65 protein-coding genes and 1 riboswitch (1 of these 66 only partly in view) are annotated in these 57,408 nt (G+C 36.0%); of the genes, 53 read left to right on the plus strand and 12 right to left on the minus strand.

Going from position 1 to position 57,408, the window contains the following annotated elements; all coding sequences use genetic code 11:
• The first annotated feature begins 572 nt into the window (after positions 1–572).
• The 13 genes from ACFO3L_RS03035 (at position 573) to ACFO3L_RS03095 (ending at position 8,534) form a co-directional block, all read left to right on the plus strand.
• Positions 573–1,814 (plus strand): metallophosphoesterase family protein, encoded by a 1,242-nt coding sequence (locus ACFO3L_RS03035; protein ID WP_379963705.1) that lies wholly within the window; start codon positions 573–575, stop codon positions 1,812–1,814.
• Between the two features lie 19 nt (positions 1,815–1,833).
• Complete coding sequence (locus tag ACFO3L_RS03040) at positions 1,834–2,529, plus strand: hypothetical protein (RefSeq protein WP_379963707.1); 696 nt, start codon at positions 1,834–1,836, stop codon at positions 2,527–2,529.
• A gap of 230 nt (positions 2,530–2,759) precedes the next feature.
• Entirely contained in the window at positions 2,760–3,245 is a 486-nt protein-coding gene (locus ACFO3L_RS03045; RefSeq protein WP_379963709.1) for a YbaK/EbsC family protein, read from the plus strand.
• A gap of 13 nt (positions 3,246–3,258) precedes the next feature.
• Positions 3,259–4,692 (plus strand): hypothetical protein, encoded by a 1,434-nt coding sequence (locus tag ACFO3L_RS03050; RefSeq protein ID WP_379963711.1) that lies wholly within the window; start codon positions 3,259–3,261, stop codon positions 4,690–4,692.
• 126 nt (positions 4,693–4,818) lie between these two features.
• Complete coding sequence (locus tag ACFO3L_RS03055) at positions 4,819–5,130, plus strand: hypothetical protein (protein ID WP_379963713.1); 312 nt, start codon at positions 4,819–4,821, stop codon at positions 5,128–5,130.
• A 34-nt stretch (positions 5,131–5,164) separates the two neighbouring features.
• The gene (locus ACFO3L_RS03060) at positions 5,165–5,293 is read left to right on the plus strand and encodes a hypothetical protein (protein ID WP_379963715.1); all 129 of its coding nucleotides are present in this window, start codon (positions 5,165–5,167) and stop codon (positions 5,291–5,293) included.
• 67 nt (positions 5,294–5,360) lie between these two features.
• On the plus strand, positions 5,361–5,555 hold the full coding sequence (locus ACFO3L_RS03065) for a GNAT family protein (RefSeq protein WP_379963717.1): 195 nt from the start codon (positions 5,361–5,363) through the stop codon (positions 5,553–5,555).
• A gap of 212 nt (positions 5,556–5,767) precedes the next feature.
• Positions 5,768–6,019: a hypothetical protein gene (locus ACFO3L_RS03070; protein ID WP_379963719.1), complete on the plus strand. Its 252-nt coding sequence runs from the start codon at positions 5,768–5,770 to the stop codon at positions 6,017–6,019.
• Positions 6,016–6,270, plus strand: a complete 255-nt coding sequence (locus tag ACFO3L_RS03075; RefSeq protein WP_379963721.1) for a hypothetical protein — start codon at positions 6,016–6,018, stop codon at positions 6,268–6,270. The genes ACFO3L_RS03070 and ACFO3L_RS03075 overlap by 4 nt, the downstream gene beginning before the upstream one ends.
• On the plus strand, positions 6,257–6,952 hold the full coding sequence (locus ACFO3L_RS03080; protein WP_379963723.1) for a WG repeat-containing protein: 696 nt from the start codon (positions 6,257–6,259) through the stop codon (positions 6,950–6,952). The genes ACFO3L_RS03075 and ACFO3L_RS03080 overlap by 14 nt, the downstream gene beginning before the upstream one ends.
• A gap of 18 nt (positions 6,953–6,970) precedes the next feature.
• Positions 6,971–7,180 (plus strand): WG repeat-containing protein, encoded by a 210-nt coding sequence (locus tag ACFO3L_RS03085; RefSeq protein ID WP_379964061.1) that lies wholly within the window; start codon positions 6,971–6,973, stop codon positions 7,178–7,180.
• Positions 7,181–7,392: 212 nt separating this feature from the next.
• On the plus strand, positions 7,393–7,785 hold the full coding sequence (locus ACFO3L_RS03090; RefSeq protein ID WP_379963725.1) for a RidA family protein: 393 nt from the start codon (positions 7,393–7,395) through the stop codon (positions 7,783–7,785).
• A gap of 2 nt (positions 7,786–7,787) precedes the next feature.
• Positions 7,788–8,534 carry an ankyrin repeat domain-containing protein gene (locus ACFO3L_RS03095; RefSeq protein ID WP_379963727.1) on the plus strand — a complete coding sequence of 249 codons (747 nt, stop codon included), beginning with the start codon at positions 7,788–7,790 and terminating at the stop codon, positions 8,532–8,534.
• Positions 8,535–8,710: 176 nt separating this feature from the next.
• Here ACFO3L_RS03095 and ACFO3L_RS03100 read toward each other — a convergent pair whose 3' ends face one another.
• Positions 8,711–8,929: a cytidine/deoxycytidylate deaminase family protein gene (locus tag ACFO3L_RS03100; protein WP_379963729.1), complete on the minus strand. Its 219-nt coding sequence runs from the start codon at positions 8,927–8,929 to the stop codon at positions 8,711–8,713.
• 69 nt (positions 8,930–8,998) lie between these two features.
• Positions 8,999–9,187 carry a tRNA-specific adenosine deaminase gene (locus ACFO3L_RS03105; RefSeq protein WP_379963731.1) on the minus strand — a complete coding sequence of 63 codons (189 nt, stop codon included), beginning with the start codon at positions 9,185–9,187 and terminating at the stop codon, positions 8,999–9,001.
• 175 nt (positions 9,188–9,362) lie between these two features.
• On the opposite strand from ACFO3L_RS03105, the gene ACFO3L_RS03110 reads away from it, so the two are divergent.
• From ACFO3L_RS03110 to ACFO3L_RS03140, 7 genes are all read left to right on the plus strand, one after another.
• The gene (locus tag ACFO3L_RS03110) at positions 9,363–10,331 is read left to right on the plus strand and encodes a tRNA dihydrouridine synthase (protein ID WP_379963733.1); all 969 of its coding nucleotides are present in this window, start codon (positions 9,363–9,365) and stop codon (positions 10,329–10,331) included.
• A gap of 44 nt (positions 10,332–10,375) precedes the next feature.
• Positions 10,376–10,451: riboswitch (Fluoride riboswitch) on the plus strand.
• 54 nt (positions 10,452–10,505) lie between these two features.
• Positions 10,506–11,684 (plus strand): cation:proton antiporter domain-containing protein, encoded by a 1,179-nt coding sequence (locus ACFO3L_RS03115; RefSeq protein ID WP_379963735.1) that lies wholly within the window; start codon positions 10,506–10,508, stop codon positions 11,682–11,684.
• Positions 11,685–11,996: 312 nt separating this feature from the next.
• Positions 11,997–13,571, plus strand: coding sequence for an ABC transporter substrate-binding protein (locus tag ACFO3L_RS03120; protein ID WP_379963737.1), 1,575 nt, complete (start codon positions 11,997–11,999; stop codon positions 13,569–13,571).
• A gap of 62 nt (positions 13,572–13,633) precedes the next feature.
• Positions 13,634–14,596 carry an ABC transporter permease gene (locus tag ACFO3L_RS03125; RefSeq protein ID WP_379963739.1) on the plus strand — a complete coding sequence of 321 codons (963 nt, stop codon included), beginning with the start codon at positions 13,634–13,636 and terminating at the stop codon, positions 14,594–14,596.
• Positions 14,593–15,414, plus strand: coding sequence for an ABC transporter permease (locus ACFO3L_RS03130; protein WP_379963741.1), 822 nt, complete (start codon positions 14,593–14,595; stop codon positions 15,412–15,414). Before ACFO3L_RS03125 ends, ACFO3L_RS03130 begins: the two co-directional genes overlap by 4 nt.
• Positions 15,415–15,417: 3 nt before the next feature.
• On the plus strand, positions 15,418–16,296 hold the full coding sequence (locus ACFO3L_RS03135; RefSeq protein WP_379963743.1) for an ABC transporter ATP-binding protein: 879 nt from the start codon (positions 15,418–15,420) through the stop codon (positions 16,294–16,296).
• On the plus strand, positions 16,296–17,186 hold the full coding sequence (locus ACFO3L_RS03140) for an ATP-binding cassette domain-containing protein (RefSeq protein WP_379963745.1): 891 nt from the start codon (positions 16,296–16,298) through the stop codon (positions 17,184–17,186). Before ACFO3L_RS03135 ends, ACFO3L_RS03140 begins: the two co-directional genes overlap by 1 nt.
• 50 nt (positions 17,187–17,236) lie before the next feature.
• Here the strand turns inward: ACFO3L_RS03140 and ACFO3L_RS03145 are convergent, their stop codons facing one another.
• The 4 genes from ACFO3L_RS03145 to ACFO3L_RS03160 form a co-directional block, all read right to left on the minus strand.
• Positions 17,237–17,515, minus strand: coding sequence for a DUF3784 domain-containing protein (locus tag ACFO3L_RS03145; protein WP_379963747.1), 279 nt, complete (start codon positions 17,513–17,515; stop codon positions 17,237–17,239).
• Positions 17,516–17,527: 12 nt separating this feature from the next.
• Entirely contained in the window at positions 17,528–17,890 is a 363-nt protein-coding gene (locus ACFO3L_RS03150) for a hypothetical protein (RefSeq protein ID WP_379963749.1), read from the minus strand.
• Positions 17,887–18,087 (minus strand): helix-turn-helix transcriptional regulator, encoded by a 201-nt coding sequence (locus ACFO3L_RS03155; RefSeq protein ID WP_379964063.1) that lies wholly within the window; start codon positions 18,085–18,087, stop codon positions 17,887–17,889. Before ACFO3L_RS03155 ends, ACFO3L_RS03150 begins: the two co-directional genes overlap by 4 nt.
• Positions 18,088–18,277: 190 nt before the next feature.
• Positions 18,278–18,817, minus strand: a complete 540-nt coding sequence (locus ACFO3L_RS03160; RefSeq protein ID WP_379963751.1) for a C40 family peptidase — start codon at positions 18,815–18,817, stop codon at positions 18,278–18,280.
• Between the two features lie 142 nt (positions 18,818–18,959).
• On the opposite strand from ACFO3L_RS03160, the gene ACFO3L_RS03165 reads away from it, so the two are divergent.
• The 17 genes from ACFO3L_RS03165 to holA all read left to right on the plus strand — a co-directional run bounded on the left by ACFO3L_RS03165 (position 18,960) and on the right by holA (position 36,595).
• Complete coding sequence (locus ACFO3L_RS03165; protein WP_379963753.1) at positions 18,960–19,865, plus strand: aminoglycoside 6-adenylyltransferase; 906 nt, start codon at positions 18,960–18,962, stop codon at positions 19,863–19,865.
• On the plus strand, positions 19,862–20,233 hold the full coding sequence (locus ACFO3L_RS03170) for a DUF2200 domain-containing protein (RefSeq protein ID WP_379963755.1): 372 nt from the start codon (positions 19,862–19,864) through the stop codon (positions 20,231–20,233). Before ACFO3L_RS03165 ends, ACFO3L_RS03170 begins: the two co-directional genes overlap by 4 nt.
• Before the next feature lie 14 nt (positions 20,234–20,247).
• Positions 20,248–20,793 (plus strand): DNA-3-methyladenine glycosylase I, encoded by a 546-nt coding sequence (locus tag ACFO3L_RS03175; RefSeq protein WP_379963757.1) that lies wholly within the window; start codon positions 20,248–20,250, stop codon positions 20,791–20,793.
• 14 nt (positions 20,794–20,807) lie between these two features.
• Complete coding sequence (locus ACFO3L_RS03180; RefSeq protein ID WP_379963759.1) at positions 20,808–21,383, plus strand: DUF4256 domain-containing protein; 576 nt, start codon at positions 20,808–20,810, stop codon at positions 21,381–21,383.
• Between the two features lie 478 nt (positions 21,384–21,861).
• Positions 21,862–22,695 carry a cation:proton antiporter domain-containing protein gene (locus ACFO3L_RS03185; protein ID WP_379964065.1) on the plus strand — a complete coding sequence of 278 codons (834 nt, stop codon included), beginning with the start codon at positions 21,862–21,864 and terminating at the stop codon, positions 22,693–22,695.
• A gap of 170 nt (positions 22,696–22,865) precedes the next feature.
• The gene (locus ACFO3L_RS03190) at positions 22,866–24,326 is read left to right on the plus strand and encodes an ABC transporter substrate-binding protein/permease (RefSeq protein ID WP_379963761.1); all 1,461 of its coding nucleotides are present in this window, start codon (positions 22,866–22,868) and stop codon (positions 24,324–24,326) included.
• Complete coding sequence (locus ACFO3L_RS03195) at positions 24,319–25,041, plus strand: amino acid ABC transporter ATP-binding protein (protein WP_379963763.1); 723 nt, start codon at positions 24,319–24,321, stop codon at positions 25,039–25,041. Before ACFO3L_RS03190 ends, ACFO3L_RS03195 begins: the two co-directional genes overlap by 8 nt.
• Positions 25,042–25,254: 213 nt before the next feature.
• Positions 25,255–25,521 (plus strand): ACT domain-containing protein, encoded by a 267-nt coding sequence (locus ACFO3L_RS03200; protein ID WP_379963765.1) that lies wholly within the window; start codon positions 25,255–25,257, stop codon positions 25,519–25,521.
• A gap of 14 nt (positions 25,522–25,535) precedes the next feature.
• Positions 25,536–26,885 (plus strand): PFL family protein, encoded by a 1,350-nt coding sequence (locus ACFO3L_RS03205; RefSeq protein WP_379963767.1) that lies wholly within the window; start codon positions 25,536–25,538, stop codon positions 26,883–26,885.
• A gap of 14 nt (positions 26,886–26,899) precedes the next feature.
• Positions 26,900–27,520 carry an HAD-IA family hydrolase gene (locus ACFO3L_RS03210; RefSeq protein WP_379963769.1) on the plus strand — a complete coding sequence of 207 codons (621 nt, stop codon included), beginning with the start codon at positions 26,900–26,902 and terminating at the stop codon, positions 27,518–27,520.
• A gap of 58 nt (positions 27,521–27,578) precedes the next feature.
• Positions 27,579–28,190 carry a helix-hairpin-helix domain-containing protein gene (locus ACFO3L_RS03215; RefSeq protein WP_379963771.1) on the plus strand — a complete coding sequence of 204 codons (612 nt, stop codon included), beginning with the start codon at positions 27,579–27,581 and terminating at the stop codon, positions 28,188–28,190.
• Positions 28,191–28,330: 140 nt separating this feature from the next.
• A complete protein-coding gene (locus ACFO3L_RS03220) occupies positions 28,331–29,266 on the plus strand; it encodes an AAA family ATPase (RefSeq protein WP_379963773.1) in 936 nt (311 codons plus the stop codon).
• 3 nt (positions 29,267–29,269) lie between these two features.
• Positions 29,270–30,277 carry a DUF58 domain-containing protein gene (locus ACFO3L_RS03225; RefSeq protein ID WP_379963775.1) on the plus strand — a complete coding sequence of 336 codons (1,008 nt, stop codon included), beginning with the start codon at positions 29,270–29,272 and terminating at the stop codon, positions 30,275–30,277.
• On the plus strand, positions 30,267–32,444 hold the full coding sequence (locus tag ACFO3L_RS03230) for a transglutaminase-like domain-containing protein (RefSeq protein WP_379963777.1): 2,178 nt from the start codon (positions 30,267–30,269) through the stop codon (positions 32,442–32,444). The genes ACFO3L_RS03225 and ACFO3L_RS03230 overlap by 11 nt, the downstream gene beginning before the upstream one ends.
• Positions 32,445–32,775: 331 nt before the next feature.
• Positions 32,776–33,288 carry a ComE operon protein 2 gene (locus ACFO3L_RS03235; RefSeq protein WP_379963779.1) on the plus strand — a complete coding sequence of 171 codons (513 nt, stop codon included), beginning with the start codon at positions 32,776–32,778 and terminating at the stop codon, positions 33,286–33,288.
• The gene (locus tag ACFO3L_RS03240) at positions 33,281–35,521 is read left to right on the plus strand and encodes a DNA internalization-related competence protein ComEC/Rec2 (protein WP_379963781.1); all 2,241 of its coding nucleotides are present in this window, start codon (positions 33,281–33,283) and stop codon (positions 35,519–35,521) included. The genes ACFO3L_RS03235 and ACFO3L_RS03240 overlap by 8 nt, the downstream gene beginning before the upstream one ends.
• 45 nt (positions 35,522–35,566) lie before the next feature.
• The gene (holA, locus tag ACFO3L_RS03245) at positions 35,567–36,595 is read left to right on the plus strand and encodes a DNA polymerase III subunit delta (RefSeq protein ID WP_379963783.1); all 1,029 of its coding nucleotides are present in this window, start codon (positions 35,567–35,569) and stop codon (positions 36,593–36,595) included.
• A gap of 46 nt (positions 36,596–36,641) precedes the next feature.
• Here holA and rpsT read toward each other — a convergent pair whose 3' ends face one another.
• A complete protein-coding gene (rpsT, locus tag ACFO3L_RS03250) occupies positions 36,642–36,896 on the minus strand; it encodes a 30S ribosomal protein S20 (protein ID WP_379963785.1) in 255 nt (84 codons plus the stop codon).
• Between the two features lie 209 nt (positions 36,897–37,105).
• Here rpsT and ACFO3L_RS03255 point away from each other — a divergent pair, with 209 nt between their 5' ends.
• Both ACFO3L_RS03255 and ACFO3L_RS03260 read left to right on the plus strand, forming a co-directional pair.
• Complete coding sequence (locus ACFO3L_RS03255) at positions 37,106–38,137, plus strand: inorganic phosphate transporter (protein WP_379963787.1); 1,032 nt, start codon at positions 37,106–37,108, stop codon at positions 38,135–38,137.
• Between the two features lie 12 nt (positions 38,138–38,149).
• Complete coding sequence (locus ACFO3L_RS03260) at positions 38,150–38,773, plus strand: DUF47 domain-containing protein (RefSeq protein ID WP_379963789.1); 624 nt, start codon at positions 38,150–38,152, stop codon at positions 38,771–38,773.
• A 55-nt stretch (positions 38,774–38,828) separates the two neighbouring features.
• Here the strand turns inward: ACFO3L_RS03260 and ACFO3L_RS03265 are convergent, their stop codons facing one another.
• From ACFO3L_RS03265 to ACFO3L_RS03275, 3 genes are all read right to left on the minus strand, one after another.
• A complete protein-coding gene (locus ACFO3L_RS03265; protein WP_379963791.1) occupies positions 38,829–39,656 on the minus strand; it encodes an undecaprenyl-diphosphate phosphatase in 828 nt (275 codons plus the stop codon).
• Between the two features lie 123 nt (positions 39,657–39,779).
• Positions 39,780–40,472, minus strand: a complete 693-nt coding sequence (locus ACFO3L_RS03270; protein ID WP_379963793.1) for a histidine phosphatase family protein — start codon at positions 40,470–40,472, stop codon at positions 39,780–39,782.
• A gap of 25 nt (positions 40,473–40,497) precedes the next feature.
• Positions 40,498–41,118, minus strand: coding sequence for an MBL fold metallo-hydrolase (locus tag ACFO3L_RS03275; protein WP_379963795.1), 621 nt, complete (start codon positions 41,116–41,118; stop codon positions 40,498–40,500).
• A gap of 127 nt (positions 41,119–41,245) precedes the next feature.
• On the opposite strand from ACFO3L_RS03275, the gene ACFO3L_RS03280 reads away from it, so the two are divergent.
• Entirely contained in the window at positions 41,246–41,623 is a 378-nt protein-coding gene (locus ACFO3L_RS03280; RefSeq protein ID WP_379963797.1) for a phage holin family protein, read from the plus strand.
• A gap of 79 nt (positions 41,624–41,702) precedes the next feature.
• Entirely contained in the window at positions 41,703–44,069 is a 2,367-nt protein-coding gene (locus tag ACFO3L_RS03285) for an ATP-dependent DNA helicase (RefSeq protein ID WP_379963799.1), read from the plus strand.
• 23 nt (positions 44,070–44,092) lie between these two features.
• On the opposite strand, the gene ACFO3L_RS03290 is transcribed toward ACFO3L_RS03285, so the two are convergent.
• Positions 44,093–44,428, minus strand: coding sequence for a metal-sulfur cluster assembly factor (locus ACFO3L_RS03290; RefSeq protein ID WP_379963801.1), 336 nt, complete (start codon positions 44,426–44,428; stop codon positions 44,093–44,095).
• Positions 44,429–44,499: 71 nt separating this feature from the next.
• On the minus strand, positions 44,500–45,414 hold the full coding sequence (locus ACFO3L_RS03295) for a YitT family protein (protein ID WP_379963803.1): 915 nt from the start codon (positions 45,412–45,414) through the stop codon (positions 44,500–44,502).
• 125 nt (positions 45,415–45,539) lie between these two features.
• Here ACFO3L_RS03295 and ACFO3L_RS03300 point away from each other — a divergent pair, with 125 nt between their 5' ends.
• From ACFO3L_RS03300 to ACFO3L_RS03355, 12 genes are all read left to right on the plus strand, one after another.
• Positions 45,540–46,031, plus strand: coding sequence for a YajQ family cyclic di-GMP-binding protein (locus tag ACFO3L_RS03300; RefSeq protein WP_379963805.1), 492 nt, complete (start codon positions 45,540–45,542; stop codon positions 46,029–46,031).
• Between the two features lie 60 nt (positions 46,032–46,091).
• Positions 46,092–46,604 (plus strand): GNAT family N-acetyltransferase, encoded by a 513-nt coding sequence (locus ACFO3L_RS03305; protein WP_379963807.1) that lies wholly within the window; start codon positions 46,092–46,094, stop codon positions 46,602–46,604.
• 146 nt (positions 46,605–46,750) lie between these two features.
• Positions 46,751–49,033: a glucosaminidase domain-containing protein gene (locus ACFO3L_RS03310; protein ID WP_379963809.1), complete on the plus strand. Its 2,283-nt coding sequence runs from the start codon at positions 46,751–46,753 to the stop codon at positions 49,031–49,033.
• Between the two features lie 65 nt (positions 49,034–49,098).
• Positions 49,099–49,284, plus strand: coding sequence for a hypothetical protein (locus tag ACFO3L_RS03315; RefSeq protein WP_379963811.1), 186 nt, complete (start codon positions 49,099–49,101; stop codon positions 49,282–49,284).
• Positions 49,285–49,390: 106 nt separating this feature from the next.
• Positions 49,391–50,269, plus strand: coding sequence for a viral A-type inclusion protein (locus ACFO3L_RS03320; RefSeq protein ID WP_379963813.1), 879 nt, complete (start codon positions 49,391–49,393; stop codon positions 50,267–50,269).
• Complete coding sequence (locus tag ACFO3L_RS03325) at positions 50,259–51,152, plus strand: hypothetical protein (RefSeq protein ID WP_379963815.1); 894 nt, start codon at positions 50,259–50,261, stop codon at positions 51,150–51,152. The genes ACFO3L_RS03320 and ACFO3L_RS03325 overlap by 11 nt, the downstream gene beginning before the upstream one ends.
• A complete protein-coding gene (locus tag ACFO3L_RS03330) occupies positions 51,153–51,872 on the plus strand; it encodes a methyltransferase domain-containing protein (RefSeq protein WP_379963817.1) in 720 nt (239 codons plus the stop codon).
• Between the two features lie 14 nt (positions 51,873–51,886).
• Positions 51,887–53,314 carry a helix-turn-helix domain-containing protein gene (locus ACFO3L_RS03335; RefSeq protein ID WP_379963819.1) on the plus strand — a complete coding sequence of 476 codons (1,428 nt, stop codon included), beginning with the start codon at positions 51,887–51,889 and terminating at the stop codon, positions 53,312–53,314.
• 2 nt (positions 53,315–53,316) lie between these two features.
• Positions 53,317–54,678, plus strand: a complete 1,362-nt coding sequence (locus ACFO3L_RS03340; RefSeq protein WP_379963821.1) for an FAD-dependent oxidoreductase — start codon at positions 53,317–53,319, stop codon at positions 54,676–54,678.
• Between the two features lie 157 nt (positions 54,679–54,835).
• Positions 54,836–55,783 (plus strand): ABC transporter permease, encoded by a 948-nt coding sequence (locus tag ACFO3L_RS03345; RefSeq protein WP_379963823.1) that lies wholly within the window; start codon positions 54,836–54,838, stop codon positions 55,781–55,783.
• Positions 55,780–56,739, plus strand: a complete 960-nt coding sequence (locus ACFO3L_RS03350; protein ID WP_379963825.1) for an iron chelate uptake ABC transporter family permease subunit — start codon at positions 55,780–55,782, stop codon at positions 56,737–56,739. Before ACFO3L_RS03345 ends, ACFO3L_RS03350 begins: the two co-directional genes overlap by 4 nt.
• Positions 56,736–57,408: the 5' portion of an iron ABC transporter ATP-binding protein gene (locus ACFO3L_RS03355; RefSeq protein ID WP_379963827.1), read on the plus strand. 86 nt of this gene lie beyond the right edge of the window; 673 of the gene's 759 nt are visible here — the first part of the coding sequence; its start codon is at positions 56,736–56,738; the stop codon falls past the right edge of the window. The genes ACFO3L_RS03350 and ACFO3L_RS03355 overlap by 4 nt, the downstream gene beginning before the upstream one ends.

Here is a 57,408-nt window from a genome sequence, read left to right on the forward strand (position 1 = left end):
ACTGGAAGAGATTGTCCGTTGAGAAATCCCTTGTAGATGCATTTCAAGAATTTTATGATAATTGATCACAAAAATAACCTCCTGTAACTTATTTGTATGAAAACTCATACATAAATTAAGTATACAGAAGGTTATCAATTTGGACGATTATTTTCGCACTTGGTGGACTTTTTGCCCGCATTCAGTGGACGAATGTTCCGCACTGGTGGACTATTCCTAATGCCGTATTCAAACCAGTAAAAAATAGGCGTTTTTAAGTAGTCAATATTTTTGGAATTGTATTACATCACCTAATGCTACGCTAGTTAGTTAAAAGTCTGTTGGATTTCTTTTGTCTGTTGAATTTTTTGTCATTCAAGTGAAAGAATATTTTTAAGCGAATCAAGTGCAAAAGTCTATGGGATAACATATACTTAAATTGTACGAAATTCACAAAAACGCTAATAAAGGAAGGATTTCCCTTGTTCAAAAAAAGAAGTTTAAAAATTATATTTTTGATTTTGATAATCATATCCTCACTTTTCTTTGTACAACAGCAACTTGTCAAAGGTCAAGATGGAGCAACAGAGGCGATGGCATTGAATCATGTGCAGGAGCCTCATTTTTGGGTTATTTCCGATAATCATTTTTATTCGGATGATTTATTTGAAGATAGTGAGCGATTTCGTAAATTTGAGTCGACGACAATTGGCACAGACATTCGTTATACGACTCAGGTTTTAGATGCTTTTGTTAAAAAAGCTTTAGATGAAAAACCAACAGGTATTATCATTACCGGTGATACAACGCTCAATGGGGAGCAACGAAGTTTAGAACACATGGCTGAAATTTTTGAACCATTAAAAAAAGCGGGAATTGCCGTTTTAGCTATTCCTGGCAACCATGATATTTATAATGGTTGGGCCCGTAAATTCGTTAATGGGCAACAAATTACTGCGCATCAAATTAGTCCGGCAGATTTTAAGGAAGCTTTTGCTGATGGTTACCAAATGAGTAGTTCAAGTGATAAAAATTCACTCAGTTATGTAGTTGATTTGCAGGATTACCGTTTACTAATGCTAGACAGTAATATTTATTCGGATCGTTTTTCAAAAACAGAACCGATTACCAAGGGCCAGTTATCAGAAAAAACACTCGATTGGCTAGAGAATATGTTGATAGAAGCTCAATCAATGAAGAAAGTTCCGCTAATTTTTATGCATCATAATTTATTGGCTCATAATGAGAACGTAACGGAAGGGTTTGTTTTAAACAATGCCCAACAAGTGCTGGAACTAGTTGAACAATACCATGTACCGCTAGCAATGACCGGTCATATTCATTTACAAAATATTATGCAAGATAGTAAAAATCCAACTTTTTATGAGATTAGTACGTCGTCGTTTAGCACGGCAGGTAGTCACATTGGTCATTTAAAACTACAAGATAACAAAATAAGCTATGAAGTTGAAGCATTTGATCCGCGGCCTTATTTTACGGAAAACCAATTAGAAAATTCAGATTTAAGTCAATATCCAGAATTTCTCGCTAATAAATATCGTCAAGTCGGAGAACAAATGGCGTTGAATTTCTTGATACAGTCTGGAATGAAAGAGGATGCTGCCTCACTGGCCAAAATAGTCGGAGAAGCTAACTTACGCTATTTTACTGGTAATAACTTGTTAAGTGAGGCTGATAAAGTAGCCATTTATCAAGACTCTCGTTACCAAACATTAAAAGAATTCGCACCAAGATTGTCTTCGAGTGTTGAACAATCTGTGGAGGATCAAAATATCCCGAATAATCATTCAATTGTTATTGACTTGCCAGAATAAAAAAATAGGAGGGAAATCAGTGGGGAAAAAAGTGATTGTTTTAAGCAGTTTGGTCATTTTAACGAATCTTTTGTTATCGTGTCAAAAGAAAGTAACGACGGATATGGACGACTTTGTAAAACAAAATCAATCAGATATCCAACATTCAATTGAAACGCTGATTAATCCTAGTGAAAAAGGACTGGCTTATACAATTGATTTTAGTGATACGACCTATCATCAGCCACAATTGAAGTACCCAAATCCTTATTTTTCAGTGCCTGTAACGATTCAAAACGAACCAAAATATACGGTTGCTTTCAATTTATTTCTGAAGGATGAACCACAACAAACCCAAACGTTTTCGGCTGTTTATGATGAGCGAGAGACTAAGAATGCACAACGAATTCGTTATGGCTTTCCAGATGGTCAGGTTTACTTTTTATTTGGTAATCAAGAACAAATTTTTAGAAAAGCAATCGAGACATTAGGCGGTCATCTTAATCAACAGCTTTCAAAAGGTGAGTTGATAACACCAGAACTAATGTTAAAGGAGACATTTGATACACAAAGGTGGTCATCAAACTTGAATACTGTTCAGCTCGATTATCTGCAATGGTTTCAAGATTACGCTGAAGGAAAATTCAATGTGATGGATAAGGCTTCAGCAACCACATATAAACTGAAAGACCCTGTGAGATTGGAGCTTTCACAAATCGTAAAGAACGTTATTTAGAAAGCGAGCTAACGGGTTCGGTCGCTCAAGATCTTCGAAGCTTTTTAATAAAATACAATTATCCAGATAGCTTTGTCTACTCTTTTACAATAACGTATGACAATGTTGAGGAGCAAGGGCAGCCTATGATTGCCTACGATATGATCAAATAAACTCTAGACGACGGAGAAGCTATCGAACTCTATCGAAATCAATCCCCCGCAAAAAAATAATCAGAGGTAAGTAATGTTATGATGAATTCGATTCAAAAGGTATTTGATACGTATCAGATTCCGTATCATTTATACGAACACCCTCCTGTATTTACGGTAGAAGAAGCGAAAAATTTAGTATTTGATGAAGAGATTTTAGAAATTAAGAATTTATTTTTACGCAATAAAAAGAAAAGTGCCTATTATTTGTTTAGTTTACGAGAAGATACCATTATTTCTTTAGAGAAGCTAGCAATTATGACGGACGAAAAAAAATTAAGTTTCGCCTCAAAGGAAGATTTATGGGCTGAACTAAAGGTAACCCCTGGCGCCGTCTCTATATTGAATGTTGCCAATGATAGAAATAAGATGATTTATTACTATGTTGAAAAAGCAATTACGACCCATCCTGCGGTTGCTTTTCATCCGAATCGCAATGATCAAACGTTTGTTTTTCACGGGGAATATCTCGAGAAGTTAATGAACCATTATCAAATAAAACAATTTTATTTGTTCGAAAGCTAAAGGAGGGAAAGATGTGAAGCGTTTGGAAAAAATTCAGGCATTTGCCAATCGGTGGTTGACAGTCTTGACAGGTGATGAGTGGCCTTCTGTATCGACAGTCGTCGCTTCCTTGATGCAAGAATGTCAACAGTTGCATTTTAATCATCCCGATTCCAGCCAATTTATTGGCGTTACTTTCACAAATGAAGAATTGAAAAATAAAGTTGCGGCAATCGAAGACTTAGAACAGTTAGGGACTTTGATTGATTCTCAATTGAGGGATTTAGAGATAGAGAGTAGCGATTGGTTGCGACTAGCTTTAAATAAAATGGAACAATTAGCTAAAGAAGCTCAGGGGCTTTTTCATGGTCAGATTCAAACAATTAAATTGATCTCAAATAATTTCGGCTATGGTGTCATGCCAAAGGCTGACGAGGAAATTGAACAGCAACTGACGATTAATAATCATGGGCAAATCAGCTTGTTTGCTTATAACGGTTTTAATAAACTTCTCCGTTTTTCGAAATGGAAAATTAGTCAAGCGGCAGTTCAGCAGCTTTTTCAAGTGTTTACAGAGTATTTTAGTCATGCGCTTCCGGATATTTTTGTTACGGACGTGGGAAATTGGGACCTTGAAATTCAAAATACGCAAGCTGAAACTTTTTACTTTAGCGGTTCTTTGTTTCCTCAAGCCGTTGTTTCGGATTTTGACCTTTCGTATTATATTCGTGAAATTTTAAAAAGGGCCGATTTATTTATTTTTGACGGTCAGGCAGTTTTTAATCCGATTAATCGAATAACGGTAGCCTATCAACGGCAAGAACAACTGTTAGAAGCTCCTGATTATGGGCAAACGTATCAAGAAGAATTGATTATTGACCGAGAATCTGGTGGGATTTATTATGCTCAATCGCTGGGCGACTATTATGAGACAAGACATAAATATATTGCGAAATATGCCATTTCCAGTTTACTCCATTTTTTTGGAACCCAAGAGCTCTTTCAAAAAGTGCTTGGTGATCCGCCTGATGTGATTTCTGATTTGACTGTGACAAGGCAATATCAAATCCAAATTAATTTTGCAGATGGCTCTAAACAACAAATTAGTGGAGATTTTGACCAGAATGGTTTACCTCAGGATTGGGAGGAGTTTATTAGCGAAGCTGCTTTATTAATGAATGATTTTAATTTAACGGAGATTTTCAATCCAGCAATTTACCTGAAAAAGAAGCGAACAGAAAAGGATTTTGTTTTTTGTAGTGTAGTGTTTAAAGGCAATGAAAAATCTTATCACTATTTGACAGATGACCCAACACTTGTCGTTGGTGATTGGGTAAAAGTCCCAATTCGTAATCAAGGTGAAGTTACAGTAGGAAAGATTGTTGCAATTGACTATTTTACGGAAGCCGATGCACCATTTCCAATCAAGAAAATCAAGAAAATTATCGGAAAACAGATAGAATCGTAATTTTTTTAAAATTAATTAAAGAACAGTGAAAGATTGAAAATATCGTCATGAAAATGTGCTTTTTACCTTTCAAAATAATTTTCACTGTGCTATATTTAACGGATGGAGAAGGGATGAGGGTTGACAATGGGCGTATTAATGTTACTGTTTATTGGTTTAATTATACTAGTCATAATTGGTCAATTTTTACTATATAGGAACAGTGAGGGAACGATTGGATTCATTTGGAACACGATTTTAGGACTTCTTTTATCCTATCTTATTTATACCTCTTTACCAAGCAATGAAATGATTGAGAAAATACTAAGTTTATCTTGGGGAATTTTAGCAGTTGTGGCTTTTATTATCGGTAATAGGTTTCCCAAAAAAGAATTGCTAAGCAAAATTTTATTTTCGCTAGCAGTGATTGGTGGATGCATCCACTTATATTTTCTCTAAGAACAAAATGGATATTAATTAAGGAAGTGTCATAATGGATACAAAAGAAAAAATGAAAGAACTAATTAAAAAGAAACAAGGTGGCGGACGTTCAAAACAAGTCGATGTCCCAAAGAATGATCGTAAGAATATGCGTAAAGGTCCGAAAATTTTTAATAAATAGTCAATATAAGGAATGCTCCATCGCTTAGTAAAAGTGGATAAGCATTCCTTTTTTAGGAGGTTCTATCTTGGAACTACTTGAAATATCAGCGCCGACTCCTGATTTAGTCAGTGAATTTGCGCATGTTTGGCGTCAATCGGTTGTTGAGACTCATCATTTTTTGACTGAAAAAGATATTGATCACATTGCAAAATTTGTGTCACAGGCGATAGTGGCTGTCGAACATCTTGTCATTCTAAAAATCCTGACAACGAAATTTTAGGCTTTATGGGAGTAGAAAATCAGAAATTAGAAATGTTATTTGTTTTTCCTGAAGAACGTGGACCTTTTCCGCTTTTATACTTAAAAAAATAATCATTAGAGACAGAAAATGAATTCTCTAACCGAATTTGACAGCTAATTCGTTTTTAATTTAGAATAAAGTTGTAAAGCGATAAAATAAGTCGTTAATAAAATAAGTGAGTGGATGAGGAGATGAAAATTTACGGATGGCTTTCAATTTTAGCTATTTCAGCTGCTCTGTCTGGATGCGGAACAACGAAAGAAACAACAGGCGGATCTTCAGCAGTGGCAGAAACGAGTAACAGTCCGATAGAAGATTCAAAGGGGAACCAAGCAGAGTATCAAGATTATATTTTTTTAGAGCTTAATCTTGAAGAAAACATAGCAGCAATTAAAGACTACCAAGGAGAGTTCTTGTTTTCTAACGATGCCACTTCAATTTGAATGGAATCCTTCTTTGTATCATCCGTGGAAGTTTCAGAAGGAGAAAATTTTTCATTATCAATGATTTCGGTGTCCCTAAAGCCTTATTAAGTAAACAAGCAGAGCCAATTGTTGAAGGTACCATTGATGAACTTATCGATTTAGGCGAAGGTTACTATAAGTTTAAACAGGGCGAATTATGGGGAGTCGTAGATAATGAAGGTAAAGTCATTACAAAACCAGAATATCTAGAAATTAATGAGTTTTTTTGATGATCGAAGTTTGTTTGTCAAAAACGATGCCAATGGTGAAGCAAAATATGGTTTTATCGATCGAGCGGGTAAAGAAGGCATCCCAGGTAAGTATTTTTCGGCATCAGATTTTAGTGAAGGTTGGGCTTCAGTTGTTTTAACCCAAGGAAGTAAAGCAGAGTTTATCAATTCCGATGGAAAAGTTTTACTAAAACCTGCTTACGAGAATGTACGCCCATATGGTTCTGGAATGATTCCTTTCATGAATGAACCGGGAAAAATTGGATATACTAATGACAAGGATGAGCTTGTTATTGATTTGAAATTTGAGGACGGTTTGAGTTTTATCGGAGAGGTAGCACCTGTGAAGATGAATGGTAAATGGGGGCTGACAGATAAATCGGGAAATATGAAAGTCGAAGCGAAATATGACGGTATTTATAAAGTACCCGGCGATCAATTGTTCATCACAGCCATCAATCAGAAATATGGTCTAATCAATGACCAAGGTGAAATTTTGTTTGAACCAACCTATCAAGCAGTTGTTAATAGTTCCGTTAAAAAAAATCCTGACGATTATGTTTATACCCTTTTACTTGATGACAAATTTGGTATTTTAGATCCAAAAACAGGAGAAATTATTATTGAACCAAAATTTCAAGATAAAATTGTTTATAGAAATGGTTATGCGATTACTCAATAGAATGATAAATTTGGAATTATCGACAAACAGGGACAATATGTCTTGGAACCCAAATTTTCAAGTATTGGGGAGTACAATCATGGTGTTCTACCTGTGATGATTGACCTATTTGAGGATGAAATGATTGACTCGCCCTTAAAGCCTAATCAAGAAGATTTGACATCGACATACGGCTTTATCAATCTGGATGAAGAGGTTGTTTTAAGCTTTGGTAATGAAAATTTTTAACAAAATGTAGATGTCTTATCAGGATTTGTTAGTAAGTAAGAATCTAAAACGTGAATACGTACGAATCGGTGAGGGTTTCCTCGCCGTTTTTTTATCTCAAAACCAATCCTGTGAAATTAGCTGCGGAGATGATACGCCATTTTTGAAAAATTCTAAAAGAGCATTGTATGGTCACTTTATGATAAGATAGAAAAAGAAAGAGGTAGGCGAATATGGGACGAAAAGCATATACGGGTCAATCGATGACGTCATCAGGACCTTATTCACATGGAATTGATGCAGGTGAGTTCATTTATTTTTCTGGTCAAACAGGTTACAATGGTGCGGATTATGATGGAGAGAAATACGATATTCATACACAAACGACTAAGAGTTTTCACTATTTAAAAGATGCGTTGAGTCAAGCGAATGTGACTTTGGATGATGTAGTCAAAGTTAATGTTTATTTAACTGGCATGAAATATTTTGAAGAGATGAATGCCGTTTACCAAACGATGTTTAACGAGCCATTTCCAGCTCGCACGTGTGTTGCGGTCTATGAATTACCCTTAGGGGCGGATGTTGAGATTGAATGTATCGTAAAAAAACCGCAATCGGTTGAATGAGGATGAAAAAAAGGACAATCTTACTCATGACAATGGTATTACTATTGTTAACAAGCAGTCGTTTAAAAAATAGTGAAATTTCTAGAGAATCATTGATACAAGATTTAACGACAACTAGTACGATCATCAGTGAAGCAAAAGGACGTGATGAAATGAATTATGTAGCAGGAGAACTAATCACAGCAGTTGAACAAGCCAATCTCATACAAGTACAAGCAATTTTAAAAGATCCTAATTATGATTTGAATGAGCGAAATAACCGAGGCGAAAGTCCTTTATTAATTGCAACACATAATAATCAGATTGAAATAGCCAAAGCTTTAATTGATGCCAAGGCAGATATCAATCTACAAGATCATATAGAAGACAGCCCATTTTTATATGCAGGCGCCCAAGGAAAGACGGAAATCCTTGCCTATATGCTGGAAAATAGTCAACCAAATCAAGCGATTGTTAATCGTTACGGCGGCAACGCTTTGATACCAGCTGCTGAAAAAGGGCATCTAAAAAATGTTCAATTGTTACTAAAAGAAGGTAGTACTGAGATTAATCATCAAAATAATTTTGGTTATACCGCTCTAATTGAGGCAGTTGCTTTAACAGACGGTTCACAAATTTATTTGGAAATCGTGCAGGAACTTTTGAAATATCAGGCAGATAAAACGTTGCGCGATCATGCTGGCAAAACAGCGGAAGACTATGCAAAAGAATTAGGATACAATCATATTTTAGCAGAATTACAAAAGTAACAAACAAGCATAGAAGACGATAAAAGGCTTTAAAAATACAAATCCCATGAAATCGATGCTTTAATACACTGATTTCACGGGGTTTGTATTTTATTTATTTGTTGATTTTTATTTAAACAGTTGCCTCTTATTTCTCTGTGAAATTTAACGTTAGTTCGATTATTTTTCTTCTCAGCTTACTTTGTATGAAATTTTTTTTGCAATAAACGTACTTGTTCGGATAATTCCAAATTGGGACCATCAATTATGGTATCGCGAATCACCTCTTCAATCGCTAAGTTGCGTACTCTTCCAGGTTTGATACCAAAAGATGATAACCATTCAACTAATTGTTGTGATGAACTGGCATAGACTATTCTTCCTAGTCCAACCCAGCCGTGAGCGGCAGCGCACATCGGACAATGTTCACCAGAAGTGTAAACGGTGGCATTTTGTCGCTCCTCAGGGGTTAAATTTGCTGCGGCCTAGCGTGCTAGTGCAAATTCTGGATGCTGCGTATGGTCACCAGTTGCGACATGATTATAATCTTCAGCAAGTATTTCACCATTTTCAGCAACCAACACCGAACCAAAAGGCTCATCGCCTTCTTCTAATGCTTGCTTAGCCAGCTCAATGCAACGTTGTAAATATTTTTTATCTTCGGTCGTAATCACTTACTGTTGTCCTCCTTCGTTTTTTATTGTTTTCTACTTCATTTTGTCTGAGGAAGAGACTTCTGTCAAATAAGACAAGGACTTTGCTTCTTGAGCTTTTTATTAGTATAATAAGAATGTTTTTGAAAAGCATGTCAACTTAGATAAAAGTGTATTGAATGGAGAATTAATGAATATGGCCAATAATTTTTGGGCTGAATTGCCAAAGCCCTTTTTCGTATTAGCACCGATGGAAGATGTGACGGATGTTGTTTTTCGTCATGTCGTCAAAGAAGCGGGCGCACCAGATGTTTATTTTACTGAGTTTACCAACTCAGATAGTTTTTGTCACCCCGATGGTAAAGATAGTGTTCGTGGCCGTTTAGCCTTTACCGAGGATGAACAACCAATTGTCGCACATATTTGGGGCGACAACCCAAAATACTTCAAAGAAATGAGTATTGCACTAGCTGAAATGGGTTTTAAAGGACTAGATATTAATATGGGCTGTCCAGTACCAAATGTTGCTGGACGTGGCAAAGGCAGCGGCCTTATTTTACGACCAGAAGTTGCAGCAGAATTGATTGCAGCTTCTAAAACAGGCGGATTACCTGTCAGTGTCAAAACCCGAATAGGCTATGCTGAAATGTCTGAAATGGAAGATTGGTTAACTCATGTTTTGCAACAAGGGATTGCTAATTTATCAATTCACCTTAGAACGCGTAATGAGATGAGTAAAGTGGATGCCCATTGGGAAGTCATCCCGCAAATTATGGCTTTACGTGATAAGATTGCTCCGAGTACCTTGATTACAATCAACGGAGATATTCCCGACCGTCAAAAAGGACTGGAGCTATTTGAGCAATATGGGGTTGATGGCATTATGATTGGGCGCGGTATTTTTAAAAATCCTTATGCCTTTGAAGTTAAAAAGAAAGAACATACGAGTCAAGAATTGCTAGGATTATTGCGTTTGCAACTTGATTTGCAAGACGAGTATGCTCAAATGGTGCCACGTTCAATTGTTGGCTTACATCGTTTCTTTAAAATTTATGTAAAAGGTTTTCCAGGTGCAAATGATTTACGTGTCAGCCTAATGGGAACAAAGTCAACGGATGAAGTCCGTCATATTTTAGATACCTTTGAAAATCAAGAAAATCGCTAAGAACAGATGATAACTGATTGACAGTAGTTCTCCCAAGTAGTATGATTTTTGTAGGGAATGAGGTTCTCCCATGGTGTAAAACCTAAACCGCTTATTCAAGCTGATGACTTCTGCGAAAATACTCGCAGGATCATTGGCTTTTTTTATTCCTGGGAGAAGAATGGAGAGGGAAAAATGTTATTATCAATTGCATTGATTTTTTTATTAGGGATGAGTTTTGGAAAAATCTTTCAAAAGTTTGGATTACCCCCATTACTAGGAATGCTACTGACTGGTATTCTTTTAGGTCCGTACATGTTCAATCTTTTAGACACAACGATTTTAAGTATCTCTGCCGAACTCAGACAAATGGCGCTTATCATCATCCTAGTGCGAGCGGGTTTGAATTTAGATATTTATGATTTGAAAAAAGTTGGCCGCCCGGCAATGTTAATGTGTTTTGTGCCAGCTTGCTTTGAAATCCTAGGTATCCTTCTTTTAGGTCCTAAATTGTTGGGGCTAAGTCTACTCGATGCTGCCATTTTAGGAACAGTTATTGCAGCAGTTTCACCAGCTGTGATTGTTCCGCGAATGTTAAAATTGATGGAAGAAGGTTATGGAACGAACAAAAGTATTCCACAAATGATTTTGGCCGGTGCCTCCGTAGATGACGTTTTTGTCATTGTCTTATTTACAACCTTTACGGGTTTAGCACAAGGGGGAACGATTGATATGATCCAATTAGTGAACATTCCGATTGCTATTATTTTAGGGATTTTAGTCGGTATCGTCGTTGGTCTAGGATTATCCCAGCTATTTACAAAATTTCATATTAGAGACACGATTAAAGTGATTCTCATTTTATCTATTGCCTTTTTATTAGTGACATTAGAAAGTTGGCTTGAAGGAATCATTGGTTTTTCTGGACTACTTGCAGTCATGGCACTAGGAGCAACCATCCATCAATTAAAGGTTGATGTTGCTACACGTTTATCTTTGAAATTTTCAAAAATGTGGAGTGGAGCAGAAGTACTGCTTTTTGTTTTAGTCGGTGCTTTAATTAACGTTGATTACGCGATTAATGCAGGTTTAGTAGCGATAATGATTGTTTTAGGCAGTTTGATTTTTAGAATTATTGGAGTTTATATTAGTTTGTTGAAGACAAACTTAAATTCAAAAGAAAAAATCTTTACAGCGATTGCTTATACTCCAAAAGCAACCGTCCAAGCAGCAATTGGTGGGATCCCGCTTGCGATGGGATTAGCGAGTGGCGAGATAGTTTTAACGGTCGCTGTTATTTCGATTGTCGTCACGGCCCCGCTAGGAGCGATTTTAATCGATAAAACATATCATAAGTTGCTTGTAAAAGATTAAATTTTCCAAGTGGTATTCGTTGACAGTACATTAAGATTAGGTTAAAGTAACTCTTACCGATGTGTTAGAAATAACATGAAATGTTGATAAGAGTGTTATCTTTGAGAATGAAGATAAATGATGAAAGTTACTAAACGTCTCCTTATTAGCAATGTTTTGCATTGTTTGATAAGGAGATGTTTATTTAAGGAGGTGAGGCAGAAAATATGAATAATGAAGATATGGGCGATTGTTGTTGTTGGTTCTGCTTCATTGATCAAAGGGAAAATATTGTAAACCTTTGATAGAATTAAATAATGGGAGGATTTATTAATGGGGAAAAGAAATAAATGGTTAGCCGGAACGATTATTGCAGCGGGGCTTTTATTAGCTGCGTGCGGAGGAGGCACTAGTAATACAGATACTAGCGGAGGAGCTGCTAGTGGGGATACAGATACGTTCACATATGCGATTAGTGGAGATCCATCATCGACAAACCCGATTAACACGAGTGATCGTTGGGGGTTAACGATGAATAATATGCTTTACTCCTCATTAGTTGTTGTTGAAACAGACGGGACACAGCGTAATGCCTTAGCCGAATCCGTTGAAGCGGCAGCAGATGGTTTATCTTTAACGGTTAAATTAAAAGAAGGCGTAAAATGGTCGGATGGTGAAGATTTTACGGCCGATGATGTTGTCTTTACCTATGAACAAAAAGTCAAAAAAGAAAATGGGAACGCAGATCAACTTTGGTTAGACGATAAACCAATTGAGATTGAAAAAGTCGATGATTTTACGGTTAAATTTAACTTACCATCGCCAAGTGCAGCTGCATTACATAATATTGTAACGGAAACGTTTATTATTCCTGAACATATCTTTAAAGATGAAGCAGATTTTTCAGTCAACGACTTATCAAAGCCTGCTGTCGGTACTGGTCCTTATCGCTTAAAAGAATACAAACGTGGTGAATACTTGACGTTTGAAGCCAATGAACACTATTATGGCGGCCAAGCGAACATTAAAAATGTGACTCTACGAATTATTGAAAGTACGGATACAGCAAAAGTGGCTTTACAAAAAGGTGAAGTCGATGCAGCGGTGGTTTTACCATCTGATATTGCTGATTTAGATAGTAACGCGATTACAACTTATCCGTATTCGGAAAACCGTGTTGGGTATATGGGGGTTAATACAGCATCGGAAGCCTTGCAAGATCCGAAAGTTCGTCAAGCAGTCTTTTTTGCAATTAACAAAGGTGAACTGAATCAAGCCGCTTATTTAGATGAAGAATATTATGCAACACCTTATTCATTCTTACCGCCAAATAATCCCTTTGCAACGGAAGATGTTGAGAAATATGAAACGAATATTGAAAAATCAAAAGAATTACTAAAAGAGGCCGGTGTGACGGATTTAAAACTAAATATTGCATTTAGTTCGACCGATCCTGCCCAAACAATCCAAGCAACTTTGATTCAACAACAATTACAACAAGCAGGTATTACCGTTACATTAGAAGGTGGCGACGGAACTGCGATTTTTACTGAATTAAAAAAACCAAACTCAACGAAGTACAACTTATTCTTAGGTGGCTATATTATGGGAAATGACCCCGATCTTTATGGCTCACTTTTCAAAACAAATGGTAGTGCGAATTATTTCCAAACAAAAAATGAAGTGACAGATCAATTGTTTGCTCAAGCAGCTGTTGAACTTGATTCAGCCAAGCGTGAAGAACTATACGACGATTTACAACGTGCGATTGCAGAAGATGCTCGTATTTATCCAATTGTCGACAATAAAAAGATTTTAGCTGTAAATAATCGAATTGGAAATGTAGAAGATGCCGGTTTAATTCCGATTTATACATTTGATGATCTATCAAAATTAACAATTAAGTAAGTGAAAGGCTGTGATTGTTGATCACAGCCTTTTTCGATAAACAAATAGAGAGGATGAAAAAGGTGTTCCAATATATCCTAAAACGAATCTTACAAGCCATTCCATTGCTACTTGTGATTTCATTTATTGTTTTTTCACTCATTCATTTAGCGCCTTATGATGTCATCGATTCCATGACAACACCTAATATGTCACAAGCGCAAATTGATTTATTAAGAGAGCGCTATGGCTTAAACGAACCTTTTTTAGTGCAGTACTTTGTCTGGCTTAAAAATATTTTAACAGGCGATTTGGGCTATTCACTTGTAACACAAAAAAGCATTGCTCAAGAAATGTTGGTTCGAATTCCTAATACGATTCGCTTAGTTTTACCAGCTTATGTGACTGCTTTAGTTATTGCGATTACTTTAGGTTTACTAGCCGGTGCAAATAAAGGAAAGTTTTTAGATCGTTTAATTGATGGGGTTGCGTCGATTGGTATTGCTGTACCAACTTTTTGGTTTGCGATGATTTTAATTTACTTCTTTGGTTACCGTTTAAATTGGTTCTCAATTATCGGTATGCATACAGTTGGTAAAGAGGGGGATTTAGCCGATTATTTTAATCATTTTATTTTACCTTACATCACATTAACCGTTGCCTTCTTCCCTGAATTAACGCGCTATATTCGTTCTTCGACGATGCAACAAGTTTCTGAAGATTACGTAACGGTTCAACGCGCATTCCATGCAAGCAAATGGCAGATTTTTAGTCGCCATATTAGCCGAAATGTTTTAATTCCAATCGTCACGCAAATTGGTCTAGCTTTACCAATGTTAGTTACGGGTGCCATTATTACGGAAACGATTTTTGCATGGCCTGGCGTAGGACCTTATTTAATGAGTGCTACGAAAAGTTTAGATTATCCGGTGATTATGGCGATGATGCTACTTTCCGCTACATTAGTCATTTTAGGTAATTTATTATCCGATGTGCTTTATTCTATCGTCGATCCTAGAATTCGCAAAAGGGGGCGTACGTCATGAGTAAATTTCGAAGCATTGTATTTTCATCTCCGGTATACACCTTTTCTTTAATTTATTTACTTTTACTTCTATCTTTGTCATTACTTGCACCAATTTTACCGATTGATCCCAATGCAACCGACGTCAGTAATATGTCACAAGCGCCAAGTTGGAGTCATTTATTTGGGACTGATGAAGTTGGACGTGACTATTTTATTCGGGTAATTTATGGAGGGCGTGTTTCTTTACTTGTCGGTGTCCTTGCGATGATTACAGCAACAACAATTGGAACATTGGTTGGCTTGGTCTCAGGTTATTTTGGTGGTTGGATCGACAATCTTTTAATGCGCATTGTGGATGTCTTATCGGCCATTCCTTGGTTAGTTTTAGTTATCGTGTTAAGTGTTTTTCTACGTCCTGGTTTATCGACGATTATTATTGTAATCGGTGGATTTTCTTGGATGAGTATTGCACGGCTCATTCGAGGGGAAACGTTGGCGGCTAAGGAACGGGAATACGTTCTTTATGGTCAATTTATCGGTCATTCTGCTGGGAAAATTATATTCCAGCATGTGTTTCCTGCCGTTTTACCTACGTTAATTGTCGCAGCATCAGCTAGTATTTCAGGTGCCATCATGACTGAATCAGCCTTGAGTTTCTTAGGCTTAGGTATCCAGCAACCGATGGCCTCTTGGGGAAGTTTATTGCAAAATGCGCAAAGCAGTTTACAACGAGCACCGTATATGGCCATTTTACCAGGCCTTTTTGTTGTTTTAACTGTCTATTCCTTCAATAATCTCGGGGATATGATTAAAGCTATTTTGCAAAGGGAGGTCTAGTTCATGAATCAAAATATATTAGAAATTCAAGGGCTACAGGCTGTTTACCATCATAAAAAAGAAACACAAATCCTCTTAAAGGATATTGATTTAGCCGTGCCTAGAGGGAAAGTTGTTGGAGTTGTCGGTGAATCGGGTAGTGGTAAGAGTATGACGATGAAAAGTATTCTAAATATTTTACCAGATAAGGTAACTGCTTCATTTGAGCAATTTATTTTTGACGGACAGGTAGAGGAAATTTCAAAACAGTTACCAATCTCAATGATTTTTCAAGATCCGATGACCTCTTTGAACCCATTGAGAAGAATTGGTTATCACTTAGTCGAAGTTATTCAGCGTAATAAAAAAATGTCTAAAAAAGAGGCTGAGAAACTTGCGGTATTAGAATTAGAAAATGTGGGTATCTCATTACCTGAAAAAAGGATGAAGCAATTTCCGCACGAATTATCTGGTGGCATGCGGCAACGTGTGATGATTGCAATGGCTTTACTAGCGGAACCCAAATTACTCATTGCGGATGAACCAACAACTGCATTAGATGTAACGATTCAGGCACAGATTCTTGCCCTAATCAAACAATTACAAGAAGAAAAAATGTTGTCAGTTATTTTGGTAACACATGATTTAGGCGTCGTTGCCGGTATGTGTGATTTGATTAAAGTTATGTATCAAGGACGAGTTGTCGAAGAAGGGACCGTCGATGAGATTTTTTATCAAGCTACGCACCCTTATACGAAACAACTGCTTCAGGCTGCTCACTTAGGTGATAAAGAGTCTATCCTTTCATCTTTTTCATACAATCAATCTTTACCGGAAGAGTTATACCAAAAAGAACTCTCTGAAACACATCGAGTTTGGTTCGCGCAAGAGGAGGGATTTTGATGGCAGAGTTATTACGTGTTGAACAAGCAACAAAGGTATTTACGACCAAAAACTGGCGAGGTGAGCGTAGTGATGTTCGGGCTGTTGATGATGTTTCATTGAGTATTCAACAAGGAGAAACGCTTGGTTTAGTGGGCGAGTCGGGCAGTGGGAAGACGACATTAGGTCGGAGTATTCTAAATTTAGAGCATCTGACTTCGGGAAAAGTCTTTTTTGAAGAAAAAGAAATAGCTCATTTATCGAGAAAAGAACAAAAAAGTTTGTATCAAAAAATGCAAATTATTTTTCAAGATCCATATTCTGCTTTAAATCCTGGAATGACGGCACTTGAATTAGTCATGGAACCCTTACTAAATGATACAAAAAGCGTTGCTCGTGAGAAAGCAATTGAAATTTTAGCAACGGTTGGTATTAAGGATGAAGCCATTCATAAACTTCCGCGTTCATTTAGTGGTGGGCAACGACAACGAATAGGGATTGCTCGTGCTGTCGTTAACCGTCCTGCTTTTATTTTATGTGATGAACCAACTTCAGCATTAGATGTCTCCATTCAAGGGCAAATCATTCAACTTTTAAAATCATTACAAGAATCGTATGGTTTATCCTACTTATTTATTTCCCATGACTTATCAGTGATTCGTCATATTTCTGATCGAATTGCGGTAATGTATCAAGGAAAATTAGTTGAATTAGGTCCAACGAACGAGTTGTTTGACAATCCACAACATCGCTATACTAAAAAATTATTAGCAGCCGCTCCGATTGCTGATCCAAAATTAGCACGGGAAGCAATGAAGAAAAAGGTTATTCAACAAAAAATTGAGTTGGCTGAAAAATTTGAATGGCTTGAAGTTTCTGCCAATCATTTTGTACGAGTCGACCAAGAATAAAAATTAAAAAGGTGACAACACCAATGTTTAAGTTGGAGTTGTCGCCTTTTTTAGCGGACCATTTTTATTTGGACATAAATAATTTGTAGGACAATAATTCCAACAGCAATTAGTGCGAAAAGTTCGGCAAAAGGAAGTCCTAATAAACCTGTTAGCAATAATATTGCGCCTAAAATAGCGTAAGTGATGCCAACAATCGTTGCTAATTTATCCTTATCAAGGACTCTTTTTTCATTATAGCCAGCTAGAAGCCACGTTGCTTTTTTGATTCCAATCAAGTAACCAGAGATTAATAAAAAACTGCCTAGGATAATTGTTTCTTTGATCATTTTTGTTTCCTCCTATAATTTTTTCATAATGACAGGAATTAAGTAAAAAGGGATGACTAAGCTTGCGATTAAAAAAAGTAAAAGAAAGACAGGATCAATCGATAGTGGAAATAATTGCGATTGAGCAATCAATAAAATAACGATTAATAAGCTATTAAAAAAATAGAGTGTCTTTAATGACCATTTTGTAATATTTGCTTCAATTCGTTCGTCATACTCGACTTCTTGTTCAGAGAGTTGATGTCTTTTATATTTTGCAAAGACAGCAATCGTAAGTAAGATGCCTAAAAATATTTTTGCCAGTAATGAGTCTCCGACGAAGCGCAATGAGATGATGATAAGTATGATTGGGACGTATGTCATTATTTTTTTCATTTTTGTTCCTCCATCCAAAATAGTTGATCAATTGATGTCTGAAGCGCTTGAGCCAAGAGTAGGCAAACTTTAATCGTCGGATTGTATTTATTATTTTCAATCAAATGCATTGTTTGACGTGTGACACCAACTTGTTTTGCAAGTTCATTTTGAGTTAAACCACCGAGTTGTAGACGAGATTCTTTGACTCGATTCATAATTTGAATATTCTTCATTATCAAGACCTCCTTTATAGACTAGATGGTAACATATATATTACTTTGTGTAAACTATATGTTACGTGTTTTGACAAAAAAATAGGTCTGCGACAGAAATCACAGACCTATTTTTTTACGCACTTTATTGAGCAAGTGGTTGCGACATGAAATTATGTCGAAGTGTTTCTCTTCATTCATAGTTCCGAATTTGTCCACAATAAATAATTTTGGGTTCAGTTAAGTTTAAGTAATCGTGCGGCCGAATCAAAGTTTCTGGCCGATCAAATAAATTTAATCCAGATGAATTTAGAACTTCTGTTACAAACTGTGAACAAAAATATTTGTTTTTCCTTTTAACATCGATGCCTAAATCACAATAAATGAGTCCAATTAAACTATAACGATATAAATCTTGCTCCGCTTTAAAAGTTGCAATTCGTCTTTTGATTCGGGTCCATTGTTTTTTTGTTACGGGAATTTTTAAGACGATGATTCGTGTGCTACCAAATCGTTTATAAAATCCACTGCTTTTGCTTTCTTTAACAAAGCCAGATGAAAAAACATGCCAGTATGTTTTTCGACCAAATGAATAGATTCGCTCTAAATCTTCATCTAATGAAATTGAACAATGGTTATAGCTGACGCCTAATTTCTTTTGAATAATTCTTCCAAGAACCGTATCCGTACCCGAGAGGACAACATAGACGTGTTTATGATCCCTTCTTACCAACAACTTTCCCTCCCAATTTTTTGAGTAAATCAGAGCATCTGACATATCAATCAGATTTAAAGCCCATTGTTTTAATTATAGGTTACTAGGCTCGAAAAAGATATGATAAATAAAAAATAAATTGTTATAATTATAAGGAAGAATGGCTAGCGGTTTATTAATTGAAGAAGGTGAAAAAATGCGAACAGAAGAAGAGATGTTCCAAATGATTTTAGAGATTGCCAAACAAGATGAGCGGATTCGTGCCGTTTATTTAAATGGTTCTCGTACTAATCCTAATGTCAAAAAAGATGAATATCAAGATTTTGATATTGTGTACGTGGTGAATGACGTGATTCCCTTTTTGAATAACCCCGAATGGTTAAAAAAATTCGGTGAGATTGCGGTGATGCAAGAACCGAATTCAAAAGCTTTCGGTTGGGGAGGGGATCACAATGAACAAGAATCTTACACCTGGTTGATGCTTTTTAGTGATGGTAATCGGATTGATTTACATCTAGATATCAAAAAAGTTGCGCTCGATCGTTACTTAGAAGATACGTTAACAATAAAATTATTGGATAAAGATGATTTTTTACCTGATTTAGCGAAAGCAAATGACCAGTTTCATTGGATTCAAAAACCATCACAGATCGAGTTCCATGGTGTCTGTAACGAATTTTGGTGGTGTTTGAATAATGTTGCCAAAGGACTAAATCGGCACCAAATACCATACGTGTTAAAGATGTATTATGAAATTGTACATCCACAACTGTTTCAATTAGTTGACTGGTCGGTTGCCCAAAAAAATAATTTTCAAATCACGACAGGATTATTTGGTAAATATTACGAAATGTTATTAACGAAAGAGCGTTATGAAGCTTATTTAAAGACTTATCCTAATCCAAATCCAGAGGCAATTTGGCAAGCAATTTTTAATGCATGCTATTTATTTCGAGAATTAGGCATAGAAATTGCTGAAAGTTTGGGATTTTCTTATAATTTGGTAGAAGATCAGAATATGCAAAGATATTTAACGCAGATGTACAAAAAGGAGAATGACAAATGAAGAAGCACCGCATCTATACGATGAGTTTTGCTAGTGTTTATCCACTATACATTACCAAAGTTGAGAAAAAAGGCCGTACGAAAGAAGAAGTCGATCAAGTTGTCCGATGGTTGACAGGGTATAAACAAGTGGAAATTGAACAACATCTAGCAGCAGAAACAAATTTTGAGACTTTTTTTGAACAAGCGCCGAAATTAAATGAAAACCGCTCGTTAATTACCGGTATCATTTGTGGTGTTCGTATTGAAGAAATTGCAGACCCTCTAATGAAAGAAATCCGCTATTTAGATAAATTAGTCGATGAGCTTGCAAAAGGTAAAAAAATGGATAAAATTTTACGCGCAACAATCATTGGAGATTCAGAATAGAAAGAGGGAATTTTATGCGCTGTGATTGGGCAAATGGCAGTCAACTTGAAAAAGCTTACCATGACAATGAATGGGGCAAAGCCATTCACGATGACCAAAGACTTTTTGAGATGCTCGTCCTTGAAAGCATGCAATCAGGATTAAGCTGGGTAACAATATTAAATAAAAGAGAAAATTTTAGACAAGCATTTGATCAATTTGAAATTGCAAAGGTAGCTGCCTATAATGAGGAAAAATACTTAGCTTTGATGAACAATCCTGGAATTGTTCGACATCCTTTGAAAATTAAAGCGGCGATTCATAATGCACAATTATTATTAGAAATACAAGCAGAATTCGGAAGTTTCGATAACTATTTTTGGCGCTTTAATGATTATCAGATACAGGTGAATCATTGGCAGCAATTATCTGAAGTTCCTGCTAAGACAACATTATCTGATGAAATTAGTCGTAAAATGAAAAAAAGGGGCTTTAAATTTATAGGTAGTACGACAATTTATGCTTTTATGCAAGCGATTGGTATGGTCAATGACCATCTTGAGTCTTGTGAATACAAATAATTGGAGTTGAGAATATGGTAAAAAAAACGCTAGATTTAAGTCATTTAACCCAAAACGAATTAATTGTTATCCTCGAAGCACGTTTTTCTAAACATATGGAGCGTCATCCGCAATTAACTTGGGCCCCCGTTAAAGAGGCACTAGAAAATAACCCAGCGGTACTTGCGATTCTTTTAGAAATGGAAAAAACTGGAGGCGAACCGGACGTTGTGGCAGTCGATCTTCAGCAATCGGGCTATCTTTTTTACGATTGTTCAGCTGAATCCCCGGAAGGTCGTCGCAGCTATTGTTACGATGATGTTGCTTTAAATGCACGAAAAAAACATAAACCAGAAAATAGCGCAGTAAATTGTGCGCAACAAATGGGGATCGAGTTACTTTCCGAAGAAGAGTATGGCTATTTACAGACACTAGGAACTTTTGATTTAAAAACTTCAAGTTGGTTAGCCACACCAATAGAGGTTCGTAATCTTGGTGGAGCCTTATTTGGTGATAAAAGGTATAATCGTACTTTTACCTATCACAATGGTGCGGATTCTTACTATGCCAATCGTGGCTTTCGTGGAAAAACAAGTGTACCTTATTCTTGAAATATTCATAGAAAAGTCAAGAAGCTGTCCTAAACTAGAAAGTAAGTAGAGATTTATTTTATCAATATTATTTTCTTCATTAGTGAAAGGAATGTCAGATCTTGTTAGTTTTTAAATTATTAATGGTTTTAGTTATTGCATTTGTTATGGGAAAAATTGTCACCAATTTAAAATGCCAGCAATTTTGGGATGGTTGTTAGCCGGGATGGCTCTAGGCCCCCTCATGCTTTTGGTTTAATGGGGGGAGTCACTATTAGCGGCTGGTTGGTACAAAATGCTTTTAAGTTTGCTCGAATGTAGCGTCGGACTGATGATTGGGACTGAATTGGTCTTGAAAGATTTGAAAAAATCAGGGAAACAGATTTTAATAACAACTTTAACCCAATCTCTTGGAGCTTTTTTGATTGTCACTTTGATTTTTGCAGCTATTTTTTACTTCATGCAGATTCCTCTTTATTTATCATTGATTTTCTGAAGTATCGCGCTAGCAACCGTTCCATCTCCTGCGTTATCAATTGTTAGAGAGTTTAAAACCGATGGACCTGTTACGAAAACGTTGATTCCGATGGCTGTTTTAGATGATGTCATCGCAATTATCATGTTTTTTAGTATTAATGGGATTATCACAGCAACGAAAAATGGCAATCAATCGACTTCATTGGGTGCAACCTTGTCGATTATGATTCTTTTACCAATGGCTATCGGTTCTGTTGTTGGTTATCTTTCAAGTCTTTTCTTAAAAAAAGAAAGATCAAAAATTCAAACGCAGCTTTTACTCGTTTCATTCATCTTAATTGCCGGATCGGTTGGTATTTACATTAATCAACAAGTGTTAGGTGCAGAAATGATTAACTTCATGTTAATCGGGATGGCTTTTTCAGCTGTTTTTGCGAATCTTGTTTCAAAAGAAAGATTGCACCAAATTATGAGTGCTTTCAATCCAATTTTAGGTATCTCCCTATTAATCGTAATTGTTAACCTAGGAGCACCGTTAGATTATCATTTGATTTTAGGTGCGGGAGTCTTTACTTTGATTTATATCCTTTCTCGGGCTTTCGGAAAATATAGTGGGGCCTACTTTGGTGCTAAAACGGCTCAAAAATATCTGGGATTAACGTTATTACCTCACTCTGGTGTGTCGTTAGTCTTTACGGGAATTGCTGTGAGTTCATTGAATATGTTTGACCCAAAATCAGCCGTAATTATTCAAGGAACTATTGCTGCAGCTGCAATTCTAAATGAAATTATCGCGGTGATTGTTGCTAAAAAAGCATTTGAATGGTCAGGCGAAATGCCGCGATTAAAAAAATAAAGTGCGACAACAAATGGATAAGTGACTTGTCCGTTTGTTGTTTTTTGCTTTTTTAAAAGAAAAATGGATTTTTGAGTAAGTAATCCTTCTCCAATTAGCTGATTTGTGGTATGCTTATTAGCGTTTTTAATGTATTTTTATACATTTATATTGAAAGGAATGAATAAAACATGAAAATTAAAAAAGGCTTTTTCTTCTTCATGAGTTTACTTTTACTAGCCAGTTACTTTATACCAACGGCTCATGTGGGAGCAACTACTGAAGATCCAGCCTATGACCAAATTATTGAAAGAGGGACTTTGATCGTGGGGTTATCACCTGACTACGCCCCCTATGAATTTTATGCAGAAGTTGATGGAAAACAAAAAATTGTCGGTTTTGATATTTCTGTTGCTAAAAAAATTGCGGAAGATTTAGGTGCCGAATTAGAAATTGAGGCAATGGGATTTGATGCACTTCTTGGTGCACTCCAAACTGGAAAAATCGATTTGATTATTTCAGGTATGTCACCAACGCCAGAACGCTTAAAAGAAGTTAGTTTTTCAAAATCATATATGAAAATCGAACAAAAATTGTTAATCCGCAAAGAAAATAAAGACTCATTAGTCTCAATTGAGGATTTTGACGGTTTGTCAGTCGCAGTTCAAAAACAATCGACTCAAGAAGAATTGGCTCTGTCAGAAATGCCGAATGCTTCGACTGTTTCTTTACAAAAAATTCCAGATGTCATTTTAAATTTAAAAAACAAAAAGGTTGAAGGTGCGATTTTAGAAGGACCAGTTGCTAAAGGTTACGTTGACCGCCATGATGATATCATTTTTTCAGAGGCTTCTTTTGAAGATGCAAATAAAGATGTTGCGGTTGCTTTTTCGAAAAATGCTCCGATTCTAGAAGAGAAAATTAATGCTTCAATTACAGAAATTATTGATAATAATTTATTAGAGGGCTATCAAGAAGAAGCTAACCAATATTTAATCGAAGACGATGAAGGTTTCTTTAAGAAATATTTACCTTTTTATATTAGTGGCGCAGGTTATACGATTTTCTTAGCTTTCATTGGGGTCTTATTCGGGACACTGTTAGGTGGACTGCTTGCATTTATGAAATTAGCTAAAAATAAATTAATGCGTATTTTAGCAACAATTTATATAGAGTACGTCCGCGGAACACCTTTACTTGTACAAATTTTCATTGTTTACTTTGGAACAGGGATCTTAGGATTTGAAGTTTCACGATTAGCTGCCGGTTGCATTGCGCTATCAATAAACAGTGGAGCCTATGTGGCAGAAATTATTCGTGCTGGGGTTAATGCGGTCAATCGTGGTCAATTAGAAGCCGCGCGTTCATTAGGAATGAATCAAGCACAAGCGATGCGTCATATTATTTTACCGCAGGCGATTAAAAATATTTTACCAGCATTAGGAAATGAATTTGTCACAGTTATTAAAGAGTCATCAGTTGTTTCAGTTATTGGTGTCTCAGAATTAATTTTCCAAGCAGGTAACGTTCAAGGCGCAAGTTTCAAACCATTCTTGCCATACGTCGTTGTTTCGTTAATTTACTTTGCTTTAACCTTTAGCTTATCGCGTCTACTAGGTCTAGCGGAAAGGAGAATGAATACGAATGATTAAAATTAATCAATTACATAAAACATTTGGCAAAAATGAAGTCTTAAAAGGGATCGATTTAACGATAAAAAAAGGCGAAGTGGTCGTTATTATTGGGCCTTCTGGTAGCGGAAAAAGTACCTTCTTACGTTGTATGAACCTTTTAGAGCAACCGACGTCCGGTTCAATTGTCTTTGAGGGACAAGATATTTTGGCAAAGAAAGCCAACATCGATCAATTACGTCAAAAAATGGGCATGGTTTTTCAAAGTTTTAATCTTTTTCCTCATAAAACCGTCTTACAAAATTTAACGATTAGCCCGATTAAAGTTAAGAAAGAAGACGAAGAAAAAGCAAAAGAAAAAGCTTTAAATTTACTTGAACAAGTAGGACTAAAGGACAAGAGTGATAGTTATCCAGCAAGTCTTTCTGGTGGACAACAACAACGGGTTGCGATTGCTCGTGCATTAGCAATGGATCCCGATGTCTTATTATTTGATGAGCCGACTTCAGCCCTTGATCCAGAGATGGTTGGGGAAGTTTTATCTGTCATGAAAAACTTGGCTGATAAAGGGATGACGATGGTCGTTGTGACGCATGAAATGGGCTTTGCACGTGAAGTAGCTAGCCGTGTGATTTTTATGGATGAAGGCATTATTCAAGAAGAGGGCACACCAAGTGAAATCTTTGGCGCTCCTAAAAATCCACGTACGCAAAACTTTTTAAATAAAGTCTTGTAATAAAAAGGATTCTTTTATCGTTGATAAAGGAATCCTTTTTTGGCATCTAAAAACAATCATGGATAAGCGATTTCTATTAAAGATTTGTTCAAAAATGGATAATTGGATCTAAAATTAAAAAAATGTTCGTTTATTCTTAGATAAACGTTAAAAATTTCACATTTTTTATTAGTGATTGTGCTATACTAATAAAAAGAAAAAAGGAGTGGTTAGATGCGTGGTATTTTAACAGTTATTGGAAAAGACAAAGTAGGGATTATTGCTGGGGTGAGTCAAAAATTAGCAGAATTAAATATTAATATTGTTGATGTGACACAAACGATTATGCAAGACTACTTTACAATGATGATGGTTCTCGAACTAAATCCGCAATTAGATTTTGAGCACACACGAAAAGCGTTGTCTGAAGTTGGCGAAACGTTAGGTGTGAAAATCAGCATTCAAAATGAAGAAATTTTTGAAGCGATGCATAAATTATAATTGGAGGTTGGAAGATGGAAGTCAATCATATTTTAGAAACGATTCGGATGGTCGAAGAAGAACATTTGGATATTCGGACAATTACTATGGGAATCTCCCTTTTAGATTGCATGGACAGTGATATTAATGCCTTATGTGAAAAAGTTTATCAAAAAATTACTACCAAGGCGAAAGACCTAGTTGCTGTTGGGGAAAGCATTGAATTGGAATACGGGATTCCAATTATTAATAAACGAATTTCCGTGACACCAATTGCGATTGTTGCTTCAGCTGTTCATGCAACAGAAGAAGAGTGTATTCTAATTGCCAAAACACTCGATCGTGCAGCACAAACGGTGGGAGTTAATTTTATTGGTGGCTATAGTGCTTTAGTTGAAAAAGGCTATCAAGGAGCAGATAGAACATTGATTCATTCAATTCCTCAAGCTTTAGCTCAAACCAATTTTGTTTGTTCTTCTGTTAATATTGGTTCAACAAAAACAGGGATTAATATGGACGCGGTTAAATTGATGGGGCAAGTTATTAAAGAAACAGCGGTGGCATCCGATATGGGCTGTGCTAAGCTGGTTGTTTTTGCAAATGCGGTTGAAGACAATCCGTTCATGGCGGGAGCTTTCCATGGTGTGGGAGAAGCCGACTGCGTAATCAATGTCGGTGTGAGTGGTCCTGGTGTTGTAAAACGAGCATTAGAAAAGGTTCGTGGCGAAAGTTTTGATGTCGTTGCAGAAACGGTTAAGAAAACGGCTTTTAAAATTACACGAATGGGGCAATTAGTTGGCAAAGTCGCTTCTGATCGTTTGGATGTTCCATTTGGGATTGTTGATTTATCATTAGCGCCAACACCGGCAGTTGGAGATAGTGTGGCTTATATTTTAGAAGAAATGGGCTTGGAATCCGTTGGGACACATGGTACTACAGCGGCTCTGGCTTTACTAAATGATGCCGTTAAAAAAGGTGGCGTGATGGCATGTAATCATGTTGGGGGCTTATCGGGTGCATTTATTCCAGTTTCAGAAGATGCCGGAATGATTGAAGCGGTAAAGAATGGTTTCTTAAATTTGGAAAAACTAGAAGCGATGACGGCGATTTGTTCGGTTGGTTTAGATATGATTGCAATCCCAGGTGAAACGACAGCTGAAACAATTGCTGCAATGATTGCTGATGAGGCAGCGATTGGCGTTATCAATCATAAAACGACAGCAGTTCGAATCATTCCGGCCAAAGATAGTCAAGTCGGTGATATGATTGAATTTGGTGGTTTATTAGGCACGGCTCCCGTTATGAAAGTCAATCCAGCCAAATCGTATGATTTTATTCAACGTGGAGGGCGTATTCCAGCGCCAATTCATTCATTTAAGAATTAGACAGGAGTTTTTGGATGTTTAAGAATTTTATTTGGGATTTTGACGGTACGTTATATGATACGTATCCGGTAATGTTAGATAGTATTATACAATCGTTGAAACAAGATTTTGCCATTGATGGCGATAGGAAACGGATTTATTATTTATTAAAGAGTGAATCCTCTAAAGCTGTTGCTCAGGAATATGGCCTTGATTTTGACCTTTTTACAACAGCTTTTAAGAAAATTGAAAACCAAGATCCTCGACAGTCACTGCCATTTGCAGGGGCAATCGAGGTGTTAGAAACAATCAGAAATCAACATGGACGAAACTTTATTTTGACTCATCGGACGTTAAAATCAACTGAAACGATGTTAGTACAAGATGGCTTTCATGATTTAATTACTGAAATTGTTGGTTCTGATCAAGATTTCCCGCGAAAACCCGATCCAACTTCCTTAAATTACTTTTTAAATAAATATGGCATGGATCCAAACGAAACAGTCATGGTTGGAGACCGTAAACTCGATATCGAGGCTGGGAAAAATGCTGGTGTAGCCACAATATTTTTTGATGTTGAAGCGTTGTTGGATGACATGCAGGCGGATTATCGTGTCTTTTCGATGAACGATATTTTAAAAATTCTTCAAAGGTAAGCAAGTTGAGAAAATCAACTTGCTTTTTTCGTATATTCCTTTTAAAGGAGGGATATTTTTGAAAATTAATCAGAAACAAATATTAATCATAGTTGGTACAATCGCAACGTTTTTATTTGGTATTGTTTTTCTTATGTATCAAAAAGGTTCGAATGAAGAGGAACTTTTATGGGAAACGGTTGAATCGAATGTCTCGAGTGTCACCGAGTCAACCGATTTAGCTCAAGAGGACTTGGTGATTTTAGTTGATATTAAAGGTGAAATTAAACAACCCGGCGTTTATGAATTGGCTCATGATGCTCGCTTAAATGAATTAATTTTATTGGCAGGTGGCTTTACAGAAAATGCAGAAGTTCGACAAATAAATCTAGCAGAAAAATTGAGTGATCAACAAATGATTTACGTGCCGAATCAGGATGAACTAACGTTTTCAATCGATCAATTGGTTGAAGATGAAGAGGACATGTCACAGTCATCAACGACAGTCAACATCAATACGGCCGATCTAACGGAACTCCAACAACTTCCTGGTGTCGGTCCATCCAAGGCACAGGCGATTATTGCTTATCGTGAAGAAAATGGTTTGTTTAAAAGTATTGAAGGGCTTCTTGAGGTTTCAGGGTTTGGAGAAAAAACATTTGAAAAATTAAAAGATTCCATCGTAATTTAATCTTTTGTCGTAAAACTTACAAGACCATTCGAGTTCTTGTAAGTTTTTATTATTTAAGCCGTTTTAAATAAGATATCTTCGTTTAAATTGAGTGAATATGATAGGATATAACTAAATAATAGCTCGTAGGAGGGATCGCTTTGAGTGAGGAAAATTTAATTAGTATTACTAAATTAATTGATGAAGTTGAAAAGGTCATTTTAGGCAAACGGACAGTTATTCAACTAACCGTTGCGGCATTACTAGCTGGTGGGCACGTCTTGTTTGAAGACGTGCCAGGAGTCGGCAAAACGATGCTCGTTAAAGCACTTGCTGAAGCGATACACGGGCGTTTTTCTCGAGTTCAATTCACACCTGACTTACTGCCAAGTGATATTTTAGGTGTTTCGATCTTAAATAGTCAAACCAATCAATTTGAATTTCGCCAAGGACCAATTTTTACCGATGTTTTATTAGCCGATGAAATTAATCGAACAACGCCACGAACGCAAGCAGCCTTATTAGAAGCGATGTCTGAAAAATCAGTCACCATTGATGGCAAAACCTATCGTCTATCTGACAATTTTTTTGTATTAGCAACGCAAAACCCGATTGAATATGAAGGAACTTATCCTTTACCAGAAGCACAACTCGATCGTTTTTTATTTAAATTAGCAATTGGCTATCCTTCTGAAGAAGATGAACTGCAATTGATGCTGAATAAGACAATTGAATCAAAAGTTATTTCTAGAGTGATGGACGAACAAGAACTTATCCGTTTAAAAGAACAAGTTGATGACGTTTACGTTGATGAAGTCGTCGGAAAATATGCCTTGGCACTGATTCAAAAAACGCGTCAACATCCGAGTATTGCGCTGGGGATTAGTCCGCGGGGAAGTATTGCTTTTATCCGTGGAGCAAAAGCCTTTGCTATGACGCAAGGGCGAACATTTGTCACACCGAAAGATTTACAGATGATTTTACCGGCAGTATTTGGGCACCGCCTTCATTTTAAATACGCCAGAGCTAATCATAAAGAATATCAAGCGATTATTGAAGACATTTTAAGTAGCGTTCCTGTCCCGATTAGGAGGTAACACGTGAAATATTTAAAACCAATTCTAAAGCTAAGTCTCTTAATCCTCTTTTATGTAATCAGTTTTTTATATGCTATTATTTTTACAAATCAAACAGGTTGGATACTATTTTGGTTCCTAAGTTTAATCCTATTACTTGAAATACTGTCGCTGATTACGCCATTACGTTTACTTCAAGTGAGGAGTCAAAAACCATTGCGCTTAGCTGTCGATGAGTTTGTGACGATTGAGTTGTTAATCAACAGTTTATATAAAATGCCACTTTATTTTCATAGACTAAATGTTTCTTTTTCTGAAATTTGCCATACAAAACAACTAAGTAATTATTTGGGGCAAGAAAAAAAGCTTAAAGTGGCGTGGCAGCCGATAAATAGAGGGCTGATCGAAAGTCGAAATGTTTTATTTGAAACACACGATTTTTTACATTGCTTTCCTAGAACAATTCAGATGACGATGCCCGTTGAGTGGGTGGTCCTTCCATTACGCCATTCTTTTGTCGATCAAGGCATCGCAATCATTGAACATCTGATGTCTAAAAAAGCTTATGGCGAGCCCACGTTTACTTTAAAAAACTATCGTCAATATCGTGAAGGGGAATCGATTAAGCAAATTGACTGGAAAACTTCTAGCCGGATGCAGACATTAATGACTCGTGAATATGAAAATGACGAACCAAGTAAATGGTTGCTAGTTTTTTATGGAATTGAAAGTATTTATTTTGAGGAAATGTTGAGCCTTTTTTATACAATTTTTCTAGAATATCCAACACAAGCAAGATTTATGCTGATGGGGGAAGGAACCACTAGTTATCAGATTGAATCGCTGGTTGACTTTGCAAGTGTTCAACCATTAAATGATTTACCAATGATTCCTTATCGTGAAAATGAAAATATTTGTATTTTTGTCCCAGAGGTCACCGATGAGCTAGCAACACTTTTTCAAGCGAAACGTTTTCACCTAATTCCTTATGAACAAGTCATGAGTGGAGGTGAGCCTAAAGATGTTCTCTAGAATTCAAAAGAAACTTTTCCTGACCGTAACGTCCTATTGGGCTTTTTCGGTGACTTTTTATCAATTTTTAACGATTTATAACTTTGAACAAAAATGGGTTGGTTTTATTAGTGTCGGAATGCTTAGTCTAACGGCCTTACTCATTCCTTATAAAATTCTGCGCTATCCCGTTTATTTAATCAGTTTACTTGGAGGACTCTATATTTTAATCCCCATGTCTGAGACGAAATTTTTTCCATGGCTAGCGAATTTTTATGCTAAGTTACAAGAAGTTTCTCAAATATTTGTTAGTGGGCGCGCTAATTTTTTACCTCATGAAATGGCCGCTGTTTTACTGCTGTTTACAATTTTAATCTTAATCGAATTACTGGTTGAGTTTAAGCAAGTTTGGCTTAGTGTTTTATTTTTAATAGGCTACTTATTGATTTTAGCGATTTATAACTCACAAAACTTTTATTTACCAATCCTGTTGGTCTTAGCAGTCGGTTTACTGCAACACTTTTATTTGAATCAGCAAAAACAAAATGTCCCCCATCGAAGTTTTTTCCCGATAATCTTTCTATTAGTTATCCTTGCAGTTAGCGCAGTCTATTTACCGAAAGAAGATGCGCAACGTGCGATTTTGTCTCAAACGAGTCATTTTCGAAATTGGTTAAATGACAAAGGCGTTTATCACTTTATTCAAAAACAAGGCTTACCAAAAGCTACACGAACAGGATTTAGTGAAAATGATGAACAATTAGGAGGACCCATTTTTGATGATAATCAAATTGTTTTTGAAGCTCTACAAACGAAAGGGCATTATTGGCGGGTTGAAAGTAAGAGTTTATACACGGGTAGTGGTTGGCAAACGAGTCAAAGAGAAAGAGCGGTGTCTGATCAATCAGTGAATCAAATGACTTATGCGACATTTGAAAGCAAGCAACAGCTAACTCTACCAGAAGAAATAGCAGTTAAAATTGCTTATCAAGGCACCTATTTGCCGATTCCTTATGGATTAGTCGAAATCAATTTACAAACAAATGAGCAAATTGGTTTGTCTCATTCGATTGATTCAGACCGAATTGATGCATCAGAATCACTTGAAGCGGCTTATGTTTTGATGAACTGGCAAGATTTAGATTATTCATTGAGTGATTTGGCGAGTGTTCCATTGAGTATTCCCAAAGGACCAGTTAACTACTTACAATTACCAGATTCTTTACCAATGACTGTGCAATCATTGACAGAAAGTTTAGTAGCCGAACAAAAAACATTGATTCAAAAAGTTCAAGCGATTGAGAGTTACTTGAAAACAGATGATTTATTCCGTTATTCGAAAGTCGATGCGCTCTATCCTGAGCCAGAACAAGATTTTGTGGCGCATTTCCTCTTTGAGTCACACGTGGGGTATTGTGACCATTTTTCGTCGGCTATGACAGTCATGTTGCGTTCAATTGGGATTCCAGCACGCTGGGTAAAAGGGTTTGCCTCTGGTGATCCAATGGCGGTTGAAGAAGACCGAATCCGTTATGCTATTCGCAACAACGACGCCCATTCCTGGGTTGAAGTTTATTTCGAGGGCTATGGTTGGCTACCATTTGAACCGACACCTTCATTTTCTCAACCTTTACAAGAAGAAGAGGATGAAACAGTAGAGACAACGAATCTAACGTCAGAAAGTACAGGGCAAAGCTCTACAGAAGAACAAGTGGACTCAACGAATGAAACCGCGTCTATTGTAGAAGAAGCTGAATCAAGCGATACCGTTGTCCAAGCAGAACAGAACAATGAACGAGTATCGTTACAACTGTTTGGGCGATTGATAGGGGCAATAGCGATTTTGTTCTTAGCCTTCGGAACTTTTTATCTTTATAAGTGGCGTGTGTATCTCATAACAATTTTATTACTTCGATGGAAAAAACAACCATTTGAAGCAGCTTATCCCTATTTATTAAAACAGTTTGAGCCTGTCGTAAAAAGGCAAAACAATCAGTCATTAATTGAGTATGCTTACCAAGTCGAACAAGTTATTCCAAGTTTTAATCAAAAGTTTATTGATGTAACGAAAATATACGAGGCTCAGTTATATGGCCGACAATCGGTTATAAATAAAGAACAGCTCATGAAAATAAAACAACTGGCCAAACAAATTAGTCAAACTAAAATAAAAGCGCCAGTTAAATAACAATCAAATTTTACTGAACTGAACCGGCGAGCTAGATTTATTCTATCGAATTCAAGTCGTTAACAGTAGAGATATTAACCAATAAAAGTTCATACAAATCTACGACTGTGGCTTATGTTGCAGTCTTTTTTATGTTAAATAAAAATACTCTTTTAAAAAGACGTAGTTATTAATAAGAAGCGCCTTGATTGTTCCTTGAAATTTGAATCGTTCAAAAGTGGCAGATTTATGATCTTCATATTACTTGAGACTTTTGTCAAAACCAGTTGGAATTTTTATTTTTTTCTGCTAGGATGACTGTAACCAATAAAATAATCATAAGGAGCGCTAAATGATAGAGATGAATCCAGAACCAATCCGTATTGATAAAAGAATTCCTTGGGACCAATATTTTATGGCTCAAGCTGTATTGTTATCCTTAAGAAGTACTTGTACACGATTAGAAGTAGGTGCGACATTAGTTAAAGATAAACGCATTATCGCTGGTGGTTATAACGGTTCTGTTAGTGGTGATCATCATTGTATTGATGAAGGTTGCTATATTGTCGATGGACACTGTGTTCGTACGATTCACGCGGAAATCAATGCCTTATTACAATGTTCTCGTCTAGGTGTTTCAACTGATAATGCTGAAATCTACGTGACACATTTTCCTTGTTTACAATGTACAAAGTCCATCCTTCAAGCAGGAATTAAAAAAATCCATTATTTAAACGATTACCGAAACAATGAGTATGCGAAGGCGTTAATCGAACAAGTTGGTGTTGATGTTCACCAAGTCAAGCTAGATGCTGAATACTTTGAAAAGCTTTCGTTCGGTCGCCTAGAGGATCTTAATGGATAAACGTTGGAAAAACCAACTGATCTTTCCAATTCTGATCGCTACAAGCCTGCTTTACGCAGTTATTTTACAACAAATGATATTGCTCTTTATTGCTAGTTATTTTTTTATCACTATTTGCTACAAAAAACAGGTAACTCTGGGGTTACTTAGTTTTTTTGTAGCTTTTTTATTTTTGGTGAATTTTTATATCAGAATTGAAGAGCAGCCTATCACTAATCAAGAAATAACTATAGAGCTGACAATTTATCCGGATACGATAAAATTGAACAACGATTTTGTGACACTTGAAGGAAAGACAAAGCAAGGAAATATCTATGCGCAATATGCTGTGAAAAATACAGAAGAAGTTATTGAATGGCAGAAACGAACGAATTGGCAAAAAGTTATTCGGGTGCAAGGAAAATATAAAAACAGTCAATCCGCCCGAAACAAGCATGGTTTTGATCGTGCTTGGTACGAATTTTCAAATAATAAAATTGGCACGTTTCAAATTGAGAAGATTTTAGCAAAGAAGGACGAAAATTACCGATTTTCAGGGAGGAAAATACGTGCTCAAGCGATTGATTGGGTAGAAACAACTTTCTTTGGCAAAACAGCAACGTATATTAAGGCGTTATTACTAGGTTATCGTGATCAAGAATTTCAAGAGATACGAAAAGCGTACTCGAGTAGTGGAATTTTACATCTATTTAGTATTTCCGGAATGCATATTTCGATTTTTTTCGGTTGGTGTTTCTATTTATTCCGACGCAGTCTCTTAACTATAGAGGAATTTTCTGGGCCGTTTATTCTACTAATGTTTTTCGCGGTCATCTTATTTGGTCAAGGTTTGAGTATTTGGCGGGGGATGCTGATGTACCTGATTCAATTTGTCTTTAGAGCGAAACAGATTCATTGGTCTGCGCTCGATCAGTTTTCTTTAATGCTTTTTCTTTTATTATTGATTGAACCTAAATCGTTGATCCAAACGTCTGGTGTTCTTTCAATTCTTTTAGCTTTAATTATTTTATTGAGTCAAGAACAACAAAAGAATTCCTTTTTATATAGTCTAGAAATTAGTTTTTTAGCTAGTCCAATTTTAATGTTTTATTTTTTTGAAATTCCTTTACTCGGAGGAGTACTAACGGCGTTAATTGCACCATTTTTTAGCTTGTTATTGCTTCCGAGTTTCGTTTTGATTTGTTTGTTGGCGGCTATGCAAGTACCTGTTACGGGGCTTAATTCATGGTTCAATCAAGTCTTAGCTTTTTTTGAATCTATTTTACAATTTTCTGAGAAGTTTGTGGTTATTACGGGGAAAATTGGGCTATCAATCGTGTTTTTTTTGTTAATTATTGGTTTATTAGCCTATCAATCAAAAAGGTGGAAATATTGGTATTTTGGCTTATTGCTTTTTTATTTACTTATCCCTCGTTTTCCACTGTATTCTTCGGTAAGCTTTGTTGATGTCGGTCAAGGAGACAGTATTGTTATCCAAAGTTTTGGTAATCAAGAAGTTTATGTAATTGATACTGGTGGTAAGATGAACTTTGGGGATGAAGAAGAAAAGGGAGAAGCCAATGCAATGTATACGGTAGTACCATTTTTAAAAGGAGAGGGAATTCGAAAAATTGACGGTCTTTTTTTGACGCACGGCGATTTTGATCACGCGGGCGATTTGGAAACAATTTTAGAAGAATTTCAAGTCAAAAAATTATATCTGTCTAGCGGAATGTTACAACATAAGAATATGGTAAACCTTGATAAGAAATTGCTGAAAAAAGTAAAAATAGTTGAATTAGCACAAGGTGAGCGCGTTGGGAACAAAATTACGTTTGAAATTCTTGCCCCAATCAAAACAGGCATTGGGGAAAACAAAGATTCTCTCGTCTTACAGACAACTATGAATAGGATTAAATTTTTATTTATGGGTGATTTAGAAGCAGAAGGAGAGGGACAACTTTTACGGGATTATCCAGATATTCAGGCCGATGTCGTCAAGTTGGGGCATCATGGGAGTCGAACATCCAGTACCAAACTATTCTTACAGGCAATCGGTGCGAAACAAGGGGTTATTTCTTGTGGCGTAAATAACCATTTTAATCATCCTCATCCAGAAGTGTTAGCAAATTTGAACCAGCATCAGGTTCGAGTTTTTCGAACCGATCAAGAGGGAATGATTCGTTATATTTGGCATCAACCAAACAAACTCCCAAAAATAAAAAGAGAGCTAGTCAATCCGAGTTCTTCGTGATAGGATAAAAAGGGCAATAGTAGGAAAGGAGCTCGAATTGACCAAATGAATGCACAAACAGCAATACAACAAATTAAACAGAAACCTTTAAAAAACATCTACTTTGTTTTAGGAACTGAGATGTTTTTACAAGAACAAGTTCGAGAGGCCTTTTTAGCACGTCTAAATATCGAAGAAAATGATTTAAACTTTAGTCAATTTGATTTAAAAGAAACGCCTGTTAGCCAACTTTTACTAGAAGTGGAATCAAGTCCTTTTTTTGGTGATCACCGTCTCGTTTTTGCGGAAAATCCTTTCTTTTTAACGACTGAAAAACCTAAAAATGCACCCGAAAATGATTTAGAAGAATTAATTAAATATCTCGAAAATCCATTAGAGACGACTATTTTAGTTTTTTGGATCAATACTGAGAAGATGGATGAGCGCAAAAAGGTTACGAAACGCTTGAAAAAATCAGCAGAATTAATCGATGTACAACCCATGAAAGAAGCAGATGTACGCCGTTATTTACAACAGACAATTACAAACGATCAACTGACATTCTCAAGAGAAGCGTTTGATTTATTCTTTTTCTTAACCGATGCCTCCTTATCAAAAGCCATGCAAGAATTAACAAAAATTCGACTGTATGCTGGCGAAAACCGACAAATTTCAAAAGAAATTGTGCAGGCCCTTGTACCAAAATCTTTGGAACAAAACGTTTTTGATTTAACGGCTAGTGTCCTTGAAGGCAGGGCGCAAGAAGCCTTACGGTTATACGATGATTTACTCGTTCAAGGAGAAGAAACGATTAAGATAAATGCCATATTAATGAGTCAAATTCGTTTGTTATTACAAGTACGTTTATTACAAAATATTGGACAACAACAAGGTACGATTGCTGAAGTGCTAAAAGTACATTCGTTTCGCGTAAAATTAGCGATGCAACAAGCTCGTAAGTTTGAGATTAAAACATTGGCCCAACTATACGATGAATTAATTGAAAATGATTTTAAAATTAAAACTGGGCAGATGGACAAAGAGCTGATTTTTCAACTTTTTGTCTTAAAGACTAGTCAATTAATTCGTAAATAAAAAAACAAAAAAGACAATCTAACGATAAGTAAGATTGTCTTTTTTATTATTTAGCGATTTTTTTGCTTAGGCGAGACTTGTCGCGGTTTGCTTTGTTTTTGTGAACTAGGCCTTTAGTTTCAGCCATGTCAATTGCTTTAACAGCTGCTTGATGTAAATCAGCTACGTTATCAGCTCCAGCTTCAACTGCTTGTTCAAATTTCTTAACAGCAGTACGCATTGCGCTTAATTGAGATGAGTTTAGCGCGTTAGCATTTTCATTTGTGCGAACACGTTTGATTGCAGATTCGATGTTTGGCATTTATTTCACCTCCGATAATTAAAGTTTCTTATACGAAAAACGTATAAATCAACATTAATTATTATACCTAATGGAAAGAAGCATTGCAATAGTTGTTGTAAAGAATTTTTACTTAACACGAAATAACTTATTTTTGACTGAATTTTTGTGAATAAAGTACTATGAATCGCATAACTAACTATGCTATGATGTAAATTGAAAAATACAACATGGTGGTGTTAAATTTGAATGTGGCTTTAATTGTGACAGTCATTTTAGTTATGGGTGTTATCTTTGTCAATGGTTGGACCGATGCGCCAAATGCGATTGCAACGGCAGTATCAACACGTGTCTTGAAACCGAATACAGCAATTTGGATTGCGGTGGTGATGAATTTTCTGGGTGCGTTAGTAATGACATTTTTTAATGCGCAAGTAGCAGAAACGATTAGTAATATCGTATCATTTGATAGCCAAGGGATTCAATCAGCTCAAATAGCCCTTGCTGCATCTTTATTTGCAATAGTGGTCTGGGCAGTTGCTGCCTGGTACTTTGGTATTCCAACAAGTGAATCACATGCTTTAATCGCTGGTTTAACGGGAGCAGCAATGGCTTTAGGTGGACTTGGAGCGGTTAACATGGGAGAATGGAAAAAAGTCTTAATCGGTTTAGTTGTTTCAACTGTTTTAGGTTTTGGTGGTGGTTTTGTGATTACTAAAATCTTAGTAGCAATTTTCCAGCATGTTCCTAGAAGAAAAGCGAATAAATTCTTCCACTACGGACAAGCAAGTGCAGCTGCTGCGAATGCGTTTTTGCATGGTGCACAAGATGGTCAAAAGTTTATGGGTGTGTTTATGCTAGCATTATTTTACAATAATTTAGCTGAAAAAAGTGGGAATGGCTTTGTGATTCCGCTATGGGTGATGGCACTATCTTCAATTACGATGGGAATTGGAACATCTGTTGGTGGAATGCGGATTATCAAGTCGGTTGGGATGGATATGGTTAAACTCGAAACATATCAAGGATTTTCGGCAGATTTATCTGCTGCAATTTGTTTATTCTTAGCCTCTGTCCTTGGAATACCTGTTTCGACGACGCATACAAAAACAACCGCAATCATGGGTGTAGGTGCCTCTAAGCGGCTATCCAGTGTCGACTGGAAGATTGTTAAAGAAATGATCTTTGCTTGGGTAATGACTTTCCCAGGCTGCGGTTTGATTGCTTATGGCATGGCAAAATTATTTATATCAATATTTTAGGGGGATAATAAAATGGCTAGAAAAAAACAGTATGATTATTTCCATACAATGGAATTATTAGCAAAAAATGCTCACTCAGGTGCGGAGCATTTAGAAAAAATCATCAAAAATTATAATCCAGCAACACTTGAAAGTGATTCAGCAATCATTCATCAACTTGAAAAAGAAAATGATGCATTGATTGATGAATTAACCAATGAACTTTATGATGCATTTATTACACCGATTGATCGCGAAGATATTTTAATCATTTCGGAGCGTTTGGACAATATTATCGATGGTATTAATGCAATGACTTATCTTTTTGAGAATTTAGTTGTTATGGAAATTCGTCCGGGTGCTGAAATTTTTGCGGAACATGTCAACCATGCGGTTAAAGGGGTACATTTTGCAATTTTAGAATTCCCTAAATTTAAAAATTCTAAGAAAATGAAACAATTGATTTTGGAAGTGAATCAAATTGAATCAGAAGCAGATTTATTATATAGTCGTTTAAAACATGAATTGTTTAGCAATGAAAAAGATCCAATTGAAATTATTAAGTGGAAAGAAATTTTGGATCGTTTTGAACAAATCGTAAATGAGTGTGAGATTTCTGTTGATGTTATTGATGGAATGATTATTAAAAATACATAAAATATACACAATACAAAAAAAGTCGTTTCGCTCAAAGCAAGACGACTTTTTTATATTAAATAAACCAATAGGCGAGTAAAATAAAGCCTAAGATAACACGATACCAACCAAATGCTGAGAAATCATTTTTCTTAATATAATTCATCAAGAAACGAATGGCTAAGATTGAAACAATAAATGATACAACCGTTCCCGTTAATAAAATGATTGTCGCATTTAAATCAAAACTATTGCCACCTGCTAAAAACTTAACAATTTTTAGTAAACTGGCACCAAACATTGTTGGAATTCCTAAGAAGAAGGAGAATTCTGCTGATACAAAACGAGAGCCTCCGATTAAAATGGCCCCTAAGATTGTTGCGCCTGAGCGTGATGTACCAGGGATTAAAGCTAGCACTTGGAAAAAACCAACCATTAAAGCAAATTGATAGGTAATTTGATTTAAATCGGTCATTTTAGGTTCTCTTGTCCGATTTCGTTTTTCAACAACAATAAAGCCAATACCATAAATAATAAGCATCAATGCTACAGGTACAAAGTGATGAAATTTGGCTTCTAACCAATCATCCAAAGGTAATCCAATAATTGCTGAAGGGATAATCGCAACAATTACTTTAAACCATAAGGACCAGGTGTTTTTATTTTCTTCCTTTGTTTTTGAGGGTGAAAAAGGATTCAGTTTGTTAAAATAGAGCACAACAACCGCCATGATTGCTCCCAGTTGAATGACGACATTGAACATCGACATAAATTCGGGTGTTTGATTCAATTTAATAAATTCATCGGCTAAGATTAGATGTCCAGTACTACTAATTGGTAACCATTCGGTAATTCCCTCAATGATACCTAAGAGGATGGCTTTAAGTAATTCAATAAATTCCATGATTTCATTCCTTCCTTTAAATAAATAATCACAAAATCAAGTATACCGTTTCTATTTTTAAATACCAAGCATTTTCCAAAAAAAATAAGCTAGTCGTTAGATAGCTTATTTTTTCTTAATAAATTATTCAGCGATTGTTTCGCCTTTTTGGAAATATTGACGATCGGCAACTTCTTCAATTGAAAAGATGCCATTCTCGTAAGTTAAGCGCGTAACCGAACCGTTGTCGATATCAATTCGAACATTGTTCTCTTCATTAATCAGATGCAATAATAGGGCAATTGTAAGGCCGTGAGAGACGACAAGGACTTTACCACCACCATTTTTTTCAACACGGTGAGCAATGTCTTCAATCCCAGTTCGGATTCGATATGAAAGTTGTTCGTATGTTTCTGCCCAATTAGCTGTATCGGCAGAATAAACGGCATTACAAATATCTTCAAAAGTTGTTCGTTTGGCAATCATTTCATCGTAAGAAGCGAAATCTAAAACGCGAGGGATGACACCCCACATTTCAGCATCATAACCACCTTCTAAAGAACCAAAACACCATTCGCGAATGCGTTTATCTAAATGGTAAGGAATTTTTGGCCCATTTTCTAATTCACTCAAAATAATTCGTGTTGTTTCGATAGCTCGTCCACTATCACTTGAATAAGCTGCTACAAAATCATGATCTCTCAAGCCACGACCAAGCGCATGGATTCGTTGTGTACCTTCTACGGTTAAAGGAGTATCACACCAACCTTGCACGCGTTGAATCGCATTAAACATTGTTTTCCCATGTCGCACGACGTATAGTTCTGTTTTTGTCATTTTTTATTCCTCGATTCTTTTTATATTATCGATTAAAAAAAGGGTTTGTTGCTTTTTCAAAGCCGATTGTTGTCGCCTCACCGTGACCAGGATAAACAGCATAGTGGTCGGGAAGGGTGAAGAGTTCGGTTTTAATACTTGTTAAAAGTTGTTCTAAATTACCGGTGTATAAGTCTGTTCGTCCAATACTTCCTTTAAAAAGAGCATCGCCACTTACTACAAAGTCCTCAAAAACAAAACTGACACTACCATGAGAGTGGCCCGGTGTCGCGACTACACGGAATGAAAAGTTGCCGATAGAATATTCTTTCAGCTCAAATTCATGTTCAGCCGGACGAACAATTAAACCGCCCATTTCAGGGTGACGACTCGATAAATTTAAAAGTGGCTTGCCTAGCCAATCATTTTCTAATGGGCTTACAAAGACTGGAATCGAGTAATAATCGCGAAGCGCATCGACCGCACCAATGTGGTCGTAGTGAGTATGAGTTAATAAAATACTAATCGGTTTAGCTTGCGTTTTTTCGATTTGATTAATTAATAGTTGTGGATCTGCACCAGGATCAATAATTAACAATTCATCGTTATTCCAGATAATATAACAATTTTCTTGAATTGGTCCTGTTGGGATTTGTTGAATTTGCATAAATAACCTCCTGTAAACGTTCTTACTTTAGTATAACCTAGATAAAGTTGATTGACAAAATAAGAATATCAAAAAAACTGTGACAATTTCACTTTCAAACTCGTTAATAAGAGTAGGAGGTGAGAAGATGGAGATTAACGAACTGATTCACTTAATGAAAGAACAAAAGATTCTATATATTTTATCGCTTTTATCAGTAGCAATGATGATTGATTTTTTGAGTGGGGTACTAGCGGCCAAAATGAATCATGAAATACTTTCAAAAAAAGGAATTAACGGCATCATTCGAAAAATAGCTAGCATGATTTTACTCGTGTTTTTCCTGCCAGTTGCTTTGATTATTCCAGGAAAAACAGGAATCGTTTTACTAACCGTTTTATACTTAGGTTATCTTGGGATGGAGATTCAATCCATTCTAGAAAATTATCAAAAAATGGGGATTCCGATTGCTTTATTCCAAACGTTTCTTAAACAGTTACAGCAACTATTTTCCAAGAAAGATTAAGTCTTTTAAAAATCTTTAAATCAAGCTATATGATTATAGCTGTATCGGCTATAATGATAACTTGAAGAAGGTGATTCATTTGCGTAGAGGAAAAATATCTGTCCGCGATTTAGTTGAATTTGTTTTACGATCGGGTGATATTGATAATCGTAGAACAAGCCCCCATAACGCTCAAGAGGGTGCGCGAATTCATCGGAAATTGCAAAAAGAAGCCGGAGAAGAGTACCAAAGAGAAGTCTTTTTAAAAACTAATTATACTTTTGCAAATGACTCAATTCAAATTGAAGGCCGAGCAGATGGCATCTTTCAAAAAGAAGATTCATGGGTCATAGATGAAATTAAGACGTCAGCCAGTGCTTTTGAAGAGCTTGAACCTGCTAAAAAGGAACTTTTCTTTGCTCAAGGTATGGTCTATGCATATATTTATACATTACAAAACGAGTTAGATAGCATTAAAGTGCGACTAACGTACTTTCAAACGACTACGGAGCAAATAACTTATGAGACACGAGATTTCACAGCGGAAGATTTAAGTAGTTTTTTAGAAAATTTAATGACGGAATACAGCAGATGGTTGCTCTTTCAAGATAATTGGCGACGTGTTCGCAATACGTCTTTAGAGCGATTAATGTTCCCCTACGAAAACTATCGCAAAGGCCAACGCGAGTTAGCAGTCGTTGCGTATAAAGCTTTAAAAACTCAAAAAAAACTTTTTGCTGAAGCACCGACTGGAACTGGAAAAACGATTTCGACGTTGTTCCCTGCTTTAAAAGTACTAGGGGAGGAACAAGCCGAACGTATTTTTTATTTAACCGCAAAAACGATTACTCGCTCGGTCGCTGAAGATGCATTTAAAGTTTTACAAGAAAAAGGGGCCGATTTAAAAAGTGTCACGCTAACCGCTAAAGATAAAATTTGCTTTTTAGATGAGCGACTTTGTAATCCAATTGATTGTCGTTACGCTAACGGTTATTATGATCGCATTAATGAGGCGCTCTGGGATTTGCTACATCATGAAAATCAAATGACCCGTGAGGTAATTGAAAGCTATGCTCGTAAACATACAATTTGTCCTTTTGAGTTATCGCTAGATGTGAGTTTGTTTTGTGACTTAATCATTGCTGACTATAATTATGTATTTGATCCGATTGTATACTTACGTCGTTTTTTTGATGAAAATGAATCAGAATCGTATTTCTTAGTCGATGAAGCGCATAATCTGATTAACCGTTCAAGAGAGATGTATTCAGCAAGTGTTACGGATCAACTGTTCGTTAAACTAACTGCGCTAATTCCCAAAAGAAAACGAAAAACGCATAAAATTTTAGCTAAGATTATTTCAGAATTTGATTTGTTAAAAGAACGTAGTGAACGAGAAGGCTGGCGCTTTAAGCATCAACAATTACCAGCTGAAAGCTTGATTAATCTCATTTTTCAATTAGTCGAGCAAATTCAGGAATTGTTAATTGATGAAAAAGATGGTCATCAAAAAAATCAAATTTTACCGCATTACTTTGAGTGCATTCGTTTTCTAAAAATGAGTGAATTCTATGATGATTCTTATGAAACAACCATTGAAATTAGTTTATATCAAATTAAAATCAAACAATTTTGTATGAATCCATCCAAATTTTTAGAAAACACCTTAAATAAAGGTAAGGGAAGCTTGTTGTTTTCAGCAAGTTTAAGTCCACTTGATTATTATCAAAATAGTCTTGGGGGTGGAGAAGAACCTTTTGCTTATCGTGTTGGCAGTCCGTTTCCAATGACTAATCAAGCAATTCTCGTGGCCAATTATATTCAAACGACTTATCAAAAAAGAGCCGATAGTTTAATGCAAATCGTCGAGGCGATTCATATGATGATTGAAGCTAAAACGGGCAACTATTTAGTCTTTTTTTCATCGTATCAATATTTAGATCAAGTCGCTGATTTATTCAAAGAGATATATCCAGATGTTCAGACATTGATTCAAGAAACCAATATGAACGAAGCCGAAAGGGAAACCTTTTTAAATCGATTTGTTGTTAATCCGACACAAACACTCGTTGGTTTTTGTGTTCTAGGTGGGATTTTCTCTGAAGGAATTGATTTGCGAGGGGATCGTTTAATTGGAACGGCAATTGTTGGTGTAGGACTACCACAAGTTAACCCTGAGCAGGAGTTAATCAAAGATTACTTTAGCAACGAGAATAATCGAGGGTTTGAGTACGCCTATCAATTACCTGGCATGAATAAGGTTTTACAAGCTGCGGGGCGAGTGATTCGTGATGCAACCGACCAAGGTGTTGTGTTGCTATTAGATACACGGTTTAACACGTCACGTTATCGAAGCTTATTCCCGCAACATTGGCAACATCATCAAGTGTTATATCAACCAAGGCAACTTGAGCAAGCCATCAACCAGTTTTGGCTGGAAAAAGACACAAAAAAACAGGGCGTGTGACAATAAAGTCACGGCCCTGTTTTTTAACGAATGCCTAATGCGATACGTGCATATCTTGACATCCGATCGGTTGTCCATGCTGGATACCATACTAATTTGACATCAACATTTTTAACTTCTTCTAAATCTTCTAATGCATCATGAATATTATCAGTAATCACATCAGCTAAAGGACAACCCATAGTGGTTAAAGTCATTTTAACTAATGTATCACCCGTTTCAGCATCAAATTCTACTTCATATATTAAACCTAGGTTCACAATATCAATCCCAAGTTCAGGGTCAATCACAGTTTCTAATGATGTAACAATACGGTCTTGAATTTCTTGAACTTCTTGATCAGTATATTTGGCACTCACAAAAAAAGCCCCCTTTTATAGTTTCTAGTCCACATCATACTATTTTTTTTCAAACTTGTAAAATTAGAAATTTAACGTTTAGAGACTTTAATGTCTGGATAGATACCTGTTGCCTTAAAATGGCGGGTTTCATCATCATTGGCGAAGCGACCTAGGATGGAATGAGTTGGTAAAATATTAATAAAAGCATTAGGGTCCATCTCAAGTGTTGCTTGTTCTAAATCATAAAGCTCGTAGCGGGTAATCACAATCATAATCGTGCTACTTGGTAAGCCAGAAAAGCCTCCGACTGAAGGGAGTAGGGTCATTCCTCTAAATAAGCGTTCAGAGATGTTTTTTCCAACTTTTTCGGCATGTGTGGTAACAATCATCGCGGTAATCTTTTGATGACTCGTATGCATTAAATCAACCACACGGCTCATCGCATATAAAGAAATTACAGTGAATAGTGCACTTTCGATTGAGAAAATACTGGCTGCGATTAAAATAATTAAGCCATTTAAAGCCAGCATGTAACTACCGACAGTTTTTCCCGTCATTTTAGAAAAAATAAGGGAAATAATATCCATTCCACCAGTCGTAAAGCCCATTTTAAGTGAAAGTCCAACACCAGCACCAATTAAAACGCCCCCAACAATTGCGTTTAATAAAATGTTATCCGAAACGGCGCCTTCAGGAATAAGCATTGTCGCTAGGGAAATCCCCATTACATTAATTAAACTGAAAATTGTCGCATCTTTACCTAGCTTGATAAAACTTAAAATAAAAACAGGAATATTATAAATTAAAATTAGCGCTCCTAAGCTAAGGTGAATTCCTAATTGGGCATCGGCTACGGCAACCGTAATTTGCGAAACACCGTTTAAGCCTGCTGAAAGTACATTAGCAGGGGCTAAAAAGAAATTCATTCCGATACCATTTGCAATAGCAGTTAGGATTACGGCACCAACTTTTTTTACTAATTCAATTTGAGGGTTTTGTTTCATTTATTTACATTCATCCTTTCATTTCATGATATCCGAACTTAGGATATCAGTTTCTAGTTAGAAAAGAAAGAACATCCTTAAAAAATTTGGTATAATGAAATAAATAATTTACTAGGAGGCGCATAATGGCAAAAGATGCAAGTTTTGATGTAGTTTCAGAAATGAATATGGAAGAAGTAAAAAATGCTATTCAAATGACAACGAAAGAATTAAAAAATCGTTTTGATTTTAAAGGTTCGACGGTTGAGATTACAATGGAAAATAAAAAAATGACGGTCTTAGGTGACGATGATTTTAAAGTCGAACAAATCAAAGATGTGTTATTTGGAAAATTAGTTAAACGCGGGGTTCCAATTAAAAACATCCATTTTGGTGAAACGCAGCATTCGTTAGGTTCAAAAGCGCGTCAAACAGCAGAGTTGATTAGCGGTATCGATCGTGAGAATAGTAAAAAAATTACGACTGCAATTAAAAATTCAAAAATCAAGGTGAAAACACAAATTCAAGAAGATCAAATTCGAGTAACTGGGAAAAATCGTGATGATTTACAAGAAACGATTCAACTTTTACGTAAATTAGATTTACCAATTGAACTACAATTTACCAACTATCGTTAATTTATGAAACACTATGGAGCCATTCGTAGTGTTCTTTTTCTATCATCCGAGGAGGTAAGAATGAAATTTCAACAAGCGACACTCAGTGATTTACCAAGGTTGACTAAAATTATGACCGAAGCGATTGAATTATTAAAAAAACAAGGATCTCCGCAATGGCAAAATGGGCATGGACCAACAGCTGAAAAATTAACCGAAGATATTCAAAAACACCGGACGTATATCCTAAAAACAGCTGATGATGAGATCGCCGGAACCATTGCACTCATTCCAGGGATCGATCCTGCATATACAGCGATAACTGAAGGAAAGTGGCAAGGCGATGCAAAATATTTGGCCTTTCATAAAGTCGCCATTAACCAACAGTTTCGCGGACAAAAAATAGCTGCCAAACTACTAGAAGCAGCCGTTCATGAAGCTATTAATTTGGGGATTCAAGATTTACGAATTGATACACATGAATTAAATCTTGGAATGCAAAAAGTAATCAAAGAGACTGGATTTGATTATTGTGGCGTAGTTCACTTTCCTATACCTGACGGGAAACGCTTAGCTTATCAAAAAATTGTTTAAAAAAACGGGATTTCCTAGAAAGGCGATCCCGTTTTTTTCGTATCTATATATGCAACCATCTTTAATGAATCCGCTATCATATTCTTTGTTGTGCTCAAAGGATTATGATATAATTAGAGAAAGATTAGAAAAATGGAGGGTATGTTATGAAAAAAAGTCAGACATTACAAAAAGCCCTTTCCTTACTAACGACCGCATTATTAATTTTTGCTTATGTAACACCTGTTTTGGCAACAACCAATGCTGATGTTGCGCAAGCAGAAACGGAGTCTATTGTCTTAGATGAAGCAGTAGCGGAAAACAGTGAGGAAGTCGCACCCATTGAGCCAGTTGAATCACAAGAACCGATTCCTTCTAGCGTACCTGATATCGTGGAAGAATCGGAGCCTCCTATCGTAGATTCTTCAAGTCAAACAGAAATAAATACAACAGAGGAGAGTTTAGAAACCACCGCAGAGTCAACAGAAACCGTTGAATCAACTACTACTGAAACTACAACAGAAGAGTCGGGAAATTCATCCGAACCAAGCACGTCCACATCTGAAAGCCCAAATACTAGTACAAGTTCATCAACTGAGGAGTCATCAAGTAGTACGACGGATACATCTCAAACAAGTTCAAGTTCAACGAGCGATTTATCAACTGAATCCTCTGAAGTCGAATCAAGTTCATCAGAAGATTCATCGACTAGTTTATCTGAACAAACAACAGATAGCGAAGCGGATGACTCAGAAAGTAGTTCAGAAAGTTCTCAGACTTTAGAAGGAAGTGGCAGTCAATCATCCAATGAAGAAAGCCAGAAAGAACCGTCCAAAGAAACGCAATCACAACATCTAGGCCACACTTTACCACAAGGATCATTTCCTTCAGTTGGGACGGTCTTAGATGCACAATTAGCCTCTCAGAACTTTATTGAGTCAAATTTAAATGGTTTTGAGTTACCAATGTTAAAGAGCTACCAAAATAAACAAGACGCAGCAATTGTTTACGCTGCTTTGAGTCATCTAAACAAGCCTTATGATGTAGCAGGAAAAGGACCAGAATCTTTTAACAATCTAAATTTCCCACGCTATTTGTATCATGAACTTTTTAGTGTGGAGCTATCCGAAAGCTTTGATGAACTCATCCAATTTGGAGCAAAAACAGAAGTCAATAAAGTCCGTCCGGGTGATTTGCTTGTGTGGGAAAAAGAGCAAAAAGTAGCCATTTATTTGGGACAAAATAAGTTTATTATGGCTGACGATACGTTAAGTAAAGAACAAGCCCGAAACAAAGAACTTCTGCCTGAAATTAAGACAGAGGATCAAGAAGCGATTCCTGGTGTTCGGATTTTCACTTTACATTTAGATGCTCTCGAAGAAGAATTACCCGAAGAACAAGACTTACTGACGCGCTATGATTTTATTCGTACACCTGATTTTAGTGTTAATCGACCAAGCAATTGGCAATTAAATAGCTATGGTCAAAAGCAATTAGACCTTTATCCAGTAACTTTTGATTTTCAAGAGAATCCACAAACCAGCGCATTTATTGAATCAATTGGTGAATACGCTCGAGACTTAGGTTTAAAGTATGATGTCTTTGCTTCTGTTTTGATTGCTCAAGGGATTTTAGAAAGTGGTTCGGGTTCGAGCGGCCTATCAAGAGCGCCTTATTACAATGTTTTCGGGATTAAAGGCAGCTCAGGTGGCGCCTCCGTTCAATTACCGACAATGGAGGACAATGGAAAAGGGGAGTTATACGGCATTAATGCCGCCTTTCGAGTTTATCCAAGTTACGAGAAATCACTTGAAGATTATGTCTCTTTGATTCGTTCAGGGATTTCGGGAAATAAAAACTTTTATCGTCAAGTATGGCGTTCAGAAGCGCAGAACTACTTAAAAGCGACACGGGAATTAACGGGGAAATATGCAACTGATACCCATTACAACAATAAGCTCAATTCAATTATTGCGGCTTATAACTTAACCCGTTTTGATAAACCTAGAGCAACTCTCAGCAATGAAATGATGAGTTTTCATCAGATTCCTGCCGTCTATCGAGAGAAGATTCGATTCCCAGAGTATAATGGCCAAAATTATAACACCTCAGGTTCATATGGATCTGACCAATGTACTTGGTATGTCTTTAACCGCGTGAAGCAATTAGGAGGTAGCGTTGGTGATTTTATGGGAAATGGTGCGGATTGGCGTGATACTGGTGATCGTGAGGGCTATGTTACTTCCGGCGTTCCTAGAGTGGGGTATGTCGTTAGCTTCAAACAAGGTGTTGCAGGCTATCACCCATTATACGGACATGTTGCCTTCGTTGAGGCTGTCAGCGATGATGGGATTTTAATTTCAGAAGGAGATGCTTCTTACATTAATTATCGTGTGATTCCAAATGAAATTGCTCTTTCAAGTGGTGTTGGATATGTTGCCCCTAAATAAGCGAAAAAAAGAGGATTGAATCTTCATAGAACTATTGATAATATAGTCATGAAGGATGGTGCACAATGAAAAAACGTTTACGCAAAAAGAAAATTTATAAAAAATATATTCAAGATATTTTTAAGGGCTACGAAAGCATGTTAGAAAATCCTGAATTGAAAGAATTAGAATTTAGTTACTTAAAAGAGACGACAGTTTTAAAACGTGATGAGAATCAACAGATTCGCTTCAGAACTTTTGATCAAGAATAATATAAAAAGAGATTGGTTGTTTTATTCGAAAAGAAGAGCAACCAGTCCCTTTTTTTATAAAAAAAATGATACACTAGAGATAGAAAAACGTTAAGGAGGAGATAAGATGGACACAGAAAAAGAGCAAACGGTAACCGATTCAACTGAAAAGGTACAAGATTTATCTTTTGATGATATAAAAAGGGTTGCCGCCGATAATATTAGCGCTTTGCTTAAAGACCTGCAAGATTTTGAAACAGCGATTAAAGAAGAAAATATTCAAGATATTTATCGAATTTATAATGGACGTTTAAACAAAGAATTGCGCCAAAATTCTAATCAAAATCATGAGATTGATGAATTGTTAGCTAGTAAAATTCACGAGAGTCTGATTAATGTGTTTCCCTTTATGCATCAAATGAAAAAAGAGGATGCGACAATTTTCTATTATCAAATTGATCAATATTATCGTCAAAGACCTACTGTGTATCTCGATTCTAGTATTCCTGAACTTTATATTTTGCCAAATGTCTTAGAGGAATGGCGCAATCCCCAAACGACTTCTAAAGAGGAAATTGCTGCCTTAGAAGTTAAAATGGATGAAATTGAAGCTAAAAAAATAAACGCTAAAATTGCAATTGATCAACTGGATGCAAAGCTTCATGAATTGAAAACAGAACAAAACAATATTGAGCAAAATAAAGGTTTCTTTAATCGTGGAAAAGTGGATGAGGATTTGGAAGCCATCCATATTAAACAAAAACAATTACAAGAGCAACGCTTAAAATGGTTGCCTTATTTGACAACCGATAATTCTCAAGTCCATTTAGAAAAAGAGGCACTTTTACGCGAATATGAAGATAAACGTCTGCAAAGAGCAATCATTACTAAAGAGCTAAGACTGATTAACAAACATTTTGGTTCAGTTGAGCAGATGGTAGAAAAAATTGATGCGTTTTTAGTCGGTTACTTAGCTGGTGAAGGGGTTGAGTCCAATGGAAGATAAAGACTTACAAACAAGCACAACCAATTATTCAGATCCGTATTTAACAACAAAAGAAAATTACAAATTAGAAATTGACACGTGGATTAGCGATGCGGAAGCAGAGCTAGCGGATTTATACTTGCGGAAAAAAATCTTAGAAGCTGATTTCTCAACGTTGTTAGAGCAATATAAGTGTTATATTTTAGCGGATGAAAAGATTTCCACAATTGCCAAGACAAATTTAATTACTTATTTTTCGTATGATTTATTAAAACCATTTAAATCCGTTGGTCTGGAACAAACAGAGCACTATAACACGTGGGAAACAAGACACTTTTATACCGCATACCAACTCGATGAACAAAAAAATCTCGTTTTTTATTTCAAACTGAAAGTCGTTGATGAACGTTTTGTCGTTGACTATTTACCTTTGATTACCTTGAACGTTGCGGAAATGACGGTCAAAATTAATGATAAACACGTTCGAACATTGATTTCTTTGTGGTATTCCGATAAGTTTTTGTCCCGTAGCCAATTGTCTTTATTTAACCAAGATATCAATGAGTTATTGAAATATTTTAAATCATGCGGTTTTGAAGTGTTACCAAGCTTATTAGATAATACGCAAGCTTTATCCTTACGTGTTGTCAGTAATTTCCCTGTTAGTCAAACAACGCTAGATCGAATTTTTATTACAGCAATGGAGAACGAAGAATACGATTTTGAATTGCTTGGAGAAGAAACGTATCAAGTATTGTTAAATCAAGAACAAAATATGATTATTTACCGGCAAGCTGAGCAAACGGAGCTTTTTATTGATTCCAATAATCGTCGTCGTTCGATTTTAGATTTTGCGACAAGTTATCCATTCTTAGTGCCGTTATTTGTTAAAGGAAATACCTAGATGTCTGAAGATAATTTGCAAGAAGAGATTGATTTTTGGGACGATTTTGCACTCGAATATACCCAGATTCAAAATGAATCGGCACTCAATATTGTATCGGATGTCGGTAATTACTTAGCCAAGCAAATACCGATGAAGACCGAGACGTTAGTGGATTTGGCCGGAGGCAGTGGTAAGTTTTTGCCTGTATTATATCCGCTAACATCGAACTATTTATTAGTTGATTTTTCGAAAGAAATGATTGCACTGGCTCAAAAAAAATATCCAATAGAAAAAAATGGTTTTATAATAAGTGAACAAAATCGATTTTTAGCCCAATCCGCCAGTCAGACGTACGATATTTTGTTTTCAGCAATGAATCCAGCAATTCGAACAAAAAAGGATTTAAATGAAATCATCCGTGTGACGAAACAAAAAGTTTATCTGTTAAGAGTTATCCAAGAGGAGGACGCGCTATTTGGTCCTTTCGAAGAGCCGAGTCAAGATTGGGATCTGATGGCGCAGTATAAAAATTGGCTAGATTTGCCTTATCAAAGTCATTTTTTTACCTATCAACTGGAGGAAGTTATTACTAAAGTTTTTTTTGAGGCTTATTTCGAGGATGATTTGTCACCTAAAATACTCGAAATGGCAGTAGAAAAATTTTTCTCAACCAAAACAATAGCGATTAATCGAAAAACCATCACTTTTGAATTGTTAAGTATTAATGTAAATAGCTGAAAGGAGGGGCGTACATGAAAATTACTCAACTATTAACTAAAAATCAAGAAGTCCAATTCATGGTGTTTGAATACTTGCTTTACCATGACGTCCCGATTTCGTTAAAAGAGCTTGAACAAGCAATTCATGTTTCTTTACCTACGCTACAAAAAGAATTGTTAAGTTTACAAGTTGAATTAACGTCATATGATCAACAGGCAAAACTCGTGCGTGATCAAAATGATTTTTATGAGCTAAAGTTACCGAATCATTTTTCAGTGAAAGATTTTTTGACCAACTATTTACAGAAATCATTAGATTATCAGCTTTTTTTATCAGTATTTTATCAAAAAAATATTTCGATTACGAAAATGATAATGGATTTACAAGTCAGTGAATCTTCCATTTTTCGTCGTTTTAAAGCGATTAATCAACTTTTAGCCGAATTTGATGTACAAATAAAAAATAAAAACATTATTGGTTCCGAAAAACAAATTCGCTATTTCTTTTTTCATTTTTTTTGGCATAGTCATTCTTATCAATATATTCAACAAAATTTTGATAAAAAGAATAGCCAACATTTGATTCAAATTATTGAAGCGCTTTTTGAACGTAAATTTACATCTAGGGAATTTTGGAAGTTAGTTGTTTGGTTTAATATTATGGAGCATCGCTTTGATTATCACGAAGACCAAGTCCAAGAGTTCCCAACGGATTTTTTACAGCTATTAGAAGAAGATTTGATGTTTCAAAAATTGAAAAACATTTTAGCGCGTTTTTTAAGCCGCTTTGCGTATCAATCCTTTGAAGATGAAACCATTTATCTTTATTTATTTTTGCTTTCAGAAGGGATTTATGTTCCTCAAGCAAAAGAATCGAGTTTAATTAAAAATATTTATGAATCAAGCCAACTCGTACAGCAACAAATTTTAGGTGAGAACCGTATGACAGATAAAGGAGAAGAATTTCTCTTTATCTTACATTGTACGGCCACTTTTTATCGCGGAAGTTTTGAAGAGGAAATGACGTTGTCTCGACATTACGCCTTATCGGACATTTCACCTGAGAGATTAGATAAATGTATGTCGATTGTTGAAAAGCGTCTTGCTCGTCATCTGACAAACACACAGTGGAAGATTCTCGACTTTCACTACGGCTTGATTTATGATATGTTTCATAAACAAGAAAAAAAACAACAAAGAATCGGAATTGTGATGGAAGCAAATCTGGAATCAGAATACTATTTAAGTCATTTGAAAAAAAGTCTACAAACGTATGATAACATCCATGTAGAAGAGGCGATTGAAGGGGTCTATTATCATCTATTATTGGTTAATGAATTCGTCGATGTTAAACTATATACTTGGGAAACATCGATGATTATTACCGAGCGCTATACACCGCATGAAATTAGACGAGTGAAAGAGTTATTAATCAAGAATAAGGCAATTGAAGGAGAATGACTGTGAGAGTATTGATAATAGGCGGCTCCCATGGGGGAATTGCAACTGCAAGCCATTTAAAAAAAATTAATCCTTCCGTGGAAGTGATTATTATTGAACAATCGAGTGTGGTTGGCTATATCGGAAGTAGTTTAAATTTATATTTAGAAAAATATGTCGAGCATTTGGAAGACTGCCGGACAACGAGTCCTAGTGAACTACTCACGATGGGAATTAACGTGATGATTAATACCAGAGTGACCAAAGTCGTGCCTGATAAAAAACAAATTGAAATCGTGATGAAAGATGAAGCAGTTGTCATTAAAGACGTTCTTAGCTATGACTATTTAGTTCTAGCAATGGGATCTAGCCAATATCAGACAAGTTTTTCAGAGGAAGCACAGTCCAAGATTACCAATTATAAAAGTCTTCCCCAGGCTAAGGCGGCAGCTGAAACGTTAGAAAATTGTCAGAAAGTCGTGATTATTGGTGCTGGATTAATTGGTTTTGAATTAGCCGAATCTCTAAGTCGCTTAAATAAGCAAGTGATTTTACTTGATCGTATGAACCGCAGTCTCTTTCGTTACTTTGATGATGAGATTACTTCGATTTTATTAAAGGAATTACCAGAAAATGTTGAACTGTATTTAAATAGTAACGTTCAAAAAATTGAAGTTGATGCTAATCGAAAATTCAAACAAGTTGTGATTAATCGTGATACGGTCATTACCGGTGATGCGTTAATCTATGCGATTAATCCACGACCAAATATTGAGTTAATTGCGGATTTAATTGACTTAAATCACGATGGTACGATTAAGACGAATGAATACATGCAAACTTCTGACCCGGCGATTTATGCTGTGGGGGATTTAGTCTCGGTTTGTTTCAGCCAAACAAATACTTCTAGTTATATCCCGCTCGTAACAAATGCCTATCGTACCGGTATTATCGCTGCTACGAATATTTTATTAGATGTCAAAATTCCTTTTCCAACCGTTCAACGGACCGTCGTTAGCCAATTGTTTTCACATTACTTAGGTAGTACAGGGATTAATGAGAGTGAGGCACCGTACTTTGGTTTTGATGTTCTTAGCGTATCCAAGACCTATCGACAGTCATCCCTTATCCAATCGGATCCCTATTTTGAAATTACTTTAAAATTTGTTTTTGAACGAAACACGAAAGAGTTGCTCGGTGCTCAGTTACTAGCAAATCATGAATCGACGCTTGAATTAATTAACACGTTATCAGCTTTAGTCACAAAGCATACGACACTCGATCAAATTTTAACGATGGATTTTTACTTTAATCCCAAGTTCTCAAATCCACTTCATTTCTTTAATGATTTGGCTTTAGAGGGTATTTTAAAACTAAATAAATAAACAAAAGAGCAAAATGTCAAAGATTTTGCTCTTTTTTGCTGTTTTTATTGATTTTCTTTTCATTTTTTAATAAAAGTGATTGATATTTTTCAGAAAATAACATACACTGTTCGAGAGAATGAGAATCATTCTCAATAGAGGGAGGAAGGAGTCTCATATGAAAAGAAGCTATCTTGTCCTTTTGTTATTTGTATTGACGATAATTTCATTGTTTGTCGGTGTCCATAGTGTATCTCTTGCTGGACTACTTACGGGAGATAAAGTTCAACAGATGTTATTTCTGAAAACCAGAATTCCGCGTACCGTTAGTTTAATTTTAGCTGGGGGAATGATTAGTGTCAGCGGCAAGATTATGCAACATTTAATGCAAAATAAATTTGTGTCTGCAGGTACAATTGGTATGATGGATAGCGCCCAATTTGGTATTTTGTTGGTTATGTTGTTCTTTCCAAATAGTTCGATTTTAGGCCGTTCGACGGCGGCGTTCATCTTTTCATATATAGGTGTCCTTTTGTTTTTAAACTTAAGTAAGATTTTGCCTAAAGGAGACCCAATGATTTTGCCGCTAACAGGCGTGATGTTTGGAAATATTATTGGTGCAATCGCCACTTTTTTTGCGTATCAATTTCAATTAGTTCAAAATGTTTCTTCTTGGTTACAAGGAAATTTTGCGACAGTGATGCAAGGCGAATATGAGTTAATCTATTTAACCATTCCTGTTTTTATTATTTTATATTTTTTGGGTTATCAGATTACAATTGCCGGACTTGGTTCGGAATTAGCAACAAATCTTGGTCTGAACCATCAACGTCTTCAATGGATTGTCTTTGCCCTGGTAGCACTAGGTAGTAGCTCCGTTTTAATTATGGTCGGTAATATTCCGTTTTTAGGAGTAGTTGTACCAAACTTAGTCTCATTATTCTTTGGAGATCATTTAAAGAATACGATGGGATTGACGGCTATCCTAGGAAGTATTTTCTTAATTATCTGTGATATTTTAGCCCGTGTAATCATCGCACCATATGAAATTCCTGTCAGCGTCGTTGTCGGCGTGATCGGTGGAGCCTTATTTTTACTATTACTAACAAGGAGGAAGATTCGATGAGACAAACATCCTATCGCGTTAAAATCCTTAGTTTAGTTGTTCTTTGTATTTTTTTTATCGGACTTTACTTAACGTATCAAACGTACGGAAATTGGAGTTTTTCTTTTGCCATACGTGGAAAAAAGGTTCTAGCTTTTATATTAGTTGCCTTAGCCACTTCCGTCAGTACGATTTCGTTTCAAACGTTGACGCGTAATCAATTTTTGACACCTGGAATTTTAGGCTTAGATAATTTCTATATTTTAATTCAAACACTGCTTTTCTTCTTTGTCGGTGGGGTTCAAATGCTGGCTCAAGAATCAATTTGGATGTTTTTAGCCAATATTTTATTAATGACTATTTTTAGTGTCATTTTTCTACTGTACTTTATGGAAAAAGCTACCGGAAACTTATTCTTATTACTGATGGTTGGAATGGTTTCAGGAACAATGTTTTCGAGTTTAAGTACCTTTTTACAAGTTTTAATGGATCCAAATGAATATGATTTGTTACAAGGCAAGCTCTTTGCTAGTTTTAGTAACGTCAATAGTTATCATTTAATTATTGCGACGTTGATTATTTTATTAGCAGTTGGCTATTTGTGGTATGTTGCACCAGAACTAAATATTTTATTATTAGGAAATGACCCAGCGATTAATCTAGGAGTTTCCCTACATCAATTTCAAAAGAAGGCACTGATTGCGATTGTTTTATTAACAGGTGTCGCAACTGCTCTAGTCGGGCCTACAATTTTCTTAGGTTTTATCGTAGCCACGATTAGCTATCGTATTTTTAATACGTATCGCCACCATCAATTGTTCCTCGGTAGCTTTTTAATAGGAGTGACCTTATTAATTTGTGGACAGTTTTTAGTCGAACAAGTTTTTAAATGGAATACAACAATTAGTGTGGTTATCCAGTTTATTGGAGGCATCTTCTTTGTAGGAAAGATTATTGCAGAAAGGAAAAAAGCATGATCAAAGCAGAAAATATCTCGAAAAAATATGAGGAAAAAGCCATTTTAGAGGCAATTGATATTGAATTACCAAAAGAGCAGTTAATTGCTTTTATTGGTCCAAATGGCGCAGGAAAGAGCACATTCTTATCGCTGATTAGTCGCTTACAAGCCCAATCATCGGGTGATATTTATTTAGATCATGAAGAAATCCGTAATTGGAAATCAAAAGACTTGGCCAAGAAATTAGCCATTTTAAAACAAAGTAATGGTGTGCAATTAAATATTTCTGTTTATGATCTTGTTTCTTTTGGTCGTTTCCCATATAACCGCGGGAAATTAACCGCTGAAGATCATGAGATTGTCCAAACAGCTTTAGAACAAATGGAATTAGTCACATTTAAGGATTCTTCGATACATGAACTATCCGGCGGACAACTACAACGTGTCTATATCGCAATGATTTTAGCTCAAGACACGGATTATATTTTATTAGATGAACCATTGAACAATTTAGATTTAAATCATGCCAATCAAATGATGCACTTACTAAAAAAACTAGTAAAAGAGCATAAGAAAACCATTGTCATTGTTTTACATGATATTAATTTCGCAGCAGGTTTTGCTGATTATATCGTCGCCATGAAAGACGGGAAAATTTTCTCTCAAGGTGAGACCGATATTGTGATTC

Origin of the sequence: Enterococcus eurekensis, from assembly GCF_042654605.1 — a bacterium.
GTDB lineage: Bacteria > Bacillota > Bacilli > Lactobacillales > Enterococcaceae > Enterococcus_I > Enterococcus_I eurekensis.

What these genes read in the sequence shown, in the direction of transcription:
- ACFO3L_RS03155 (WP_379964063.1), bottom strand. Translation starts at nt 18,087, where the DNA reads ATGAATCGAGTCAAAGAATCTCGTCTACAACTCGGTGGTTTAACTCAA.
- ACFO3L_RS03300 (WP_379963805.1), top strand. Translation starts at nt 45,540, where the DNA reads ATGGCAAAAGATGCAAGTTTTGATGTAGTTTCAGAAATGAATATGGAA.
- ACFO3L_RS03305 (WP_379963807.1), top strand. Translation starts at nt 46,092, where the DNA reads ATGAAATTTCAACAAGCGACACTCAGTGATTTACCAAGGTTGACTAAA.
- rpsT (WP_379963785.1), bottom strand. Translation starts at nt 36,896, where the DNA reads ATGCCAAACATCGAATCTGCAATCAAACGTGTTCGCACAAATGAAAAT.
- ACFO3L_RS03315 (WP_379963811.1), top strand. Translation starts at nt 49,099, where the DNA reads ATGAAAAAACGTTTACGCAAAAAGAAAATTTATAAAAAATATATTCAA.
- ACFO3L_RS03325 (WP_379963815.1), top strand. Translation starts at nt 50,259, where the DNA reads ATGGAAGATAAAGACTTACAAACAAGCACAACCAATTATTCAGATCCG.
- ACFO3L_RS03100 (WP_379963729.1), bottom strand. Translation starts at nt 8,929, where the DNA reads ATGTGCGCTGCCGCTCACGGCTGGGTTGGACTAGGAAGAATAGTCTAT.
- ACFO3L_RS03270 (WP_379963793.1), bottom strand. Translation starts at nt 40,472, where the DNA reads ATGACAAAAACAGAACTATACGTCGTGCGACATGGGAAAACAATGTTT.
- ACFO3L_RS03280 (WP_379963797.1), top strand. Translation starts at nt 41,246, where the DNA reads ATGGAGATTAACGAACTGATTCACTTAATGAAAGAACAAAAGATTCTA.
- ACFO3L_RS03115 (WP_379963735.1), top strand. Translation starts at nt 10,506, where the DNA reads ATGTTATTATCAATTGCATTGATTTTTTTATTAGGGATGAGTTTTGGA.
- ACFO3L_RS03170 (WP_379963755.1), top strand. Translation starts at nt 19,862, where the DNA reads ATGAAGAAGCACCGCATCTATACGATGAGTTTTGCTAGTGTTTATCCA.
- ACFO3L_RS03110 (WP_379963733.1), top strand. Translation starts at nt 9,363, where the DNA reads ATGGCCAATAATTTTTGGGCTGAATTGCCAAAGCCCTTTTTCGTATTA.
- ACFO3L_RS03150 (WP_379963749.1), bottom strand. Translation starts at nt 17,890, where the DNA reads ATGAAAAAAATAATGACATACGTCCCAATCATACTTATCATCATCTCA.
- ACFO3L_RS03135 (WP_379963743.1), top strand. Translation starts at nt 15,418, where the DNA reads ATGAATCAAAATATATTAGAAATTCAAGGGCTACAGGCTGTTTACCAT.
- ACFO3L_RS03090 (WP_379963725.1), top strand. Translation starts at nt 7,393, where the DNA reads ATGGGACGAAAAGCATATACGGGTCAATCGATGACGTCATCAGGACCT.
- ACFO3L_RS03230 (WP_379963777.1), top strand. Translation starts at nt 30,267, where the DNA reads ATGTTCTCTAGAATTCAAAAGAAACTTTTCCTGACCGTAACGTCCTAT.
- ACFO3L_RS03070 (WP_379963719.1), top strand. Translation starts at nt 5,768, where the DNA reads ATGAAAATTTACGGATGGCTTTCAATTTTAGCTATTTCAGCTGCTCTG.
- ACFO3L_RS03320 (WP_379963813.1), top strand. Translation starts at nt 49,391, where the DNA reads ATGGACACAGAAAAAGAGCAAACGGTAACCGATTCAACTGAAAAGGTA.
- ACFO3L_RS03200 (WP_379963765.1), top strand. Translation starts at nt 25,255, where the DNA reads ATGCGTGGTATTTTAACAGTTATTGGAAAAGACAAAGTAGGGATTATT.
- ACFO3L_RS03080 (WP_379963723.1), top strand. Translation starts at nt 6,257, where the DNA reads ATGAGTTTTTTTGATGATCGAAGTTTGTTTGTCAAAAACGATGCCAAT.
- ACFO3L_RS03260 (WP_379963789.1), top strand. Translation starts at nt 38,150, where the DNA reads ATGGCTAGAAAAAAACAGTATGATTATTTCCATACAATGGAATTATTA.
- ACFO3L_RS03275 (WP_379963795.1), bottom strand. Translation starts at nt 41,118, where the DNA reads ATGCAAATTCAACAAATCCCAACAGGACCAATTCAAGAAAATTGTTAT.
- ACFO3L_RS03095 (WP_379963727.1), top strand. Translation starts at nt 7,788, where the DNA reads ATGAAAAAAAGGACAATCTTACTCATGACAATGGTATTACTATTGTTA.
- ACFO3L_RS03035 (WP_379963705.1), top strand. Translation starts at nt 573, where the DNA reads ATGGCATTGAATCATGTGCAGGAGCCTCATTTTTGGGTTATTTCCGAT.
- ACFO3L_RS03345 (WP_379963823.1), top strand. Translation starts at nt 54,836, where the DNA reads ATGAAAAGAAGCTATCTTGTCCTTTTGTTATTTGTATTGACGATAATT.
- ACFO3L_RS03190 (WP_379963761.1), top strand. Translation starts at nt 22,866, where the DNA reads ATGAAAATTAAAAAAGGCTTTTTCTTCTTCATGAGTTTACTTTTACTA.
- ACFO3L_RS03240 (WP_379963781.1), top strand. Translation starts at nt 33,281, where the DNA reads ATGGATAAACGTTGGAAAAACCAACTGATCTTTCCAATTCTGATCGCT.
- ACFO3L_RS03045 (WP_379963709.1), top strand. Translation starts at nt 2,760, where the DNA reads ATGATGAATTCGATTCAAAAGGTATTTGATACGTATCAGATTCCGTAT.
- ACFO3L_RS03195 (WP_379963763.1), top strand. Translation starts at nt 24,319, where the DNA reads ATGATTAAAATTAATCAATTACATAAAACATTTGGCAAAAATGAAGTC.
- ACFO3L_RS03140 (WP_379963745.1), top strand. Translation starts at nt 16,296, where the DNA reads ATGGCAGAGTTATTACGTGTTGAACAAGCAACAAAGGTATTTACGACC.
- ACFO3L_RS03330 (WP_379963817.1), top strand. Translation starts at nt 51,153, where the DNA reads ATGTCTGAAGATAATTTGCAAGAAGAGATTGATTTTTGGGACGATTTT.
- ACFO3L_RS03060 (WP_379963715.1), top strand. Translation starts at nt 5,165, where the DNA reads ATGGATACAAAAGAAAAAATGAAAGAACTAATTAAAAAGAAACAAGGT.
- ACFO3L_RS03180 (WP_379963759.1), top strand. Translation starts at nt 20,808, where the DNA reads ATGGTAAAAAAAACGCTAGATTTAAGTCATTTAACCCAAAACGAATTA.
- holA (WP_379963783.1), top strand. Translation starts at nt 35,567, where the DNA reads ATGAATGCACAAACAGCAATACAACAAATTAAACAGAAACCTTTAAAA.
- ACFO3L_RS03295 (WP_379963803.1), bottom strand. Translation starts at nt 45,414, where the DNA reads ATGAAACAAAACCCTCAAATTGAATTAGTAAAAAAAGTTGGTGCCGTA.
- ACFO3L_RS03175 (WP_379963757.1), top strand. Translation starts at nt 20,248, where the DNA reads ATGCGCTGTGATTGGGCAAATGGCAGTCAACTTGAAAAAGCTTACCAT.
- ACFO3L_RS03310 (WP_379963809.1), top strand. Translation starts at nt 46,751, where the DNA reads ATGAAAAAAAGTCAGACATTACAAAAAGCCCTTTCCTTACTAACGACC.
- ACFO3L_RS03210 (WP_379963769.1), top strand. Translation starts at nt 26,900, where the DNA reads ATGTTTAAGAATTTTATTTGGGATTTTGACGGTACGTTATATGATACG.
- ACFO3L_RS03120 (WP_379963737.1), top strand. Translation starts at nt 11,997, where the DNA reads ATGGGGAAAAGAAATAAATGGTTAGCCGGAACGATTATTGCAGCGGGG.
- ACFO3L_RS03205 (WP_379963767.1), top strand. Translation starts at nt 25,536, where the DNA reads ATGGAAGTCAATCATATTTTAGAAACGATTCGGATGGTCGAAGAAGAA.
- ACFO3L_RS03130 (WP_379963741.1), top strand. Translation starts at nt 14,593, where the DNA reads ATGAGTAAATTTCGAAGCATTGTATTTTCATCTCCGGTATACACCTTT.
- ACFO3L_RS03145 (WP_379963747.1), bottom strand. Translation starts at nt 17,515, where the DNA reads ATGATCAAAGAAACAATTATCCTAGGCAGTTTTTTATTAATCTCTGGT.
- ACFO3L_RS03235 (WP_379963779.1), top strand. Translation starts at nt 32,776, where the DNA reads ATGATAGAGATGAATCCAGAACCAATCCGTATTGATAAAAGAATTCCT.
- ACFO3L_RS03350 (WP_379963825.1), top strand. Translation starts at nt 55,780, where the DNA reads ATGAGACAAACATCCTATCGCGTTAAAATCCTTAGTTTAGTTGTTCTT.
- ACFO3L_RS03255 (WP_379963787.1), top strand. Translation starts at nt 37,106, where the DNA reads ATGGTGGTGTTAAATTTGAATGTGGCTTTAATTGTGACAGTCATTTTA.
- ACFO3L_RS03335 (WP_379963819.1), top strand. Translation starts at nt 51,887, where the DNA reads ATGAAAATTACTCAACTATTAACTAAAAATCAAGAAGTCCAATTCATG.
- ACFO3L_RS03265 (WP_379963791.1), bottom strand. Translation starts at nt 39,656, where the DNA reads ATGGAATTTATTGAATTACTTAAAGCCATCCTCTTAGGTATCATTGAG.
- ACFO3L_RS03165 (WP_379963753.1), top strand. Translation starts at nt 18,960, where the DNA reads ATGGCTAGCGGTTTATTAATTGAAGAAGGTGAAAAAATGCGAACAGAA.
- ACFO3L_RS03055 (WP_379963713.1), top strand. Translation starts at nt 4,819, where the DNA reads ATGGGCGTATTAATGTTACTGTTTATTGGTTTAATTATACTAGTCATA.